Annotated in this window: 54 protein-coding genes and 1 other RNA gene (2 of these 55 cut by a window edge); 25 read left to right on the top strand and 30 right to left on the bottom strand. The window is 50.6% G+C overall.

Annotated elements, in window-relative coordinates; genetic code table 11:
- From JSQ97_RS02295 to JSQ97_RS02240, 12 genes are all read right to left on the bottom strand, one after another.
- Positions 1-352, bottom strand: partial view of a flavocytochrome c gene (locus JSQ97_RS02295; RefSeq protein WP_205074570.1) — the 5' portion only. It extends 1412 nt beyond the left edge of the window; 352 of the gene's 1764 nt are visible here — the first part of the coding sequence; its start codon is at positions 350-352; the stop codon falls past the left edge of the window.
- Positions 353-518: 166 nt separating this feature from the next.
- Complete coding sequence (locus JSQ97_RS02290) at positions 519-1451, bottom strand: transketolase family protein (protein WP_205074569.1); 933 nt, start codon at positions 1449-1451, stop codon at positions 519-521.
- Between the two features lies 1 nt (position 1452).
- Positions 1453-2256 carry a transketolase gene (locus JSQ97_RS02285; protein WP_187384666.1) on the bottom strand — a complete coding sequence of 268 codons (804 nt, stop codon included), beginning with the start codon at positions 2254-2256 and terminating at the stop codon, positions 1453-1455.
- 38 nt (positions 2257-2294) lie between these two features.
- Positions 2295-3161, bottom strand: a complete 867-nt coding sequence (gene fba, locus JSQ97_RS02280) for a class II fructose-1,6-bisphosphate aldolase (protein WP_205074568.1) — start codon at positions 3159-3161, stop codon at positions 2295-2297.
- Between the two features lie 238 nt (positions 3162-3399).
- Positions 3400-3705 (bottom strand): hypothetical protein, encoded by a 306-nt coding sequence (locus JSQ97_RS02275; protein ID WP_205074567.1) that lies wholly within the window; start codon positions 3703-3705, stop codon positions 3400-3402.
- Positions 3698-4552, bottom strand: a complete 855-nt coding sequence (locus JSQ97_RS02270; RefSeq protein WP_205074566.1) for a MurR/RpiR family transcriptional regulator — start codon at positions 4550-4552, stop codon at positions 3698-3700. The genes JSQ97_RS02275 and JSQ97_RS02270 overlap by 8 nt, the downstream gene beginning before the upstream one ends.
- A gap of 56 nt (positions 4553-4608) precedes the next feature.
- The gene (locus JSQ97_RS02265; protein ID WP_205074565.1) at positions 4609-5502 is read right to left on the bottom strand and encodes a metallophosphoesterase; all 894 of its coding nucleotides are present in this window, start codon (positions 5500-5502) and stop codon (positions 4609-4611) included.
- Positions 5503-5684: 182 nt separating this feature from the next.
- A complete protein-coding gene (locus JSQ97_RS02260) occupies positions 5685-6806 on the bottom strand; it encodes a DUF362 domain-containing protein (RefSeq protein ID WP_205074564.1) in 1122 nt (373 codons plus the stop codon).
- A 32-nt stretch (positions 6807-6838) separates the two neighbouring features.
- Complete coding sequence (locus tag JSQ97_RS02255; protein ID WP_205074563.1) at positions 6839-8995, bottom strand: ATP-dependent helicase; 2157 nt, start codon at positions 8993-8995, stop codon at positions 6839-6841.
- A complete protein-coding gene (rimO, locus tag JSQ97_RS02250) occupies positions 8992-10512 on the bottom strand; it encodes a 30S ribosomal protein S12 methylthiotransferase RimO (RefSeq protein WP_239446873.1) in 1521 nt (506 codons plus the stop codon). Before rimO ends, JSQ97_RS02255 begins: the two co-directional genes overlap by 4 nt.
- Complete coding sequence (locus JSQ97_RS02245) at positions 10499-11593, bottom strand: helix-turn-helix domain-containing protein (protein WP_205074561.1); 1095 nt, start codon at positions 11591-11593, stop codon at positions 10499-10501. Before JSQ97_RS02245 ends, rimO begins: the two co-directional genes overlap by 14 nt.
- 12 nt (positions 11594-11605) lie before the next feature.
- Positions 11606-12292, bottom strand: a complete 687-nt coding sequence (locus JSQ97_RS02240; RefSeq protein ID WP_205074560.1) for a LolA family protein — start codon at positions 12290-12292, stop codon at positions 11606-11608.
- 229 nt (positions 12293-12521) lie between these two features.
- On the opposite strand from JSQ97_RS02240, the gene rpsD reads away from it, so the two are divergent.
- From rpsD to mutL, 4 genes are all read left to right on the top strand, one after another.
- Positions 12522-13136 carry a 30S ribosomal protein S4 gene (gene rpsD / locus JSQ97_RS02235; protein WP_205074559.1) on the top strand — a complete coding sequence of 205 codons (615 nt, stop codon included), beginning with the start codon at positions 12522-12524 and terminating at the stop codon, positions 13134-13136.
- A gap of 183 nt (positions 13137-13319) precedes the next feature.
- Positions 13320-14558, top strand: a complete 1239-nt coding sequence (gene xseA / locus JSQ97_RS02230; RefSeq protein WP_205074558.1) for an exodeoxyribonuclease VII large subunit — start codon at positions 13320-13322, stop codon at positions 14556-14558.
- 20 nt (positions 14559-14578) lie between these two features.
- Positions 14579-14857 (top strand): exodeoxyribonuclease VII small subunit, encoded by a 279-nt coding sequence (gene xseB / locus JSQ97_RS02225; protein WP_021330004.1) that lies wholly within the window; start codon positions 14579-14581, stop codon positions 14855-14857.
- Complete coding sequence (mutL, locus tag JSQ97_RS02220) at positions 14854-16764, top strand: DNA mismatch repair endonuclease MutL (RefSeq protein ID WP_205074557.1); 1911 nt, start codon at positions 14854-14856, stop codon at positions 16762-16764. The genes xseB and mutL overlap by 4 nt, the downstream gene beginning before the upstream one ends.
- A 59-nt stretch (positions 16765-16823) precedes the next feature.
- Here mutL and JSQ97_RS02215 read toward each other — a convergent pair whose 3' ends face one another.
- The 3 genes from JSQ97_RS02215 to JSQ97_RS02205 all read right to left on the bottom strand — a co-directional run bounded on the left by JSQ97_RS02215 (position 16824) and on the right by JSQ97_RS02205 (position 20749).
- Entirely contained in the window at positions 16824-18947 is a 2124-nt protein-coding gene (locus JSQ97_RS02215) for a tetratricopeptide repeat protein (protein ID WP_205074556.1), read from the bottom strand.
- Positions 18948-18979: 32 nt separating this feature from the next.
- The gene (locus JSQ97_RS02210; RefSeq protein WP_205074555.1) at positions 18980-19687 is read right to left on the bottom strand and encodes a hypothetical protein; all 708 of its coding nucleotides are present in this window, start codon (positions 19685-19687) and stop codon (positions 18980-18982) included.
- Between the two features lie 321 nt (positions 19688-20008).
- Positions 20009-20749 (bottom strand): tetratricopeptide repeat protein, encoded by a 741-nt coding sequence (locus JSQ97_RS02205; RefSeq protein ID WP_205074554.1) that lies wholly within the window; start codon positions 20747-20749, stop codon positions 20009-20011.
- A 247-nt stretch (positions 20750-20996) separates the two neighbouring features.
- On the opposite strand from JSQ97_RS02205, the gene JSQ97_RS02200 reads away from it, so the two are divergent.
- The 9 genes from JSQ97_RS02200 (at position 20997) to miaA (ending at position 28542) form a co-directional block, all read left to right on the top strand.
- Positions 20997-22364 carry a tetratricopeptide repeat protein gene (locus JSQ97_RS02200; protein ID WP_205074553.1) on the top strand — a complete coding sequence of 456 codons (1368 nt, stop codon included), beginning with the start codon at positions 20997-20999 and terminating at the stop codon, positions 22362-22364.
- Positions 22365-22373: 9 nt separating this feature from the next.
- Entirely contained in the window at positions 22374-23081 is a 708-nt protein-coding gene (locus tag JSQ97_RS02195) for a metallophosphoesterase family protein (RefSeq protein WP_205074552.1), read from the top strand.
- A complete protein-coding gene (locus JSQ97_RS02190) occupies positions 23078-23998 on the top strand; it encodes a transcriptional regulator (protein WP_205074551.1) in 921 nt (306 codons plus the stop codon). The genes JSQ97_RS02195 and JSQ97_RS02190 overlap by 4 nt, the downstream gene beginning before the upstream one ends.
- A 127-nt stretch (positions 23999-24125) precedes the next feature.
- Complete coding sequence (locus JSQ97_RS02185; protein WP_205074550.1) at positions 24126-25766, top strand: PP2C family protein-serine/threonine phosphatase; 1641 nt, start codon at positions 24126-24128, stop codon at positions 25764-25766.
- 17 nt (positions 25767-25783) lie between these two features.
- Positions 25784-26122: an anti-sigma factor antagonist gene (locus JSQ97_RS02180; protein WP_187384690.1), complete on the top strand. Its 339-nt coding sequence runs from the start codon at positions 25784-25786 to the stop codon at positions 26120-26122.
- Positions 26123-26245: 123 nt separating this feature from the next.
- Entirely contained in the window at positions 26246-26794 is a 549-nt protein-coding gene (locus tag JSQ97_RS02175; RefSeq protein WP_187384691.1) for an ATP-binding protein, read from the top strand.
- Positions 26795-26906: 112 nt separating this feature from the next.
- Positions 26907-27286: a transfer-messenger RNA gene (gene ssrA / locus JSQ97_RS02170) on the top strand.
- A gap of 58 nt (positions 27287-27344) precedes the next feature.
- A complete protein-coding gene (locus JSQ97_RS02165; protein ID WP_021331210.1) occupies positions 27345-27539 on the top strand; it encodes a DNA-directed RNA polymerase subunit omega in 195 nt (64 codons plus the stop codon).
- Positions 27526-28542: a tRNA (adenosine(37)-N6)-dimethylallyltransferase MiaA gene (miaA, locus tag JSQ97_RS02160; protein WP_205074549.1), complete on the top strand. Its 1017-nt coding sequence runs from the start codon at positions 27526-27528 to the stop codon at positions 28540-28542. Before JSQ97_RS02165 ends, miaA begins: the two co-directional genes overlap by 14 nt.
- A gap of 132 nt (positions 28543-28674) precedes the next feature.
- On the opposite strand, the gene pyk is transcribed toward miaA, so the two are convergent.
- The gene (gene pyk / locus JSQ97_RS02155) at positions 28675-30468 is read right to left on the bottom strand and encodes a pyruvate kinase (RefSeq protein ID WP_205074548.1); all 1794 of its coding nucleotides are present in this window, start codon (positions 30466-30468) and stop codon (positions 28675-28677) included.
- A gap of 242 nt (positions 30469-30710) precedes the next feature.
- Between pyk and JSQ97_RS02150 the strand changes: the two genes are divergently transcribed.
- On the top strand, positions 30711-30878 hold the full coding sequence (locus JSQ97_RS02150; protein WP_187385624.1) for a hypothetical protein: 168 nt from the start codon (positions 30711-30713) through the stop codon (positions 30876-30878).
- A 52-nt stretch (positions 30879-30930) separates the two neighbouring features.
- Here the strand turns inward: JSQ97_RS02150 and JSQ97_RS02145 are convergent, their stop codons facing one another.
- A complete protein-coding gene (locus tag JSQ97_RS02145; protein WP_205074547.1) occupies positions 30931-31584 on the bottom strand; it encodes an RluA family pseudouridine synthase in 654 nt (217 codons plus the stop codon).
- A 29-nt stretch (positions 31585-31613) separates the two neighbouring features.
- Between JSQ97_RS02145 and JSQ97_RS02140 the strand changes: the two genes are divergently transcribed.
- Positions 31614-32804 carry a hypothetical protein gene (locus tag JSQ97_RS02140; RefSeq protein ID WP_205074546.1) on the top strand — a complete coding sequence of 397 codons (1191 nt, stop codon included), beginning with the start codon at positions 31614-31616 and terminating at the stop codon, positions 32802-32804.
- A gap of 38 nt (positions 32805-32842) precedes the next feature.
- On the opposite strand, the gene JSQ97_RS02135 is transcribed toward JSQ97_RS02140, so the two are convergent.
- Positions 32843-33490, bottom strand: coding sequence for a PTS sugar transporter subunit IIA (locus tag JSQ97_RS02135; RefSeq protein WP_205074545.1), 648 nt, complete (start codon positions 33488-33490; stop codon positions 32843-32845).
- Positions 33491-33592: 102 nt separating this feature from the next.
- Positions 33593-34021: a cytidine deaminase gene (locus JSQ97_RS02130; RefSeq protein ID WP_205074544.1), complete on the bottom strand. Its 429-nt coding sequence runs from the start codon at positions 34019-34021 to the stop codon at positions 33593-33595.
- A 255-nt stretch (positions 34022-34276) separates the two neighbouring features.
- Between JSQ97_RS02130 and JSQ97_RS02125 the strand changes: the two genes are divergently transcribed.
- The 8 genes from JSQ97_RS02125 (at position 34277) to JSQ97_RS02090 (ending at position 42126) form a co-directional block, all read left to right on the top strand.
- A complete protein-coding gene (locus tag JSQ97_RS02125; RefSeq protein ID WP_205074543.1) occupies positions 34277-36052 on the top strand; it encodes a hypothetical protein in 1776 nt (591 codons plus the stop codon).
- 41 nt (positions 36053-36093) lie between these two features.
- A complete protein-coding gene (locus JSQ97_RS02120; RefSeq protein ID WP_205074542.1) occupies positions 36094-37035 on the top strand; it encodes a hypothetical protein in 942 nt (313 codons plus the stop codon).
- 559 nt (positions 37036-37594) lie between these two features.
- Positions 37595-37924: a hypothetical protein gene (locus tag JSQ97_RS02115; protein ID WP_205074541.1), complete on the top strand. Its 330-nt coding sequence runs from the start codon at positions 37595-37597 to the stop codon at positions 37922-37924.
- Positions 37881-38303 carry a hypothetical protein gene (locus JSQ97_RS02110; protein WP_205074540.1) on the top strand — a complete coding sequence of 141 codons (423 nt, stop codon included), beginning with the start codon at positions 37881-37883 and terminating at the stop codon, positions 38301-38303. Before JSQ97_RS02115 ends, JSQ97_RS02110 begins: the two co-directional genes overlap by 44 nt.
- A gap of 9 nt (positions 38304-38312) precedes the next feature.
- Positions 38313-39476: a DUF6688 domain-containing protein gene (locus tag JSQ97_RS02105; RefSeq protein WP_205074539.1), complete on the top strand. Its 1164-nt coding sequence runs from the start codon at positions 38313-38315 to the stop codon at positions 39474-39476.
- Positions 39477-39546: 70 nt separating this feature from the next.
- Complete coding sequence (locus JSQ97_RS02100) at positions 39547-40110, top strand: YdbT family protein (protein WP_205074538.1); 564 nt, start codon at positions 39547-39549, stop codon at positions 40108-40110.
- A gap of 68 nt (positions 40111-40178) precedes the next feature.
- Entirely contained in the window at positions 40179-41240 is a 1062-nt protein-coding gene (locus JSQ97_RS02095; RefSeq protein WP_205074537.1) for a hypothetical protein, read from the top strand.
- Between the two features lie 10 nt (positions 41241-41250).
- Positions 41251-42126 carry a M23 family metallopeptidase gene (locus JSQ97_RS02090; protein ID WP_205074536.1) on the top strand — a complete coding sequence of 292 codons (876 nt, stop codon included), beginning with the start codon at positions 41251-41253 and terminating at the stop codon, positions 42124-42126.
- On the opposite strand, the gene JSQ97_RS02085 is transcribed toward JSQ97_RS02090, so the two are convergent.
- The 9 genes from JSQ97_RS02085 to JSQ97_RS02045 form a co-directional block, all read right to left on the bottom strand.
- Positions 42123-42914, bottom strand: coding sequence for a MetQ/NlpA family ABC transporter substrate-binding protein (locus JSQ97_RS02085; protein ID WP_205074535.1), 792 nt, complete (start codon positions 42912-42914; stop codon positions 42123-42125). The two genes, JSQ97_RS02090 and JSQ97_RS02085, sit on opposite strands and share 4 nt — an antisense overlap.
- A 94-nt stretch (positions 42915-43008) precedes the next feature.
- Complete coding sequence (mnmA, locus tag JSQ97_RS02080; protein WP_205074534.1) at positions 43009-44184, bottom strand: tRNA 2-thiouridine(34) synthase MnmA; 1176 nt, start codon at positions 44182-44184, stop codon at positions 43009-43011.
- 271 nt (positions 44185-44455) lie between these two features.
- Positions 44456-46372, bottom strand: a complete 1917-nt coding sequence (locus tag JSQ97_RS02075; RefSeq protein ID WP_205074533.1) for a tetratricopeptide repeat protein — start codon at positions 46370-46372, stop codon at positions 44456-44458.
- A gap of 20 nt (positions 46373-46392) precedes the next feature.
- The gene (gene nusB / locus JSQ97_RS02070; protein WP_205074532.1) at positions 46393-46845 is read right to left on the bottom strand and encodes a transcription antitermination factor NusB; all 453 of its coding nucleotides are present in this window, start codon (positions 46843-46845) and stop codon (positions 46393-46395) included.
- 9 nt (positions 46846-46854) lie between these two features.
- Positions 46855-47955: an MOSP complex formation periplasmic protein, TDE1658 family gene (locus tag JSQ97_RS02065; protein WP_205074531.1), complete on the bottom strand. Its 1101-nt coding sequence runs from the start codon at positions 47953-47955 to the stop codon at positions 46855-46857.
- An 83-nt stretch (positions 47956-48038) separates the two neighbouring features.
- The gene (locus JSQ97_RS02060) at positions 48039-49847 is read right to left on the bottom strand and encodes an alanine--tRNA ligase (protein ID WP_239446868.1); all 1809 of its coding nucleotides are present in this window, start codon (positions 49845-49847) and stop codon (positions 48039-48041) included.
- 43 nt (positions 49848-49890) lie between these two features.
- Positions 49891-50802, bottom strand: a complete 912-nt coding sequence (locus JSQ97_RS02055; RefSeq protein WP_205074530.1) for a CobW family GTP-binding protein — start codon at positions 50800-50802, stop codon at positions 49891-49893.
- A gap of 75 nt (positions 50803-50877) precedes the next feature.
- Positions 50878-51933 carry an NAD(P)-dependent alcohol dehydrogenase gene (locus JSQ97_RS02050; RefSeq protein ID WP_205074529.1) on the bottom strand — a complete coding sequence of 352 codons (1056 nt, stop codon included), beginning with the start codon at positions 51931-51933 and terminating at the stop codon, positions 50878-50880.
- Between the two features lie 126 nt (positions 51934-52059).
- Positions 52060-53406, bottom strand: a complete 1347-nt coding sequence (locus JSQ97_RS02045) for an FAD-dependent oxidoreductase (RefSeq protein ID WP_205074528.1) — start codon at positions 53404-53406, stop codon at positions 52060-52062.
- A 216-nt stretch (positions 53407-53622) separates the two neighbouring features.
- On the opposite strand from JSQ97_RS02045, the gene JSQ97_RS02040 reads away from it, so the two are divergent.
- Positions 53623-54363 carry a WecB/TagA/CpsF family glycosyltransferase gene (locus tag JSQ97_RS02040; RefSeq protein WP_205074527.1) on the top strand — a complete coding sequence of 247 codons (741 nt, stop codon included), beginning with the start codon at positions 53623-53625 and terminating at the stop codon, positions 54361-54363.
- A 95-nt stretch (positions 54364-54458) separates the two neighbouring features.
- On the top strand, positions 54459-55604 hold the full coding sequence (locus JSQ97_RS02035) for a sigma 54-interacting transcriptional regulator (protein WP_205074526.1): 1146 nt from the start codon (positions 54459-54461) through the stop codon (positions 55602-55604).
- A 176-nt stretch (positions 55605-55780) separates the two neighbouring features.
- On the opposite strand, the gene JSQ97_RS02030 is transcribed toward JSQ97_RS02035, so the two are convergent.
- A complete protein-coding gene (locus JSQ97_RS02030; RefSeq protein WP_205074525.1) occupies positions 55781-56887 on the bottom strand; it encodes a tyrosine-protein phosphatase in 1107 nt (368 codons plus the stop codon).
- Positions 56888-57009: 122 nt separating this feature from the next.
- A protein-coding gene (locus tag JSQ97_RS02025) for a tyrosine-protein phosphatase (protein WP_205074524.1) crosses the window boundary here: on the bottom strand, positions 57010-57671 show its 3' portion. 25 nt of this gene lie beyond the right edge of the window; only the last 662 of its 687 coding nucleotides appear in the window; its start codon lies off the right edge, out of view; the stop codon is at positions 57010-57012.

Below are 57671 nucleotides of genomic sequence, written 5' to 3'. Positions count from 1 at the left end.
CCTTTAATTCTCCACCCGCCTGTGCGACCGCCGCGTTCACGGCCGTAAGGAAACCTTTCGATGTGAGCGTGCAGCCCGAAACCGTATCGACTGCCGTGCTGTTCGATTTTATTACCGCCGCTTTTAGCGTATCCATCGCTTTATCGAAGCCCGGCGTTTCTTTATGCGAAAGCACTTTGATGTCGACGATCGCGTTCTTTTTGACGGTAACCTGTACCGTTATCTTTCCGCCCTTGCCGTCTCCCGTTCCGGTGTAGGTTCCGTTTTTCATAGAAGCGCTTTGCGGCCACGCCGTAAACAAAACCGTCGAAGCGAAAACCGCCGCGAACAGTCCCTTTAAAATCTTCTTCATATTTTTTCCTCCATCGTGTATATACATTCGGAAATCGAACGTATGTTATGCAGTATAAGCGTATCATAATATTCCGCCGTTTTATTGTCAAACGGACGGATATACAACCGACATTTTTTTATTAATTAATAATATTCATTCCTCGATATACCGGATACTCCGCACCTTACAGGAGCGATCTCGCTTTCGAGACGATGTTGTCGGCGGTGATGCCGTATTCGGCAAGGAGTTCGGCCGTTTGCCCCGACTGTCCGAATCGGTCGTCGACCGCAACGTGCGCCATCTTTACGCCGCCCTTACCGAGGAGCGCATAAGATGCCGCTTCGCCGATGCCCCCGAAACGGTTCGCTTCTTCGCAGACGAGGATCCGTCCGCCGCAGCCGAGCGTTTCACTTACAATCGCATCGGTGTCGAGCGGTTTGATCGTGTGGATGTTCAGCACGGAAGCTTCGATACCGTCGGACGCGAGCTGCTCGGCCGCTTCGAGGGCGAGCGGCGTCATAATACCGGTTGCGACGATGCAGAGATCCTTGCCGGAACGCAGGCTCTGCGCTTTTCCGATTTCGAACGGTGTGTCGCAAGAAGTGACGATCGGCATGGGCTCGCGCGACGTGCGGATATACACGGGTCCCTTTAAATGATAAGCCGCTTCGACGATCCGCTTTGCCTGATTGTAATCGCATGGACTCAGCACCGTCATATTCGGAACTGCGCGAAGCGCGGCGATGTCCTCTATGCACTGATGTGTGCCTCCGTCGCCCGCAGGCGTGATGCCCGAATGACTTCCGGCGATTTTTACGTTCGCTTTGCTGTATGCCGCCGCATTTCGGATAATTTCAAACGCTCTTCCGGCAGTAAACATTGCAAACGAAGATGCGAAGGGCACGTAGCCGACTTTCGACAAGCCGACGGCCATACCGATCAAATTCTGTTCGGCGATACCGGTTTCGATGTAGCGGTCGGGAAACTCTTTTTGAAAAGCCAAAGAACCGGTCGCATGTCCCAAATCCGCGTCGAGGACAATCACATCGGAATATTTTTTGCCGAGCTCGACGAGGCCGTCGCCGTAGCCCTGCCGTGTTGCTTTTTTTTCGCTCATATCAGTCCTCCAATTCTTTAAGCGCCTTTTCAAGCTCGTCGCCCGAAGGAGCTTTTCCGTGCCAGCCGAGTCCGTTTTCCATAAACGAAACGCCCTTGCCTTTGATCGTATCGCAGATAACGGCGAGCGGCTTTCCGTCTTCACGGTGATCGAGCGCGGAAAGCAGCGCCTCATAATCGTGCCCGTTCGCCTCGCACACGGCAAAACCGAATGCGCGGAATTTTGCCGCAAGATCGCCGAGCGACATAACCGTATCGACAGGGCCGTCAAGCTGCAGGTGATTGTTGTCTACGAGCACGGTGAGATTGTCAAGGTGATAATGAGAAGCGGCCATAAAGGCTTCCCACGCAAGACCTTCCTGCAATTCTCCGTCGCCGGTAAGCACGTATACGCGGTTCGGCTTTTTTGCCAAACGGAAACCGAGCGCCATACCCGCCGCAACCGATATGCCTTGTCCGAGGGAACCGGTACTGCAGTCCACACCGGGGCATTTATTGCAGTCCGGATGTCCCTGCAGCATACTGTGCAGTCGGCGGATATTTTTGAGTTCCGCTTTCGGAAAATAACCCTTATCCGCAAGTATCGCATAGTACGGCGGATTCGCGTGTCCCTTGCTCAGAACAAAACGATCGCGCGCTTCGTCGTTCGGATCGTCCGAAAGTTTCATCTTCGAATAATAAAGGGCAACCATGATATCCGTCGCCGAAAGGGAACCGCCGGGATGACCGGAACCCGCTTCTCCTATCATCCAAACAGTATCGCGTCGGATCTGCTTGGCTTTCTTTTTCAACTCTTCTATCGTCATACTAACCTCTCGATCGTATTCCATTATAGCATATCGATTTACGCTTTTCCGATACTTCCGAACAGCGTCATCTTTTCAATACATACGCGTTTGGTCGCTTCAAGACCGGGCGCAAGTACGGCTCGCGGCGTAAAACCTTTACTCTCTTTATCTTTGCCTTCTGCAAAATACTTTTTCGTCGCTTCGGTAAATGCGATTTGACATTCGGTATTGACGTTGACTTTCGATACGCCGAGCGTGATCGCTTTTTTTACCATGTCGGCGGGAATGCCCGATCCTCCGTGCAGCACGAGCGGCAGATCGCCCGTCTTCACCTGAATGGCTGCAAGTACGTCGAAATCCAAGCCCTTCCATCCGGCCGGATATTTTCCGTGAATATTGCCGATACCCGCAGCGAGGAAATCGATCCCCAAAGATGCGATGCGTTCGCATTCGGCAGGGTCGGCGCATTCGCCGGAATTGATAACGCCGTCTTCTTCACCGCCGATCGCGCCGACTTCGGCTTCGACGGAAATGCCTTTCGCGTGCGCCTTTTCGACGACTTCGCGCGTTTTTGCGATGTTTTCATCGATCGGATATTTCGAACCGTCGAACATGACGGACGAAAAACCGTTGTCTATCGCATCGAGCGCTTCTTCATAGGTTCCGTGATCGACGTGCAGCGCTACGGGAACAGAGATTTTCAAAAAATTAATAAAACCGCTCACCATGTCGGCGATCGTCCGATAGCCGCCCATGTATTTCGCCGTTCCGCCGGAAACGCCGAGTATGATCGGAGACTTAACTTCCTCCGCCGCGAGTAAAAAAGCGCGGACGCTTTCCATGTTGTTAAGATTGAAATGCCCGACCGCATAGCGGCCTTTTTTCGCATCGACGAGCATCTCTTTTGCAGATACCAAAACCATACCAACTCCTATAAAAACTTTTGCAGGATGTTTCAACATCCGAAAAAGTTTTTAGCCGTGCGCGAGCGCGCACACGTTCAATAATCGAGTTTGCAAAATACAGTGTATCGTATGTATACGATTTTTATCGAACCGGTATGTATACACATCTTCTGCAAACATCCGCACAAACTCGAGATAAAAAACGACGGCGATATTTCAGACGGCGCTTTTTATCACAACTCCTATAAAAATAATTTTAATAATTTTTTGATTCGATTATATCGAAATATCTCCGTCTTTCGAAACCTTCGTAAACAGCAAAAGCGAAATGACGGTAAAGACCATCAAAATGGTCGACCAGGTATTTTTGAAATAAAAATACGATAAGCGTAATTAAAATGGCGATGACGCTTATGGCGACGGCAGTAGCTGCAGCTCCACCGCCCTGCTCTGCGATCGAAGTGATATGCGTGGAGCCGTCTTCGGGAGGATAGGCTTCGACGGTACACAGATAATCGAGGCAATTATGACCGACGCCGACGATTTGCGGAAAATCACTCATTTAAAGAATACTCCTTTTGCATACCTTTACGCATCGCTACCCCCGCATACAGCGCGTGGATGACGGCGATTCCCGCCATCCGTTCATATATCGAATCGCCGGAAAACATACGGGCGCGGCTCGTTGCAACGAGGCGGCAATCGGCAAGCTTCGACAGCGAAGATTCTCCGATATCGCTTATAGCGATGACGACGGCACCCTTTTGTTTGGCGATTTTAACGGATTCTACGACATCCCGTGTTTCACCGGAACGAGAGATGGCTATGACCGCATCTCCCGCATCGAAATGCGCCGGCTGCATATATTCAAAGTTAAAAGAAGCCGTGTAATTAACGCGGATGCCGATTTTGCGAAAATTGTGCAGGGCGCTCCGCGCAGCCGCAGCCGCTCCTCCGATACCGAAAATTTCTATGTATGACGCACGCGCGAGCACGTCGACTGCTTTTTCAAACTCGGCGTCATCGAGCAGATCGAGCGTATCGCCGAGTGCTTCCATGCAGCCGGAAAAAACTTTGCACTTAATATCGTGCATCGTATCGCTCGGACGCAGTGCAAAATCGTCCGGAATTCTGCCTCTGTCCAAAACCCTTTCTTCGGAAATCGCGATTTTGAAATCTTTTAAGCCCGCATAGCCGATATGATGAAGGAAACGGACGACCGTCGCTTCGCTGACGCCGTTATTCTGCGCAAGCTCGCGGACGCTGCCGCTTAAAACGGATTCGGGAGCATTTAAAACATAATCCGCTATACGGTTTTCCGACGCGCTGAGTTTATTCAAAGAGCTGCGGACTTGTACTTCCCAAAGCGGGATCGCTGCGATATTGACCTTTTCCACGTGCTGCGGCATCGGCATAAATCGTAACACGACTTTCAAAAGCTGTCAACAAAAATGTAACAAAAATATCATTTTACTATCGGTATGACCCGCACGAGCGTCAATTCGGGGTTATTGAAGATCCGAACGACTTTCGGCTGCTGATACGAAAGCCCGCGGCTCACGACCATCACCGTGCCGTTTTTCAAAGTGTACTTGCCGCCCGCATATTTCGGAAACATACCCTGCCCCGGTGCATAAAGACCGTTTATAAAGGGAGGAAAACGCCACTGCCCGCCGTGCACGTGTCCCGCCAAAATCACATCGAAATCATACTGCACGTAATCTTTTACGTATTCGGGGCGGTGAGCGAGGAGCAGCGTAAACAAAACCGTCCGCTCGCCCGAAACGGAACGGACGAGCTCATCCGTTTTTTGTGCGACTGCGGCAAGGCGCCTACGGTAAGAAGCCCTGTCGTCTCCGACTCTGAGCGCCGCCCGATCCCCCAAACCGAAATACGGATCTTCGACACCTGCGATAACGACGGTACCCTGCGGAAAATCGAGGGAAACCGCTTCATCGTGCAGCACTTTAAAACCGTACAGCTCGACCATAGCGTATTTTTTTTCGATATGCAGATCGGAAAAATCGTGATTTCCCGTCACGAAAAATCCGGGACAAAGATCGCGAATGCCTGAAAGGAGCGCTTCGACGTTTTTGAACGGCTTATCGCCTTTCATTTTTTCGTCGAAAAGATCTCCCGTGATCGCGATGATGTCGGGACGCGCTTTTTTTATCTTTTCAATGATTTTATTTTCGTCTTTGCCGAAATCGTTCGAATGAAAATCGGAAATCTGCACGATCCTGATTTCGCCCGAAACGCGCGCCTCTTCGATGTCGTAAGCGACCGTTCGAATCGTGCGGCACGAAACGAAGACGAGTACCGAAAACAAAACAAATAATTTATTAATTTTCCGTTTCATACCTATCCCGATTTGCGTAACAAAACGACCGGAAGCGTGCACGATGCGGCGTTCGAGCGGGAGACCCGCGTGCGACTTTGTGCGTTCAGCTTGCGGAAGCCTCGCTTAAAAGCACAACCGGAGCGTAAGCGGGGATTCCGCTGTGAGAGCCGCAATTGTTCACAATTCCGAACGATTGCAATCTATATTTTTATCAATTCGTAATCGCGCACTCCCATACCGACTTTTTCCGCGTGCTCGAGCTGGACTTTCCAATTCGTCGTCGGATGCACATCGCAAAACCAATCGTTATAAACATGTTCCCGTTCGTCCATGATCGTGCCGTGCAGATAGGGCTGACGGTTCGTCATATCGGCGCACGCGGCGTCGAGAGCAACGGCATCGAACGATGCGAACATTCCGACGTCGGGGATGATCGGCGCATCGTTTTCGGCGTGGCAGTCACAGAAAGGGGAGACGTCGACGATGAGCGATATGTGAAACTGTGGCCGCCCTTTGACGACGGCGGCGGCGTATTCGGCCATCTTTTTGCACAACACTTCATTCGTATTTTTTCCGACAGGATGCGTCGCATCTTTCGGACAGGCACCGATGCACCTCCCGCAGCCGACGCAGATTTCTTCATCGATGCGCGCTTTCCGTTTGCCGTCTTCGGTTTTAATAAATTCGATCGCGTCCTGTCCGCATTCGCGCGCGCACGCGCCGCAGCCTATGCACAGATCTTCGGCAACTTCGGGTTTTCCGTCGTTGTGCTGTTCCATCTTCCCCGCCCTGCTCGCGCACCCCATACCGATATTTTTGATCGCTCCTCCGAAGCCCGTGCTTTCGTGCAGTTTAAAATGCGTCAGGGAAATGAACACGTCGGCATCCATCACCGCATGCCCGATTTTTGCCTGCGTTATGTACTCGCCTTCGGGAAAATCGACGTAGGCTTCGTCCGTTCCTTTTAATCCGTCGCCGATGATCACGTGACAGCCGCACGCAAGCGGATCGAAGCCGTCCATAAACGCCGCATCGAGGTGGTCGAGCGCGTTTTTGCGCAAGCCGGGATAGAGCGTATTGCAGTCGGTCAAAAAAGGTCTGCCGCCGATACTTTTAATAAATTCCGAAAGCGCTCTTGCGTAATTCGGGCGCAAGTACGCAAGGTTACCCGGTTCTCCGAAGTGCAGTTTTATCGCCGTAAATTTACCGTCGAAATCGATCGTTTCGATACCCGCTTTTTTAACAAGGCGGACGAGCTTTTGCATAAGGCTTTCGGTTTTTGTCGTTCGAAAATCCGCCCAATACACGTTCGCTTTTTCCATAACCGCTCCTTTCGAAGTATCTATATTACAGATCAATCCCTCACAAGCATCAAAGAATGCGATTGATATTCGGGCATAAAACGCTTTTTCGCGCCGCTTTCGAACTGCACCGCAATAACGAATTCTCCGTCGTCGCTCGTATCCGACGAAACGATTTGCCCGTATCCCCAGTCGTCGTGATAAACTCGGCTGCCTCGCTTCCATTTTTCCGAAAGCCCGCTTGCAGCTTCGAAACGACCGCTTTGCAAGGCGGATTTTTGAGGTCTTTCCCCGAGCACGCGAAAGACGCTTTCAGCCTCTTCGATAAAAACGCTCGGCTGCATATACTCCGTTCGCCCGTACAGACGGCGGCGAGCGCAGGATGTGACATAGAGTTCGTTTTGCGCCCGCGTTATGCCGACGTAAAAAAGGCGACGCTCTTCTTCGAGTTCGCTTCCCGTTTTGTCGCCCCGCGGAAAGATGCCGTTTTCCAATCCCGTGATGACCACTCGCGGAAACTCGAGTCCCTTCGTGTTGTGCAGCGTAATGAGCGTTACCGCATCCCCTTCTCCATCATCGCCCGTTTCGAGCGAACGGTCAAGGGTGATCGAATCGAGAAACTGCAAAAGCCCGTCTTTCGTACACGCGTACAGCGACGCGCTGTTCATAAGTTCCTGCATATTCGCCGCGCGCTGCGTACCCGATATTTCGTCCTGAGTGCGATGATATTCGAGCAAGCCGGAAGCGTCGAGTATTTTTCCGACAAAGTGCGAAAGCCGCTCGTCTTCCGAAAACGATTTAATAATGCCGTCGTACGCACCGCAAAATTCGCGGATGCCCTCTTTCGCTTTTTTCCCCGCATTGTCGGCGCAGGCTTTTGCCGCTTCTACAAAACCGATCGATTTTTCGCGGGCGTATGAAACGATCGCCTCCTGCGTTTTTTCTCCCACTCCGCGCGAAGGTTTATTGACGATTCTGCGAAATGCGATTTCGTCGCGCTCGTTTGCGGCAAGCGATAAAAATGCAAGCGCGTCTTTAATCTCTTCCCGTTCGTAGAATTTCAAAGAGCCGACGACGGCGTAGGGTATCCGCCGGTGCAAAAATTCGTTTTCAAACCCGAGCGACTGCGCATTCGTGCGGTATAAAATCGCCCAATCGCCGTAAGCCGTCTTTTTTTCCGCGTGCGCTTTTTCGATGAGCTCTGCGCAAAATCTCGCTTCCGCATCCTGATCGGGTAAATACACGAGTACGGGAGCCTTTCCCGCCCCCCGCTCGGCTTTGAGCGTTTTGCCGATGCGGTCTTCGTTGTTTTTTACGACGGCGTCCGCAGCTGCAAGAATTTTTTCCGTCGAGCGGTAATTGCGCACGAGTTTAATAATTTTCGTGCCGGGGAATTTTTTACGGAACGTCAATATGTTTTGTACTTCGGCGCCGCGGAATCGGTAAATCGACTGGTCGTCGTCTCCTACGACGCACACGTACGTACCGCTTCCTTCTGCCGTACCCGAAAGCGTCTGCAAAAGCTTAAACTGTGCGACGTTCGAATCCTGATATTCGTCGACCATGATGACGCGGAAACGGAAACGCATCCGCTCGCGCACGGCGAGGTTTTCTTCCATCACTTGCACCGGCTTCATTATTAAATCGCCGAAATCGGCGTTTTCCGTTTCGGAAAGCCTTTGTTCATACGCGCGGTAGATCGCAGACAGATCTCCTGTCGAATCGACGGCAGACAGATCGTCGTCCGGCGTAAGACAGTAATCCTTTGCAAGCGAAATTTTATGCGCGGCGAGTTCTGCCTGCTGGCGCCTGAGCGACGGAACGGCTTTCATCACGAGAGTGGCCGCATCATCGTCGTCGTACACGGTAAACGACGGGACAAGATTCGCTTCGGCGGCATAGCGGCGCAAAAACCACGCGCCGAACGAGTGAAACGTGCGTATTTCCGCAAAGCACGCTCTATCGTCGAGGGCGATCGCGCGCGAGCGCATTTCGTTCGCGGCTTTTTTCGTAAAGGTCACCGCGAGTATGGATTCGGGCGGGATTTTTTTTTCGGCGATGAGATAGGCGATCTTTGTCGTGATGACGCGCGTCTTTCCGCTTCCGGCTCCCGCAAGGATCAAAAGCGGACCGGCCGAATGTTCGACCGCCTCTCTCTGTTCGGGGTTGAGCGTTTCCATATACGGGAGATTTGTCCGCGCGTCGGTCATCGGGCATCTCCGGTATCATAAAAATCGCTCGCATATAAAAGCGGCGGAGAAACTGCCGTTCCGCCTGATACGCGAGACCGCTTTTTGTTGATTATTAAATTCGAGACGAGATGAGAATCCATATCGACGCCGCTCACGCTGTCGGCAAAAACGCGCACGACGTTTCCGCATTGCACGGCGCTCCGTTCGGCCTCATCATCCCTGTCGTAGCGGACAACGAACGAACCGTCGACGTCGGGCGCCTGAAACCACGCGCGCCCTATCGCAAAACCTTCTTCGCCTGCAATGACTTCTTCTATGAGCACGTCGTATTCTTTTCCGCACCGCAATTTCAGGCGGCTTTCGGTGATTTCGCTCTGAATCGCTTCAAGCGCCCGCTTTCGCTCAAGAGCCGTCTTTTGAGGCACCCTGCCCTTCATACCGTAGGCGGCCGTATCTTCTTCGCGGCTGTACGTAAAACAGCCCGACCAATCGCTTTGTATGTCGGAAAGGAATCGCTGTGTGGAGCGAAAAGCTTCCTCCGTCTCTCCCGGAAAGCCCGTCAAAAAAGTCGTTCTGATCGCCGCCTCGGGAAACGAAGATCGAATATCGCGCACGAGGCGCACGTATTCTTTTGCCGTACACTTCCGATTCATCGCTTTAATAATTTCGTCATCGCCGGATTGAAACGGGATATCGAAATACGGAACGATGCGCGAATCTTTTTGCATGACGGGAAAGATATCGCGGTTGAAGTGATCGGGATGAATGTAAAGAAGACGCACGATAAAACAGCCTTTGACGGCGGAGATTTTTTTCAGCAAACGGGCGAGAGCGGAAATTTTTTCAGTGCCTTCGTTCGCGCCGTCCTCCCCTATGCGCGGGAGCGGAAAACGCCCCGTACCGAAAACATCGTCCCCGTCTCCCGTACCGTAGGCCGCCAAATCCTGTCCGATAAGATTGATTTCGTATACGCCGAGCAAGAGCAGCGTTTTAATTTCATCGACGATATCGTCCGCGCTTCGGCTCCGCACCGAGCCGCGTATGATCGGGATCGCGCAAAAACTGCAGCGATTGCTGCATCCTTCCGTAATCTTTACGTACGCGGAATTGCGATACGAAAGCAGCATCGTCCGCTTTCCGCACGATATGCCGCGCTGCTCCGCCGTGACGACGGGACGCTTCCCCGCAAGAAGAGGACGCACGACGGAATCGATTTTCGAAAGATCGCCGTTTCCGAAAATGCCGTCCGCTTCGGGAAGAGAATCTTTCAGCACGTCCGCATAACGCTCGGCAAGGCATCCTGCAAGCAGCACTTTCGCATCGGGATAATTTTTTTTCGCGCGGAGAAGCGCATCGATCGATTCTTTTTTTGCAGAATTGATAAAACCGCACGAATTGACGATGATGATGTTCGCTTTCGAAGCGTCGAATGTTTGACGGAAACCGAGAGAGGTCAAACGTGAAATGATGATTTCGCCGTCGACTTGATTTTTCGCACAGCCGTACTCGTCGATAAAAAATTCAGTCAAGTTCAACGACCACCAATCTGTATTTGCCTTCGGAATCGCGCACCCATTTGATGTCTTCAACGAGCACTTGCCCCGCTTTGCCGATTTCGAGATCGTAGCTTTTCGTATCGGCGATGACGGTAAATTTTACGGTATTGCCGTTCGACATCCACACGCGCACGCCGTTGTTCGCCGTCATCATGACGACTTCACCGTTCGTAAAATAATTTTCGCTCGAACGCTTTCGGTCGACTCTATAGCGGAATTCACACGGACCGCGGAAACTCGCGTTGACTGTAAAGGGATACGCACGGTTGTCTTCAAAAATGACCGTCTGCGGATGCCGTTGAGGAGAAAGCGAATTTTGTGAAACATCTTCTATTGCGTTTTCGTCGATCGCGAGCATATCGCTGTCCTTGCGACGCACAAGCATACGCACTTCCGCTCCCCTGTTCGCTTCGGTCGAAGATATGTCGGAGACGTAGACGATGATGTCACCCTTTGCGTCGCCGTCGACGTCAAGCTCCGCTTCTTCGGCCAGATCCGTGCGAAGCGTACCGACAGGAGTATCGAGTCCGAACGATGTGAGCGTATCGCTCACGGTCAAGATGATTTTGCCTTTCTCCGACGGATAGACGATTTTATCGCCGCGGAACAGCCGTTTTTCAAACGGCTTATCGGTGAGCTCGTAGGTTTTCGATCCCATATCCTGAGCGACGACGACGCTGCCGTTTTTATTCGCGTGAGATGATTTCGAAATTATTAAAATTACGAGAGCTGCCGCCGCGACAGCGAAGATAGCGGCACCGATGACGATCGGTAGAAAACGAGACGATTTGTGTTTAACGAACAATCCGTCGGGAACGGGAGATTCCTGGATCGCTTTGCTGCGGTACAGCGCCATAACGGTGTCGGGATTGACGCCGAGGTATTCCGCATAGTTGCGTAAAAAACCGACCATATAGGGTTCGCCGGGAAACACGGATGTATCTTCCTCTTCCAATCCCCTGATGCATTCGACCGTCATAGACGTTTCGCGGGCAACCGTATCTCTGTCGATATTTTTTTCTTCGCGCGAGCGTTTCAGAATCGTGCCGTAACTTTCCATACCGCGCCCGCCTTAGTCGGAAAGGAGAAAATTATTATACACGTTTGCCGATGAAGGCGGATCGTAGATAAAACGCTGATCGGGAATATCCTGATTCACTTTGTAAGCGGAAAACGTAAACACGTATTCCGTGCCCTGCGGAGTCGTCGCGGAAATCCGCCTGATAAGTTTCGTCTCCGCGTTGACGGCGATCCTGATCGAACGGAACGCTTCGGACGTATTGCGTCTGTCGAGCACGAGCTTTATAACTTTTTCGTCGGACACATCGTCGAGAGGGACGGGATCCTGCCCGATTTCGTATTTGATCGTGTAGTAGCGGCTCATGAGCGAAAGCCCCTGCGATGTCGCAAGCGACGCGCCGCCCGCACTTGAAGACTGCACCGACTGCTGCAGTACGGCGGAAGAGCCGGGAAGGTAAATCGTGAGGAGATCACCGTTAAACAATATGACCTGCTCGGCGGGCTTTGAAAAATCGATGCGAAGCAAGTCGGGACGCTTGAACGACACGCGCGCTTTCATCTGCCGGCTCCCCATCGACACATCCATGTCCGCTTCGTAATCGCGGATCGACGCGTAAAAATCGGAAACGGTTTTAAAATAATCGCCGGCAGTCGTGATCGTCTGGGCAAAAATCGATCCACAAAAGCATATTGAAAAAAACGCTGCAAACCGAAGAGAAGCGTATTTCTTATTTAACATAGACGCATTTTAATCGAGATAATTCATAAGGTCAAGGCGCCGCTTGACAAAAAAGGCGCTTCGGTAGATAATAACCCGCATTATCGGGGACTGCCGTCAAAAAACGCGGCTACTTTTTTGCGCGGTGTCTCTTGCGTTTTATGCAAATCCATTTCCTTAACAATTGCATAAAACAACAATATCCTGCCGGGATCGGCATAATCAGTATCGGTAAAAAGAGGTTTAAAGTATGGCGGTAAAACAGCCTAAGGGTAAAATAGTCAGAAGGCTCGGTACCAATATTTTCGGCAATCCGAAATACAGCAAGCTGTTGACGAAACGGCCGAACGCGCCGGGAAAAGAGCGCGGCGCAAAGCAGCGCGGCAAAACGTCCGTGTATGGGGAACAGTTAAAAGAAAAACAAAAGTTCCGCCTTGCGTACGGTATGTCCGAAAAGCAGTTCAGAAATCTGTTCGCGCGCGCACAGCGGATGGAAGGCATTACGAGCGACAATATGCTCTCATTGATGGAACAGCGTTTCGACAACACCGTTTTCAGAATGGGTTTTGCGGTAAGCCGAGCACAGGCGCGTCAAATGGTTTCGCATTGCTACTTTTACGTTAACGGCAAACCGGCGAATATCCCTTCCATGCGGATCAAAGCAAAAGACGTCATCACGTCGAAAGAAAAAAAAGGCATTCAAAATCTTATCCGGCACAATTTGGTCACCGTTCAGGGAAATCGCGGAAGCTGGCTTACGGTCGATGAAGAAAAACTTTCGGCAACCGTCACTGCCCTTCCGTCGGCGAACGATATCCAGCCGGTCGGCAATATTCAGTACGTTATAGAATTCTATTCGCGCTGATAAGCGGTCCGCTTCCGGAACATCCTGTAGCACAAAGCAAACGGACGAGGGATCCCCCTTGTCCGTTTTTTTTATCGGTTTGCAAATTTTGCCCGCACGAAAACCTCGCCCACGCGTGTCGAAAATCACATTTTCTCTGTCCACGCGTTGACCAGTTTTTCTATACGCTATAAAATTACCGCTATGGCACATTCGGCTCAAGACGCCTCCGCGTTTTTTTCCGTCACGCAGATCACAAATCTCATCAAAGAGATGATCGAAGGTTCGTTCGGCACCGTCGTCGTCGAAGGAGAGATTTCCAACTGCAAACTGACGAGCGCAGGTCACATCTATTTGACGCTGAAAGATTCAGGCGCGCAGCTCGGATGTGCGATGTGGCGGAGCGCGACGCCCTCTCTTTCGTTTTCGCCGAAAGACGGTATGCTCGTGCGCTGTACCGGGCGTCTTACAGTGTACCCTCCGCACGGCAAATATCAGCTCGTCATTTCGCGCATGGAAATCGCAGGCGCGGGAAATATTTTACAGATGCTCGAAGAGCGCAAAAAGCGCCTCGCCGCCGAAGGCATATTCGATGAAGCGCACAAAAAACCGCTGCCGCTTTTTCCGAAAACGGTCGGTATCGTCACGAGCGCGACGGGAGCCGCCCTGCGCGATATCCTGCAGATTATGAAGCGGCGGAATCCCTGCGTATCGGCGGTCATTTTACCTGCGACGGTGCAGGGAGAAGGCGCGGCGGAAACGATCGTGCGGCAGATAAAGACCGCAAATTATTTCCGGCTTTGCGACGTGCTCATCGTCGGGCGCGGAGGCGGTTCCCTCGAAGATCTGCTTCCCTTCAGCGACGAAGCGGTAGTACGCGCCGTCTATGAATCGAACATACCGGTGATTTCCGCCGTCGGACACGAAATCGATTGGGCGCTTTCCGATTACGCAGCCGATTTTCGAGCCCCGACTCCGTCGGCCGCAGCGGAAGCCGCAATTCCGCTCAAAAGCGATATCATTCGTACGCTGCAAACCTATGCCGATACCTTCTATACGGAAATAAAACGCAAAGTCGAAAACATGAAGCTCGTCGTGCGCACGTTCAATCCCGAAAACCTCGAACTGCAGTTTCGAACTATCGAACAGCCGCTCCTCGCGCGTTTTGACGGCGCAAAAGTCGCGCTGTTGCAAAACATCGATGAAAAATTAAAAGACGCAAAACACCGCATCGCCCTGTGTACGCACGTACTCGAAAGCGCAAGTCCCGAAAAAATTTTTGCACGAGGCTATTCGATGGTACGCGACACGGCAAGCGGAGAAGTCGTGCGGGATGCATCGCTCGTCGCAGTCGGAGCGGAGCTTGAAATCGTTCCGGCAAAAGGACAACTTAGGGCGACCGTCAAAAGCGTACACGCAGAGACAAACCGCTTTATTAATTAATAATTTACAAGGAGTTCGTCATGAAAAATTTTGCAAAAAACCTTGAAACGCTTGAAAAGCTTACCGCCGACATCAAGCGCGACGACATATCGCTCGAAGATGCGCTCAAAGATTTCGAAACGGGCATAAAACTCGCGCGCGGTATGGAAGCCGAAATCGACAGGATCGAAGGAAAAATTCAAATGCTCATGAACGAGCCCGCTCCCGAAAGCGCGGATACGCCCGAACTCGATCTCTTTTCGGGTACCGACGAAGCGACGGGAACGGCGGGCGCCCCGCAGGAGGGCACGCGTCAATGAGCGATGCGAAACCGGTACGGCAGCTTTCCGCCGAAGTCGCGAGGAAGATCGCGGCGGGCGAAGTCATCGACCGGCCGAATGCGATTGTGCGAGAACTCATGGACAACGCGGTCGATTCGGGTGCCGACAGCATAGCCGTCGAAATCGATTCGGGCGGCATCGAAAAAGTGCGCGTCGTCGACAACGGTTCGGGCATGACGAAAAGCGATCTGCAAAACTGCGCGCGGCCGCACGCGACGAGCAAAATCGAAACGGAAACCGACTTGTTGCATCTTTCGACGCTCGGCTTCAGAGGAGAAGCGCTTTCGTCGATCGCCGCCGTATGCCGCCTTTCGATCATATCGGGCGGCTGGAAAATGCGGGCGTCGGTAACGGAAGATCACATCATCGAACGGAGTGCATCGACTGTGGGTACGATCGTACAGGCGGAAGGACTCTTTGAAAACTTTCCCGCGCGGAGAAGATTTTTAAAACGCCCGGCAGCCGAAGCGCTCATGTGCAAAAACACGTTTATCGAAAAGACGCTTGCGAGGCCGGACATAGCCTTTTCGTTTACCGCGGACGGCGAGCGTCGCATAACGCTCGAAGCGGGCACGAGTTTAAAAAAGCGATTCGTAGAAGCGGCGCTCCCTTCCGAAAACGCTTCTCTCTTTTACGAAATCTCAGGCTCTTCGGGCGGAGAAAATCCCGATTGGAGTTTTATCTGCGTCATCGGAGAGCCGGGCGTATCGCGCGCAAATAAAAAAGACATATACATCTTCGTAAACGGCAGAAGGATTACCGAGTATTCGCTCGTACAGGCGATCGAGTACGGCGGTCAAGGTTATTTTCCGAACGGCACCTATCCCGCAGCCGCCCTCTTCGTCACGATGAAAAGCGATCTCGTCGACTTCAATATTCACCCGGCAAAAAAAGAAGCGCGCTTCCGCGACATCGCAAGCCTGCACCACGGCGTAAGCGGAGCTTTGCAGAATTTTTTTCATCAATATACTCTGCGCGAAATGAAAAACGACCGCAACGATAAAATCAACAATTTTCAATCTTTCGATTTCGATGCGACGGCCGGCGGAAAAGGCATATCGTACGGAAAAAATAAAGACTCGATCCTGCAGGCGAAAGATTTTTCGCGCATCGTCATGCACCGCGGCGCAGGCAACTTTACGAACCCCTACGCCCGTGAATATAAAACCGATGCATACAAAGCGCGCTATTCGATAAACCACGAAGCGCAGGACGTACCGCTCGAACTTGCAAAAAAAGCGCTTTCGTTCGATGAAACGAGAGACGGCGCGGCAAGCGATGCGGCAGACAAAACAAAACCATACGACGCCGAAAACGCAGCAGAAAAAATCAAAACAACAAACGGCGGCTTTCATTTTCTCGGAAGCGCGCTCGGCACTTTTTTGGTTGCCGAAAAAGGCGACATGCTGTATATCATCGACCAGCACGCGGCTCACGAGCGGATCCTCTACGACGCCATTATGCAAAATCAGGGAAAAAGCCAAACGCTTCTCGTTCCCTATGAAATCGTTACGCAAAACGCGGCGGACGATATCTATTTGACGCGCATACGGGATGAGATGAAAAAAGCCGGCATTGCGGCAAAAAACAAAGGAAACGGAGTGTGGGAGATAAGGTCGGTGCCGGAGCGCTGGAAAGGAAGCGAAAACGATCTGTACCGCGCCCTCCTCGAAAAGAGAGTCGCCCCGGAAGACGTCATTTCCGAGATCGCCGCTATGACCGCATGCAAAGCCGCAGTCAAAGACGGTTATGTACTCGACGATGCGGCCGCTTCTGATTTGGCGGAAAAGGCGCTCTCCCTCCCCGACCCGCACTGTCCTCACGGAAGACCCGTGTGGACGGCGGTAACGAGGGCGGAGCTTTTCGCCCTCGTAAAGCGCACCTAAGGAAACACTGATTAATTCGAATGCGAATTAATCAGTGTTAACATTGAAATTCCCGCCTGCTATCTTGCCTGAGCGCCGCCGTTTCGAAGCGCCGACAAAAGCTCCGTCACTTCGGCGCGGCGGTGATTCGGCTGCTTGGTCTGCACTTCGCTTAAATATCGTTCCGCGTCCGCCGTATCTCCTGCCGACATGCATACTTTTCCGAGTTCGACATAGGCATCCCAATTCGTACCGTCGCGCTTGATCAGTTCGGTGTACGTCGTTTTCGCGTTGTCGAACTGGCCGTCGCTCGCGTAGGTTTGTGCGAGATTCGAACGCACCGTATTGTTGGACGGATCGAGGCGCAGCGCGTTTTGATAAAATTGAATCGCATTTTTATAATCTCTTTTTGCGAGATATGCGCTTCCGAGATTGTTGTTCGCTTCGAAACTTTTATTGTCCGAATTGTACGCTTGGCGGAAAAGCTGAAGCGCCGTGTCGACGTCGGGCGGATCCATTTCGAGGTACATTTTTCCGAGGTTGATTTTCGACTTTTCGTGATTCGGATTTAAGCGCAGCGCTTCGACGTAGAGCGGGATCGCTTCTTCGGATTTTCCCGCCTCCTGCAACATGAGCGCATAATTGTATACGATGTTCGCTTGCGCGGCATTGCCGAGTGACGACTTCGAAGCATAGGCGCGCTTTGCATAGGTGATCGCTTCGGCATCTTTGTGCTCCGCGTACAATGTTGCCGAAAGATTGTAGTACGTCGTCGGGTCTTCTTCCGTCGGACTCAAAAGCGCGAGCGCACGACGATAGCAATTTTCGGATGCGGCGTAATTTTCCATCGCGTAGTATTCGGAACCGAGTTCGCGCAGCGCATTGCCGTTCACATCGTTTATACGGAGTACATTGTTGTACGCGCTGACGGCGCCGTTCTTATCACCCTGTTTGGAAAGGAGACGCGCCTCTTCGAGATAGGCTTTTTCGTAATTCGCATCGGTCGTCCGTGCACGGCGGAAAGAAGACAGCGCTTCGGAATCGTTTCCCGTTCTCAAGTTTGCAAGCCCCAGATTGTATTGAGCCGGCGCAAATCGTCCGTCCAAATCGACGCTTCTCTGAAACGATGAGCGGGCGTCGCTGTAGCGGCGAGAAAGGTATTGTGCGCGTCCGAGATTGTAGTGATAGAGAGCATTCGATCGGTCGTTTTGCACCGCTTTGGAAAGTTCGTCGAGCGCTTTCGGATAATTCTTTGTGTCGAAAGCCGCCATACCGAGCACATAGTGGGAAGCGGCATCGTTCGGCGTTTTTCGCACGGCTTCTTCGGCGTAGCCGACAGCCGCATCGCGAAGTCGTTTTTTATCCGCATTCGATGACGAGGACTGCGAAGCGTCGTAGAGCGCGGACGCCATCTCAGAATTTTTACTGCCGGAAAAAAGCGGCTCGCCTGCGGAAATCGGAAGCATTTTTTGCGCCTTGCCGAAATGATTGAGAGCCGAATCGATTTTATTTGCCGTCAAATCGGATTTGCCCTGCGCGATTTCGGTATTTACGCCGTCGATTTCCCTTTGAATCGCACGATTTTTGCGCGCAAGTTCTTCTTCGGCTGCTTTACGTGCCGCTTCTTCTTTTTGCTTTTGCGCCGCAAGCGCCTTTGCCGCCTTTTCGGCTTCGGCTTTCCGTTCGCGCGCCAAAGCTGCCTCCGCTTCTTTCTGCGCGGCGATTTTCGCTTTTCGCTCCCGTTCGGTAGCGGCCTCTTTTTCCCGCCGCGCGGCTTCTTCCGCATCTCGCGCCCGCTGTGCTGCCGTTTTGTCGGACGAAGGCTGTGCTGCAGATCGGTCGGCAGAAGACCGTGTACTCTGATCGGTCAAAGTTTGAGCTGCCCCGTCGCGCCCGTCCGTCCGCTGCGCCGCTCCCGCTTCGGCATTCGATGAAGCGCCTGAATCCTGCCCCTTGCCGCGGGAAAGCAATTCTTCAAGCTCTCTCTGCGTCTTTTGGGCTTCCGCCGTCCTGCGTGCAAGATCGTCCTGCATCACCCCGTCGGCGGATTTTGCGCTCTTTAAAGCGGTCAGTTCATCGAGCAATCTTCGCGCTTCGGCATCCGACGGATTTTTTTTGAGCAGTTTTTCGAGTATGTCCTGCGCGCGATCGTAGTCGCCGCTGTCCATGTAGAGCTGAACCGAAGCGAGCGCATCGTCCTTCACACCGGTGTTCGAACCGATCGCTCCGGATTTATTTAAAAAAAAACCGCAATAAGGGCGATGATGACTGCCGCGCAGATGATCGCGATGACGATTTTTTTATTCAATTTTTTTTCGGATCCGCTTTCGGCGACGGCTTCGCTTACCGATTTGCTTCCGGCTGAAGCACCGTCAAACGATACTTTTTCCGTCGCGTTTTTTCGCTCCGCCGCGTGTACGGATACGGGCGTATCGCCGAAAGTCGGCTTCGATGATACGATCGTGTCGACGGCTTTACGAACTTCCGCGCTTTCGGTCGGTTTTGCGGAAACGGTTGTTCCGTTCGTGCCAGGCTTTTTCGCTGCCGAAGTTTTTGCACGTACGCTTTCGGAAACCGCTTTTGCCGTCTGCATTTTTGCAGAAGCTTTTGTCGCCGGTTTTACACCCGCCTTTGCGCTTGTTTTTTTCGCAGTTGTCTCGGATACGGGTTTTGCCGCAGACGTTTTTGCAGCCGCACGTACCGGCGCTTTCGAAATCGCTTTTTTTGCAGGCTCTTTGACCGCAGTTTTTGCACTATCTTTCACGGTCGACTTTGCGCTTGTTTTTTTCGCAGGCGCTTTTTCACCTGCCTTTGCACCCGCTCTTTTCGCAGCCGGTTTTTCGGCAGCCTTTTTGGCTGTCGGCGTTACCGATTTTTCAACCGATGCTTTTTTTGCCGTCTTTTTTACGGCAGCCGCTTTTTCAGTCGTTTTTGTCTTCGCCATATCCCTTTCCTTTGCTATAAAAGTTCAATTTCGAGTTTTTTAAAACTCGAAATTTTCCATCAGTTTCGCATAATGCCGGAATGGCGAGTTTTGAAAACAAGTAAAATCGTGCGAAAGGCAAGGTCCCGGCTGCGTGCCGTTTCGAGCGTTAGGCTTACGAAAGCCCGGCTTAAAAAGCTCGACCGCGGCATACACGGCGAGTTTGCAGAGCAAACTCGGTAGTGAGCGCAGCGAACGAAGTTCTCGCCGCAAGCACAGTTTTATCAGTTCATAGTTTCAAAACTCGACATTCGACCTATAAAAATATCCCCTTACAATATATCAATCGAGTTCCGGTTCAGTTTCGTACTCGAGCGTATCTTCCGTCCCCCCCGTTATACTTTCGGCATTCGTAGACCGAAGCGAATTCGCCACATCTTCGAGCAGCTTCTTTTTACGCGCTTCTTCGGCAGCCCTTGTTTCGGCTTCCCGCCGCGCTTTGTCGGCTGCGATACGCTCCTGCTCGGCATACATGCGAGCTTCTTCCTCTCTGCGCGTCCGCTCGAGAGCGGCAGCCGTCCTCGCATCTTCTTCACGCTTTGCAAGCTCGGCGCGGATCAGAGAGATGACACGTTCGATTTCAGTCCGCTGCGGATCGCCAGGTACCTTTTCGATATAGCTTTCGTAATCGCCGAGCGCATCCTCAAGGCGCATCTGATTGAGCCGCGCGTTCGCCCTATTTAAAATCGCTTTCGAAAAATCGGGGGAAGCGCTCAACGCAAGCGAATAACAGCTGTCGGCCTTCGCGTAATTTCCGGCAGCGAATGCGGAGTTTCCCGCATTGTATGCGAGCACTTTTTTATCCGTACCCGAAACGCGCAATCCTCTTTCAAAGGTTGCGACTGATTTATCGTACTGCCCCGTTTGATAATACGAAAGGCCGAGATAATTATACGCGGCTGCGGACGCGATTCCCGACGAAAGCTCCCGTTCGAGGATCGGAATGGCGGACGTCGGATCGTTCGATTTAAAAAGGCGCTCTCCTTCGCTTTCGGCAAACAACCGCGCTGCAAAAAGCAGCAAAAGAATCGCTCCTGTAGTGTATCGGCTCACTTTCCGTTTCCTCATTCGATATATAATTTTTATCCGTCTCTTCATTATCGGACATTTGACAGAGTTTAATAAATCTACTAATCTAGTATACAGCACTTTATCGTTTTACAAAAGACCGTTTGATACATATTTTTCGGATACATTTTGTGCGCACTGATGCGGCGTTTTCGAAATATCGATATGCTCCGCAATCCCGCATTCCATAGGGAGGATTATTATGGAGCCGATTCAAATCGCGATCATCGCAGCACTCACAGTCTTTATCGCAGGGCTGCTGCTGTTTCTTACAAAATCCGTACTCGCGCCCAAACGCGCCGAAAATATCCTCAAACTGATAAAGCAGAAAAAACTTTTCTCAGCCGAAAAATCGGCAAAACGGATCCTCGCAAAGGATCCGAAAAATTACCTCGTCCACTATTATCTCGGCAAAGTCTATCTCGCCGAAAACAGAGCAGAACTCGCGCTCATGGAATACAAAACCGTAAGCGAAAACGCCGTATTCGGAGACGATATCGCCGAAGTTCCCTTTCGAAAAGACCTCGCCGCATTGTATTTGAAATTCAATCAGGATGAAAATGCGCTCCGAGAATTTCTCCTGCTCACAAAGCTCGAACCGAAAAATGCCGATGCGTATTACAACGCGGGAAAAATTTACGAAAAGCAAAATCGCACCGACACCGCACTCACGATGTTCCGCAAAACGGTCGCCCTCGATAAGCGCCGCGCCGAAGCGCACGCTTCCCTCGCCCTCCTTCTCGCAAACGCCAAACAGTTTGCCGAGGCGAAAAAGGAAATCGATCTCGCCCTTTCGCTGAACCCCGAAGCGTATTCGAATTACTACTATCTAGGAAAGATATTAAAAGAAAATAAAGACTACGCGGGTGCCGTCAAAGCGTTTGAAAAAGCTCAGCGCAATGCGGAATACCGCGCTCGCTCGCTCATCGAACGCGGTATCTGTCTCATGCTCGCAGGCCGTCCCGACAGTGCGCTCATCGATCTCGAACGCGCCGTCGAACTCGATAAGGCAGGCGTCAAACAGGAAACGCTCCACGCGCGCTATTATCTTGCCGCATGCTTTGAAGCGATGCGGCAAATAGACAAAGCGATAGCGCAGTGGGAAATCATCTACAAAAAAAATCATACGTTCCGCGATGTCGCGGCAAAGCTTTCCAAATACAAAGACGTGCAGACGAACGACGCGCTCAAAGATTACCTCACGTGCGCCAACGAGGATTTTACCGCCATGTGCGCAAAGTTCGCTCAAAACGCACTGTCGTTCGCAGTCCAGCGTGCCGATGCAACGAAGTGGGGATGCCAAGTCATCGCGACGGAACGAGGCGGCGGCGACTGGATGAACGTGAGAAAGCAGTTATACCTGCTGCGCTTTTACCGTGCCTCAGATCCGCTCGAAGATTCCGTTGTAAGGCAGGCGCTCGACGATCTTAAAGAAGCGAACTGTTCGCGCGCGTATATTTTTTCGAGTTCCGATTTTTCCCGCAGCGCGCGCGCCTTTGCGGAAAACAGACCCGTCGAACTGATCGGCAAAGAGCAGCTTGAACAGGCACTCAAAAAATCGGGCATATAAAGGAATACAATGAAAATACTCTGCGTTTCGGACATGATCGATCCGCTCATCTACAATCAAAACGCTTCGTCGCTGTTTTCCGATATCGACATGATTTTATGCGCCGGAGACCTGCCGATGGATTATGTGGATTTTATCGTATCCGTGTTCAATAAGCCGACGTATTTTATTTTCGGCAACCACAACTTAAACGAATTTCACTATTATCATTCTGGTGTTCCCGCTCCTGCGGAAAAGCGTGGAGAAGTAAAAGGACACGGGGCAGCCTACTGCGGTTTCCGCGTCATCCGAGATAAAACGCTTTCATTTACCGATCCTAAAACGGGGAAAAAGACGCCGCTGCTCATCGCGGGAGTTTCCGGCTCGCGGAAATACAACAACGGTCTCAACCAATACAGCGAAGGAGAGATGAAGCGCCGTCTCATCGGCATGATCCCTTCTCTTTTATGGAATAAACTGCGTTACGGCAGATATCTCGACATCTTTTTGACGCACGCGTCTCCGAGAGGCATCCACGACAGAGAAGACCCGTGCCACGTCGGATTCGAATGCTTCAACTGGTTTATAAAAAAATTTTCGCCCGCCTATCTCGTGCACGGACACATCCACCTCTACGACATACGTACGCGCCGCGTTACCGAATCGGGAGCGACCACGGTCGTAAATGCATACGCGCATTACCTCATCGACTTTCCGAAAAACGAAGGTGCGCAATGAACGGAGGATTGTTTTCGCTGCAGACGGATGAAGATTTCAATAAGGCGCACAGCAAAGCGCTCTTCAACGAAATACAGCATTTTTTAAATCCCGAAGAAGCATCCCTCATTTCGTTTGCCGAAATCAAATCGATTTTAAAACCGAAAGACGAAATCTACGTCGGTTTAAAAACGATCCCCATCGACAAAATCGTCGGAAGCGAAGGGCGTTATAAAGATTTCGATAACCGCTTTTTTCCGAAAAGCGTATTTTTGCGTGAACGGTGGAAGCACGTCGATGCGGCGCAATACGAATCGATCGTCCTGCCGCCGATAAAAGCGTACGAGCTCGGAGGACTTTATTTTGTACGCGACGGCAATCACCGCGTTTCGGTTGCAAAAGCGCGCGGCATCGAATTCATCGACGCGGAGATCGTTTCACTGCAGAGCGAAATAAAATTAAAGCCCGCCTATACGCTGAAATCGATGATAAAAGAAATCATCTCGTATGAAAAACGGGTGTTCTACACCGAAACGAATTTCGGAGACATCACCGATTTTTGGTCGCTCGATTTTACGTCGACCGGACAGTACGACATCATCTACAATCACATACTGACCCACAAAGCGTACATCGAAAAAAAACAAAGCTCCGACATGACGATGACCGATGCGATCATGTCGTGGTTCGAAGACGTCTATCTTCCGATAATCAAAGCGATAGACGACCGGCACGTCATGCGCTATTTCAAGCAGCGAACAAAAAGCGACCTCTACGTGTGGATCATGCGGTATTGGGAAGAGCTGCGGAAAAAATTCGGAGAGGACGTACAGCTCGACGAAGCGGTGCAGTCCTTTACGCGCAGCAAAAGGATAGGTTTTACCGCCCGCATAAAAAACGGCATCGAGCGTATCATGTTCAAACGGAAAATAAAATAAATACAACAAAATCGTACGAAAATATCACGTGTCCCCGATAAAAATAAAATAAAATCGTCACCTTGACTGCGTATCGCTTCAATGGTACAATCTTCAGCTATATCGTATCAGTATGCGGAGTTAAAAATTGTATTTGATCGATTCTTTTGTACATATACCGATTATCACGGCGGCGGTATTGCTTGCAGTTCTGTTCGCGTTGCTCGTCGTCATACGGTATCGCAATACGGCGAAAGCGAGTTTCGTACTCTACATCGCGCTCGGTATCCTTTTTGCAGGCAGCATCTATATGCTCCGTTCTTCACGCAGCGTATATCTCGTTATCGCCATGCTCGCTGCGGAATTGCTCGTACTGCCCTATTTCATCATCCTCACATTCGGCTTTCCCCGAAAGCGAGAAAAAAAAGAAAAGCCGGAGACGCACGTCGAAGCCGAACGCGATTCGCTTGCAACCATATCGTATGAAAAAAGATTCGACGCGAATGAAGATTTTGCGGCAAAGGCGGCAGAGCTTTTTTCGCTCGACAACAGCTTGAGTCAATTTCTCGACTATTTCAACGCAAAGCTCACCGAAGCGACAAAGGCCGACGGCTGCGTCATCCTCCTGTCGGACGAGTTCGACAACTTTCTCACCGTCCGATCCATGACCGGATCCTTTCCTCCGCCCTACCGGCTGCCCGATACGCTGCCGCATAAACCCGTGCGCGTCGAAGCGAATTTCCGCTATATGCAGTTTCAGCTTTCCGACACGATTTTCGGCGAAACCGCTTCTTCCGGCGAAGCCGTACTTATAAAAGACGCCCCTCGCGATCCGCGCATCTATCAAAACGGTCCGGAAGATTTCCTCGCGTGCGGCTCCTACATCTGCGTTCCGATCCGCATACAGGGCAGGACGGTCGGCGTTTCGGCTCTGTCACGGGCTCCGAAAAAAGAAGGCTTTTCCGAAATCGATTTCGAACGCGCAAAAACGCTCACCGATGCGGCCGCTTCCGCGCTCCGCTCGCTTTTGAGCTTTCTCGACTACAGCGAAAAACGAAGCCTCACGGAAGAAGGCAATACGGCGGCAAAATTCCAAAAAAAGCTCATCCCCGAAAAGATACCCGAAATGCTCGGCGTATCGCTCGGAGTATGGTCGGTGCAAAACGAAAACGTATGCGGCGATTATTACGATATCGTACCGGTGAAAAAAGACCGTACACTGTTCGTTATGGCAGATGTCGTCGGAAAAGGCATGAATTCGTTCAGCGTCATGGTGATGATCCGCACGATGTTGCGTATGATAGCCGCGACTCCGCAAAGCCCCGCTGCTATTCTAAAATGGATCAACCGCGGACTCTGCGCCGAAACCGCCATCGAAGATCACTTTGCGAGCATCGCCCTCATCGATTACAATCCTTTAACGCGGAAAACGCAGCTTTCAACGAGCGGCATCAATCCGGTACTCGTTTATAAGGCAAAAACGGATGAGGTCTCCCAGCTGTCGAAACAGAATGAACCGCTCGGAGTCGAAAAAACGTCGGTATTCGAAGATATAACCGTACAGCTCCAAAGCGGAGACATTCTCGTAAGCTGTACGGACGGCTTACTTGAATCTCTCAGCGAATCCGGTGTACAATATTCGGCAGCGCGCCTCATGCAAGTTATAAAAACGAATCATGAACTGTCAGGTGCTGACATTGCCGAACGGGTAAAAGCGGATGTACAACTTCATTCGGGTACCGCCCAACAATATGACGATCAAAGCCTTTTGATTATAAAAATTCGGTAAAACAGGAAGGGATATCTATGGAACTGAAAATCCGGAAAAACGGCGACATCTACATCATCGATGTAAACGGAGAGATGGATCTGTATAATTCATACAAGCTCAAAGAGCTCGTCATGAAGATGCTGGAAAAAAACGTCAAATTCTTTGTCATCAATTTGGAACAGGTCGATTATATCGATTCGTCGGGGATCGGTGCGCTCATCTATATCTGTTCGACGATCAAAAAGATGAACCTCCACCTTTCCATTGCAAATATCCACGGTTCGGTAAAAAAAGTCATCGAATTGACAAAACTGACAGGGTATTTTCCGATCGCAAACAGCATTGAAGAAGCGCTCGAGATGGTCAAAGAATAGCGTATTTTGCACTTGCAAAGCGGTACGGAAAAATCGATTTTGAACATAGCGCTTTAGCGTGGAAAATATACCTCATACACTCAATTTTTTTATACGCCCGTTTATACCAAAGGAGTTTGCCCTATGGCACGCGAAGAAGAAATAAAAGAACTTCACTCGGACGACAATGACCCCCTGTTCAATACGGAAAATATGCTTGTAAAAACCTTTCCGTCCGATTTCAGACAGATAAGATATTTTACGCTTCTGATCGTCCAGTCGGCGCCGACGGAAATCAGAGAGCTGAACCTGCTCGAACAGCAGATAAGCGAAGTGATCAAAAACGCAGTCAAACACGGCAATCACTGCGACATGAATAAAAAAGTGACGGTCTGGTATTCGTTCAGTCCCAGTCACGCCCACCTCATCGTACAGGACGAAGGCGAGGGTTTCAAAAACCTTGAAAAATGGAACGAATTCAATCGCAAAAGGATCGAATGCCTACACACGCAGAATTTCGAAGACCTCGCAAACTACGTTTCGTTCCGAACGGCATCGAGCGACGAGCACGACGGCGGAAACGCCCTCTTTGCGGCGGTCGAATATTGGAACGGCGGCTTTGTCTTCAACGGTAAACGCAACGCCGTCGCAATGCTGAAAAAGTTTAAGCAAAAACATCACGCCATTCACTGACGCGAGCCGACGACACGCAGATACGGGAAGCCGCCCGAAAGGTCGATATTTTTTGCAAAAGAACTTGACAAAAGCCTGCGGCGTGAGTATCTTTAAAAGGATTCCGCTAATCGGGGGTGCACCGGTTTCGACGGATACGGGAAAGCTTGTACTGCAGGTAAGGCCGCGTTTCCTTTGAAAACGCAAAAAAACATAACTGCCAAACGTGAAGAAGACTTCGTGTCTGAAGACGAACAGTTAGCTCTTGCTGCGTAAGCGGCGACTTAAAGAGCCGGAAACCCGTCCGCACCGCTCCGAGCTGGCGGGATTTCCGTCGTAAACCGGAGCTTGCTGTGCGCACTGTCCGATATGCGCGCAGGACATCTATCGGAATACGGAGCGGACACCTGCTGTGCCGTTAAACGCTCCCGACAATCACCCCGCACAGCTACGCCTGTAGATGTACCTGTTTTACGTACCCGGACGGGGGTTCAATTCCCCCCATCTCCAAAACATCATTTTGTCTTTACAATGCTGTATTTTTCCCCTATAATATCGAAAGAGGTAGTATATGGTATTTCCGCTTGAAGAACTTGTAAAATACAGCGACAATATTTATGAAATCACCGTTGCAGCAAGCCGCCGTGCGTTTCAGATGGCAAAGGTCGAAGATCCGGAAATCGAAGAAAATGACGGCAAAGTCGTTTCTCTTGCCGCGCGTCAACTTTTTGACGACGAAGTAACGTTTAAGATTGAACGGCAATAACGCCGCCCTTCCGGTGTTCGTTCTTTTTGCACCGACGGCTTCGGGAAAGACTGCTTTGCTGCAAACATTGTTTGCGCGGAGCAGTCTCTCTTTTTTTAAAGGAACGGCGGAAATAGTCAGCGCCGATTCGATGCAGGTGTACCGCGGCATGGATATCGGAACGGCAAAACCCGACGCGCATCTTCTTTCCGAACTTCCGCATCATCTGATCGATATATGCGATCCGGACGATTTTTTTTCGGTTGCCGATTTTGTTGCGCGTGCTGACGACGCCTGCGCGGATATTTTTTCGCGCGGAAAACTGCCGGTCGTTTCAGGCGGCACGGGATTTTATATCCGCTCTTTTATGCTGGGCTTACCCGACACTCCTCCGGCCGATGCGAACTTGCGCGCAAAGCTGCAGGATGAAATGCGAACGCTCGGTGCCCAAAAGTTGTGGGAGCGTCTTTTATCGCTCGATCCCGAAAGCGCTGCCCGCATTCACAAAAACGACGCGTACCGCATACAGAGGGCGCTCGAAATCGTGACGGAAACCGGAAAGAAGCGAAGCTTTTTTACCGTGCGCTCCCGTCTTCGAAAGCGTTACGATTTTTCCACGCTCATCCTTACGATGTCTCGCGATGCGCTGTATGAACGCATAGATTCGCGCGTAGATGAAATGTTTCGCGCAGGACTTTCTGATGAAGTGCAAAAACTCATCGATTCGGGCTGTACGGAAAAGTCGCCTGCCATGCGCGCGATCGGCTATCGCGAATGGTTTTCGCTCGGAAGCGAAGATGAAATAAAAGCGCACATTAAAGCGGCGAGCCGTGCATATGCGAAAAAACAGTATACGTATATGCGGAATATACCCGGCGCCCTCGTCTTTCCGTATGACGGGAGTGTCGAAGCTGCGCGTAAAATCGCCGAGACGGCGGTCGCACCGTTTTTGAAAAAGCACGAAATCACGATAGACAAACGGCACAACATATCAGGAATCATTCCCGAAAATAATATCCGATAATGCGTTTTCAAAATAAAGCCTACGCCGGATTGTAAGGGCGGCGAAGCCGTTCTCCGCAAAGGATGAAGGATTGCGGAGAATGGAGCGGAAGCGGAACCCTGAAAAGCCGGTTCTTCCGCTTCGCTCCGCCCGCTACATCTTCCCTTCGTACACGAGCAGATCTTTTCCGTCGATCGTCACGGTCAGCCCGTTTTCGATCGCACCGGCGGCTTTTCCCGCTTCGTTCAGCCAAACGATATTCGTGTTTATCATTTTCATCGTGTCGGCGGGGATTTCGTTCGCGCCTTCCGAAATGACGCCGTCGACGAGGCGGAGGATCGGGATCCAGCTTTCGTCGAGGGAAGGGCAGACGAGGATTTCGCCCGTTTTGCGGCGGAGCATCGAAACGGCGTCTTCGGGCGAAGAGGCTTTTACGATTCTTCCGGAAACGCGGGACACGTCGGATGCTTCTCCTCCCGAACGGCCGCGCGCCAGTACGTTTCCGACGAGGAGAACTCGGATCGTGTTTACGGGGATCGGGCTTACGAGCGGGATGCCCGCGCACAGGATGATTCTGTCGCTTTGGCGGACAAAGCCGTTGTCGAGGGCGATCTTTACCGCGTTTTGTACCATGTCTTCGCTGTCGTCGGCCGTTTTTGAAACGAGCGGGAAAACGCCCCAGTCGATGAGCATTTGCCGCTGTACTTGCTCGTTCGGCGTGACGGCGAGGATGGCCTGTTCGGGGCGGAACGTGCTTATCATGCGAGCGGTGTTGCCGCTCATCGTCGGGACGATGATGACGAGCGCTTTCGTTTTGTCGGCGGTTTCATACGCCATCTGCGCCATAATCCTGCCGATCGTTACGTCGCCTTCAGGGATCGGGGGAGCGGCTTTGATGCGCGAGCAGTATTCTTCGCTGTCTTCGACTGTCTGCGCGATGCGCGCCATCGTTTCAACCGCTTCGGCCGGATATGCGCCGTTTGCCGTTTCACCCGAAAGCATGACGGCGTCGGTGCCGTCGAAAATGGCGTTCGCGACGTCCGTGAGTTCCGCCCTTGTCGGGCGCGGATTGACTATCATCGAGTCGAGCATCTGCGTTGCAGTGATGACGGGCTTTCCCGCCCTGCGGCACTCTTCGATGATGCGCTTTTGTGCAAGCGGAATGCGCTCGATCGGAAGCTGCACGCCCATGTCGCCCCTCGCAACCATAACGCCGTCGGCCGCCTGCGCGATCTCTGCGATATTGTCGAGACCTTCTTCATTTTCGATTTTGGCGATGATTTTCATATTCGAACCGAGCGATTCGATATAGCGCCGTATTTCGTGCACTTCGCTCGCAAAGCTCGTAAAGCTCGCCGCGATAAAGTCGCAGTTCATCCGTACCGAAAACGCGATATCGGCCTTATCTTGTTCGCTCATGATCGGAAGCCCCGCATGCAGTCCGATAAGGTTGACGTTCTTTTTGCTCCCTATCGTCGCCGTATTTGCCGCCGTGCACACGACGTTTTTTCCGTCGGACGATTCGACGTCCAATTCGAGCAGGCCGTCCGCGATGAGGATTTTGTGTCCCTGCTTTATACGGCCGGGCAAATCGCGCCACGAAAGCGAAATATGCGCCGCGTCCTTTCCGTTCGCCGCCGTAACGGGACTGTCGTCGGCAGTGACGATAACGCGCTCGCCCTTGCGTATCGCAATCGTTTTATTGTCCGGCACAATGCCCGTTCTGATTTCAGGGCCTTTGGAATCCATCATAAGCGCGACCGGTTTTCCGATTTCGCGCGACAGGCGCCGGATGCGCTCCATCATATCTTTTTGGCTTTCATGCGTACCGTGTGAAAAGTTAAAGCGCGCGATATCCATACCCGCGCGTATCATCTTTGCCGCAATGTCATCGTTATTGCTTGCGGGGCCTATCGAACAGACGATCTTTGTTTTTCGTAACGACATGATGCGAGTATAGCACAAAACGCGTTTTGTGTAATCCAATCAATAGAGCATATACGGTAAAAGCTCTCACCGAAATCCGCGCATAGATACATAGGCGATATCGTTCGTGCCGCCGACAATACGGTAAAGGGATCAACGCCTGCGATATCGTCCGCGTAGGCAATACGGCAGAAGCGCCTGCGCCGATGACAGCGTCGATGCCGGCGATTTACAAAAGCGGATATTCGCGTTATAGTATGCGTATGACAATCGAAGGATACTTTGACGGAAAAACCTTTGTGCCGCTCGAAAAGCTTTCTCTAAAACCGAATCAAAAAGTGCAGATCACGATTCTCGACGAATTCCTCACGTCCGAAAAGCAAAAACAGCTCGCTCGGAAACGGGACAAAGACGGCGATAAAAGGGCATAGCTCAAAAGCTGATCGCGTTTTTAGAGCTTTTCCCAAAACAACGAAGAATCGGCTACTGCCCGCGGATCGGTTTTTCGAAATAATCCGGCAATGCGATGCGGACGATCTTTTCTTTACCCGAAAGCGGAAAAGAAAGCTGCGATGCGCACAAGAGCAGTCGTTTCGTACCGCAGTATTTTTTTAATAATTTATTTTTTGCAAAGTTTCCGTGTTTGTCGTCGAGCGCAATGGGACATCCTTTCTTTGCCAAGTGGATGCGGATTTGATGCATACGCCCCGTTTCGAGCGTGAGATGAACGAGCGAAAGCGAAAGCTTTTCTCCGCCGCAGTCGATTTCGAAAACTTCGCTTACCGCATATTGCGTAACAGCCCGTTTTACTTCTCCATGCTGCACGATGTCGTCCGTTATTACACCCTGTCGCTCCGAAAAAGTTCCGATGCAAATCGCATCGTATTCTTTTTTTACCGCACGGGATGCGACGAGCTTTGACCACTTGGCGGCGGCGGCCTTTGTCTTTGCCGTGATCATAAGACCCGACGTATCTTTATCGAGGCGGTGTACGAGAAAAATTTCGTACCCCGTCTGTTCGGGAAGCTCCCTGTCAAGCGGATGAGCGACGCCCTCCCCTCCCTGTACCGAAACGCCTGCGGGTTTGTTTATAATGATGATCTCTTCGTTTTCGTATACAATGGGGATCGCATTCATTTCGATAACTATAGACGAGGTACCGTAAAATGACAAGAAGCTTTGCCCGTTTTTTTGCCGCAGTCTGCACGGCTTTTATCTTCTTCTGCAGCATATCCCCCGTCGCTTCCGAAACGGTCGTCGACAACACATACGGCTGGGCGCTCGATATGCCGGAAGGTTTCAAACTTTCGGACGCGACGGACGACGGTACGTCCTACCTCTTTTCATACGCGAACGTTCCGGTCGTTACTGCGATAAAGCTCTATAAAAGCGGCACCTATGCGTCGAGCGCACAAGCCTTCGACGGCGCGGTCGGAAAATTGCCGGACGGAAGGGGCGAAAAAGAATCGTTCGCATGGCGCGGCACGGATTCGGCTCTCGGAACCTTTTCGATGACGCTCGGCGGCGTCCGCTATAAGGGATGGGCGCTCGCGGTCGAACTTCCTTTAAACGGAGCGCACATCGCAGTTTTATGCTATGCGAACGAACGAAACGAAAAAAGCTGCGAGCCTTTTATCTTATCGATTTTAAACTCCCTCGCCGTCGACCGCGGAAGCTATAGGGAAGAAGGCATCGTCGCGCGTTATGCCTATCCCGCAGCCGAACGAAAGGATATAGAGCTTTCGATCAACGGACGAACGATTCGCACGAGCATCGGTGCGGAAGACGAAGAGGCGGCCGATTTCGTCATCGATATGGAATTTGCGGTTTTAAAAATGTACGCGGCAAGTCCGCTGTGGAAAGAAGCGTGGCAGCGCTATTACCGCACGATTTTCCGCGACAGCTGCGGCCGCTTAAAGCGGACAGCCTTCGATGTGCAAAGCGCGCTTCAAGAAGATGCTGCGGCTTTAAATCCCGAATATCCCGATACCGCTTTTGCATCGCTTCTTTTGACTTGGGTGCAGGGGTTTCGCTATGAGCGCAAAATAAATGCCGCGGATTTTACATCCCTTCCCGCCGCCCTCACCGGAAGCGGATCGGACTGCGACACGCGAAGCCTTTTACTCTGCACTCTTCTTGAAAACGCGGGAACGAAGTGCGCGCTTTTCGTATCGCGCGATTACAGCCACGCCATTTTCGGCGCCCTCGTTCCGTCCGTATCTCCGAAAGAAAATGCACGCATGAGTTCGGGCGGAAAAGATTTTTTACTCGGAGAGACGACGGCTCACGTGTCCCTCGGTTTGATCGCTTCGGATTTCAGCGATGCGAAAAAATGGATTGCGGTGGAACTGCCGTAAACACCTGCCGAACCGGACACGCTTATCGCCGAGCAAGATCACGCTTCGATTAATAATTTATATACGTCATCGGTCGTCGCGGCATTTAAAAGGCTGTCGCGGAGTTCCTTTTTTTTGAGCTTTGCCGAAAAATACGAAAGCGTCTGCAAATAATACGAATGCTGGTTGTACGCCGCTGCTATCATAAACAAAAGTGAGACGGGCATATCGTCGATGGGTTGAAAATCGATGACGGGCGTTTTACACACGCCGACCGCCATAACTAAATCGGTGACGGATGAAAGACGCACGTGCGGGATCGCGATGCCGCGCCCGATCGCCGTGGACATAAGCTCTTCCCGCTTTAAGATTTCGGAGACGAGTTCATCGGAACGTTTTACCTGCGGAGCGCTCGAAAGCGCAGTCGCAAGTTCGACGAGAGCGTCGTGCCTTGAAGTTTGCGAAATAAAGATGACGCGGTTCGGAGAGAGGATGTTTTTTACCTGCACGACATCGTCTTTTTTGCGGCCGGCCGAAGACGAGAGGCGCTCGTTAACCCACTTTTCAACTTCCGATTTTTTAAATCGCCACACGGTTCCGATTTTGCCTGCGGGGATTTCGCCGCGCTGCGCCCAATCGTAGACGGTGCGGTCGGAAACGCGGAGATAATTTGCAACTTCTTCGATGGTGAGGATCGTGTCTTCCATAATCGAACAATTCTGTACTATTTGCGATATTTTGTCAAGATTTACACCGTTTTCATGAAAACGGTATTGTTTTACAGTCGATCAGCGCCGAAACCGCAGATTTCAGAGACCGCCGCCGTTCGACGCAAGCTCGTGCAAACTGTCATAGGGATACAGTACGCCGAGCGTCGTTTTGACGCAGCTCTTCCAGTCGGGACCGAATACGACGGGCGTTTCATCCGACGCGAATTCGCTGAGCACTTGACGGCACGCGCCGCAGGGACCGACCGGATAATCGGATGCGGGCGTTGCGATCGCTATCGCTGCAAAACTACGCATGCCTTGAGAAGCAGCGGTAAAAATCGCGCTGCGCTCGGCGCAGTTCGTAAGCCCGAAAGAGCGGTTTTCGATATTCGCTCCGGTGATGATTTTTCCGTCTTCCGTGAGCAGGGCGGCGCCGACAGGAAAATGCGAATAAGGTATGTATGCATATTTTGAAGCTTCGAGCGCTTTTTCAAAGAGAGCGTGCAGTTGTTCATCGGCTATTGTCATAAAGCCTCCCGTAATGAGCGTCACATCTCCCAAAAGCTGCAGGCGCTCGTCAAAAATTTTATCGTTTGCAAATACGATACTTTTATTTTATCCCGATACAACGCTTTCATCAACAACATCAACAACTGCGCTTTCTTTTCCGAGCAGAACTTGCTATACTTCTCAAATGCCGCAAAATGCGTTTGTACTTTATAAAGGGGCTAAACCGATCCGGCATATAAACAGTCTTCGCTGCACCTTATTTCGGAGGTAAAAATGAAAAAACCGGTATTTATTTTTTTGATTATGACGGCCGCATTAGTTTCGGTCTTTGCCGACGACGGCGGAAGCTATCATCCTGAAGACTGGACGTACGGCAATATCTATGTAAAAGAGCCGAACGATAAAATTGCGCTTGAAAACGAAATCCTCTACTTCAACAATGACAATGCACTGGCCGTATTCGCATTCCGCAATACGGTATCCCAGCCGGTAAAAGTGCCGTGCGCCTTTCCCGTCGTCATACAGACAAAATTTAAAATCGAAAACGGTATGGCTTGCCCGAATTATTCTTGGAATTCGAGGCCGGATCGGCATCTCTGGTCAATTGCTTTGAATAAACCGCTTTCGGAGACGGAAGATAAGCTGTGGGAGCAAACGATCCCGCTTTCGGATATAGCAGGCCGCGACAAAAAGCTTCGGGTAAGCACATACAGCGAATATCTTGTAGAGCTTGAAACGTACGGCATACCGACAGCAAGCCTATATGATTCAGGCAGCCTGTATGGAGAAAACGGCACTTTAGCATGCTGTAGAAGTGCGTATGAAAGCTGCTCCATTTTCCTTGACGGAAAACCCGTTCCGGTTTTAAACGTGGGAATCGAAACAACCGTACAGATCAATCCCCGATCCGAAATAAAGACCGATGACGACCGCGACAACGGCGAGTACTCGTATCTTACGATTGTCTTACATTTTTATCATGAACTTGATTTTAAACCGTCAAAACCTGCGAAAGTCGAAATATCGTACGCAGTTGCGTCGACAAAACGAAGCTATCACGGCAGCGCTTATGAGAGCTATTACGACATCTCGACAGGCGGCACGTGGAAAGGCGCGATACGGAAATTGCTGGTAATGACGGATATGAATATGAAAGTGATAAACGGCAGTACAAAGCCGAAAACATTTACCGACATACTTCACTTTCACCTATTTGAAAACTATAAGCCTGCTCAAGGCGAATATTTTATGTTCAGCGGCGCATCGTATGGGGATGACGCAGGGTACCGTCCGGTATTTAAAGACGATTTTGAAAAGCAGGATTTTGTAACCGGTATTTCCGCATCATCATACTTAAAAGGCACCTATCGATACTACGAAATGGAAAACAATTGGTATCCTGAAGAAAAAAAAGTGAAAGTTTCCGATTATGCACCTGAAACTTCGTTCGATGCCGATCTGTATAACGGCTGGGTGGAAGGGAAGAAAGGTGACGGCATAGGCGAGTGGATAAGCTTTACGCTGACAAAAAACGCCTTCGGGCCTTTTGCCGTCAACGGACTGACCCGCTTTCCGTTTTACAGCGACAATCAAAGTAACCGTTTTGATGCCGGTTCTCCGTTTTCCGGCACAGACAGAACGAGCGCATGGAGAGAAAATAACCGCGTGCAATCGATGCTGCTTAAAACCGCTGCCGGAACCGTAAAGGCGAAAATCGAACTTGAAGACGTATATTCGGGATTCGGCGTGTACGATGGATCGGTAAAAGAGCATTTGAACGCTGTAAAAAATCCGCGTCTTCTTGAAAAAGGCGCCTACAGGCTGGAAATTGCAGATGTCTTTAAGGGCTCAAAATACGATGACACCGTTTTAGGCGAGGTATGGTTTATCCCGCTTTCCGATGAGTTGTTTACGTTGATTCGGGAAGATGAAAAGTCCGCCCTCCCGATTTTCCGCGCACCGATACAAAGCGCATTCACGGAAAAAACCGTCGATCATTACAGTTTTAAAGAACGCAAAGAGCGGATGCAAAAATACCTGTGGGACTAAGCGGGCGTGCGGCCGCATACCATAAGGAGTGTATATAAACCATGAAAAAACAGATACTATCATTAATCATAATCTTAAATCTCTCTGCTCTCTCAGCGGAAATGATTTCACGAGAGTATACCACAGACAAAGAAACCGGCGATGCCGTAGTAATAGAAACTTACGATGGAGAAGAAGATGGGCTTATTGAAACAAGATTGCAGGGAAATACATTGCCGGTTGCAAGAATCATAAAAGAAGTGTTCAGCTCAGATAATAAATATAATTATACATATACAATAACATACAACCTGAACCTTGTAACTGGTATTTTTGACAAAAAGGAGTTCTTTTATAATGAAAACAGCCTAATGGAATATTCAGTTGCAACTGTAAAAAAGGAAGATGATGAATATTTTATTGTGATTAATTCATATTTCAAGCCGAATAATATTGAAAACCTTACAAAGACTATTTACACACTCACTTTGAAAGGAAATAACAAAGTAAAATCAATATTCTATTACAATCAGGCAAGTGAAGTTAATCAGAGTTATTTTGAATATGGAAAAAATGATCAGCGTGTTCATGTAAGGGAGGAGTATAAAAGAAATTCTGAAGGACTGATAATTCTTGAAAGTTATTACTCATATCCAGACTATCCCTATGAGAATGAAAAACCGTATTTGCAAATATCTATCTATGAAAATAACCCCCATGGTTTATTAAAATTAGTGCATACAGAAAACCCTGACGGAACTTATTTCCATGAATATTATGTGGATACAACAAAAAGAAGTACGCTGTTTACAAAATATGTGAGTAAATACAGTAAAGAACGAAAAGAACTGTACTCTGAGCAATACTATGAAAAACAACTTTACAAGGGAAAAGTGTATAGAGTCATTGAGTACAGAGATGAGACCGAGAGCGTAACAAACATTTTATACTACGACAAGGACGGCAACGAAATCCCAAAGAGCGAGCTTGGCATCCTGGAGTAAAAATGTAAATAATGGAATACTCCCTCGTTGAGGCACATCTGATAAAGCTTTAATATGGAGCATTGGTTTAACATTCCTATGTCAGCTAATGATTTTGGTCGAGAAACAGCAAAAGAATTCCTTGCACAACTAAAACAAAATCTAGAATTACGTTTAAATTAGGTTTTAAATATCATCACATACAAAAGTTGTTCTTTGACATAAACTCAAGGGAAGTATGGAGACCTTGAGTGTCTATTAGAAAGTATTTAGGTTAAGTATTTTCTGACGGACATTATATAAACACAACCCGCGCAAAGGATTGTAGCCGCGCCGAAAGGCGTTCCGAAGCGAAGCGTAGGAATGAAGCGAAAGCGGAACGGCGGAAAGCCTGTTTTTTGCTTTAGCAAAAATGCGCCCACAAAACATAAGACAACAGAGCTTGAGAGGATGAACTACGTTATCCTAGCGGTTCAGAGAGTAAAAGACCAGATAAATTTATTATTAATAGCATAACTACTGATGAATTTGGAAATAGAAAATTGTCAAAATATGAGTTTTATAATTAGGAGATATCAGAATGACGGATGTGTATAAATTACTTGCAGACATTGCTTGCAGCTCAATAAAAGAAGATTGGAAATATATCACAATTGAAATCAAATCAAGCATGTGGAAAATGTTTAACACAACACCATTTTATTATCTAGAAAGCGGAGAAAAAAAATCATTTGAACTTTTAGATGATGATTTGGATATAGATTTAGGTGTGTGTGTTTTTGAGCTTCAAGAATCCATGTTTCCGGAACACAAATGGAACAGAGCCGTATACACGCTTGAGAAAAACGGACACTTCGACATGGAATTTGAATGGGATCAAGCGCTTCAAGACAAATGGGAGAAGAGCTAGTCATAATCAACATACCCCGACGCAGAGCGTCGGGGCACAATGCGGCGTGCGGCTGCAGTATCTTGCTTGGCAGCTTGCCGTGCCGTTTTCGCTTTTTTGCGCCAACAGTATCATAGCGTTTGTGTTCAAGCTGCGCTTGCGCAGATGGGAATACCTTGTGCTCCCGTTTTTCCCCGTCCCGATATATGCGCTGTCGTATGTTCTGTTGATGCTGCTTGCGAAGACGGATATTGTTCCTCATTCGGACTGGGAGAGCGATTCGATTTATCAGTTTAAGACCGGCACGATTATCTTCGGCTATATGGTTGTCGAAGGCATTTTTGTTCTGTTGCATCAAAGACGGGCGGCGCACAATGAGGCGTGCAGCCGCATACCATAAGGAGTGTATATGGATATATTCTTGATACTTGCGTGTATTTTTATTATCCCGCCGATTGTCCTGACCGTTTTGAACGTACGAAACCTGTTTGCAAAGACGGAACGTTTTCCGATCGCGCTGCTTTTCGTTACTATTGTGTACGGACTCTTTTGCTATCAGGTTTTCTTGGCATCCGAGAGTATTACGAGCATACCGTGGCACGAGCCGGTAGATGAATATGCAATGCACCAAATCATCAGTTCCGAATATTTTCTCTCGTTTATCGTTCCGTGTGCGGCGGGGTTTGCAGGGCTTTTTGTCATCGCCTTTTTTCCGGCAGAAAAACTTTCTCCGCTCGTTGCGGTTCTTGCACTGGCGGGCATCTGCATCGGAAATGTCGAAAACATTTTATTCGCACTTCAGATTTCAAAAAAATTTTGGAATCTTTCCGATTTTAGGGATTTTGATTCGGACGGTTTTGTATACATGCTGCCCTACCTTTACCACGTGAACCTTTTGCTGCTTTCGGTTTTTCACATACGGCGCCAGATACGGGGGCAGCTCGCACTGATTGAAGCGCGCCGTGCCGATGCGGCGTACACGTGGCAGAAAAAACTGTACGGCTTTCTTTCCCGCGCGTCGAAATGGTATGCGGCAGCCTTTGTCGCCGTGCTTCCGCTTGCACTTGTTATCGACATCGTGTTGATTTTGTTCGGACAGGGGTCGGACGGACCGGCAAAGGCTTTTACGATGACGGCGGATTGGACCTTTTCGGCGCAGGTGCCGCCTCCTCCGCTTGCGTACGAGGGGCACTATCTGTGCACGGTTGCAGCCGGCGGACACTGCGTGCTGGTAAAACCGCTTCGGTTCGGTATGCGGCGCGGGCAAAAGATCGTCGTAAACCGCCAGCTTTCGGTTGCAAACGCCTTTGAAGAGCTTTTGCAGGAACGCTTTTTTCGCCTGCACAGGGTGCTCCGCCGTTTTTACGACACGCACGGCTATCCCGTTTCGCGCCTCATCACGACCAAGCTCCGCGCAGACATCGTCTACATTTTGATGAAACCCGCCGAATGGCTTTTTACGTGTGCGCTCTATCTTTTGTGCACGGATCCCGAACAGCGGATACGAAGGCAGTACGCGGAACGCCGGTCGTCAGCAGCCGGCTTTTCCTACACGATTTTTTCTCCGAATTGACAGCGGAGCAAAGCCTGATATAATAATATCGATATCTTTCAAACGACACAAAGATTTTGCGGGAGTAAATATGAGCGACATAATCCGACCGGTTATTACCGGTATCTTAATATCGTTTATTTTCTATTTGATGAAGCGAAACAAGAAAAAAGACTTGGACACGAACGCCGGCAATACATTACAATTGCCGATGTATATTTTTATCATCGGGCTTATCGATTTTTTGATGTTCGCCGGATTCGCATTGTTTTCAAATCTTTTTCCGAACGGAACGGAGTCGGCGGTAACGACGATACTGTTTTCGGCTTTCGCCTTGCTCGGTCTCTTTCTCGTCTACATGTATTTTATCGAAAAATATACATACGATGAATATGCAATAATCTACAGAAAAATAAATTTAAAAAAAATATCGATGGAATGGAATTCGATCGTCAATATAAAGTATTCGCCTGCGATGCAATGGTTCGTAATAAAGTGCGCCGACGGTAAAAAAGGATATTTTTCGGTAATGCTGAAAGGTATGAAACCTTTTGCGGAGCGGATTTTACAAAAGGTCTCCGCCGAAAAAACGGATAGTAAAACGCTCGAAATGCTTAACTCGCTGAAAAACGGAAATGTCGTCGGGAGCTTTTGACTTTACAACGGAGGACAGCGCTCAAGTCATTGACTTGTTTTCCGTATTATTATAGCATATTTTCCATCATGAAACATAAAAAAGGCGTCGCTTTTTATGTCTTTTTGGGCATCGTTTTCAGCATCGTATATATTATCTTAGCCGCCGAGCCGCTTGCAAAAGAGCATCAATTCATACCGCAATGGAAACTCGATGTAAACGCGCACATACAAAAAGCGGACGCCTCAGGCGAAAAGCCGCTGTATTTCAAACTCGGACAGACGATGGGTTATTTTACCGAAAGCGGCAAGCTTTTATCGGTCGAAACCTTTCCGTTCAAAGCCGCGATTTCGGAACGATATTATGCTCCGTACAACACTTACGGTTCATCGATCGATTTTTTCACGCCCGACGGACAAAAAGCCGGCACGATAACGGAAAGCGGTTTTCCGCTCTTCGATAAAGACCGTATCTTCGTCTTTTTGGCAGGCGGCGCTTCGTTCGTCGAGTGCGATTCCGACGGAAAGCGCAAGTGGGAATACAACGGCACGGTTCCGATCACCGCTTTCGATTCGTCGCTTTCCGGCTGCGTTGCAGGATTTGCCGACGGGACGGTAAGGCAATTTTCCTCAGACGGAACGATGATCCAAAAATTTTCTCCGGGCGGAAGCGACTACCAAGTGATCCTCGGCGCCGCCCTTTCTTCCGACGGTTCCATGATCGCGTTGGTTGCAGGACAAAATAGGCAGCGCTTCGTACTGATGAAAAAATACGAAGCACAGTCAAAGGTCGTCTTTCACGAATACGTCGGGCAAAGCGATCCACGCCAACGCCTCGTCGAATTCAGTAAAGACGGATCTACCGTGTGGTACAATTATAAAAACACGCTCGGCATCGTCGACACGAAGAGCGGCAAAGCTTCTCACCTTGCAATCTGCGGACAGGCGATTTCGCTTGAAGAGTCCGGCGATCTCGTCTTTGTGCTGACACGGGACGAGACAAAGTATACGGTATACGCGATCGAAAAATTCGACACGATGATCGCTTCCTTTTCGTTTGACGCGCAATCCGCCTTTATCCGCACGGACGGCGAAAACCTCTTTGTCGGAAAAGATTCATCTATTTCGCGGATAAAGATTACAAAAAATTAACGGGAAAACTATGAAACGAAAATCGATTTTTATTATACCGCTGCTCGCACTGCTGCTCCTTGCAGCTTTGCCGCTTAGGGCATTCGACTGGCCGCAGGATGAAGTGATGTCGGATACGTTTTATTCGTATTTCGGACAGCTCCGCGGCGGCATAATCAGCACTTCTCTCATCTTCGCCGATACGTCGGACATAAAAGCCGCCGACAACGGATATGTCGTCGCCGTCATAAACGAATACGAAGACGATTCCGTATTTTTTCCGTCGGCGCTCGGAAACGCCGTCATACTCGCGCACGGCGACGATCTCATGACGGTATACGGGAATATCGACAAAGAAACGATTCCCGCTTCTCTCTACGACACGGAAAAAGCGGCGGCGGGAACGGTCTTCGGTTCGAGCGGAAATGCCGGCTGGCAGCAGGGGCGTTCGAGCCTTGAATTTCAAACTATCGATACGGCGAGCGGCAATGCGGTAAATCCGCGCGTCCTCATGCCGAGAGTCGGAAAAGAACTCTCGCTTTCGCTTTCAGGCATTACGCTTGAAGGCAAGGGCACGCGCTGCGATTTGCTCGTTCAGCGCACGCTGCCTGCAGGCTCGTACCGCGTGTACCGCCAGCGCCAAAGCGTTGCGATGCCGTATAAAACGCGCGTCGTCGTAAACGGCATCGTCGCCGACGAAATCTCGTACGACCAGCTCATCCAAAACGGAAGCGTCGTCTACGCCGCGGGACGGAAAAATTATCCGAAAGAAGCACTCTACCCCGACGAACGCCTCCAGCTTTTGGGAGAGGTGACGCTGACCCCGGGGAAAAATACGCTCGGCATCGCCCTCACCGACATCTTGGGTGCAGTAACGGCGACATCGTATTCTCTGACGATTTATTAAAATACCGCAATAACTTCGCCGTTCGGATAATGCTCAGTTATATAATCTTTTACTTTTTGACTCGTCATCGCTTTGACAAGCGCTTTGATGCGTTCGTCGTTTTGTAAGCCGTCTTTGACGCAGAGTATGTTGACATAAGGCGAATCCGCGCCTTCGACGAGGAGTCCGTCTTTCGATGCGGTAAGCCCTGCGGGAAGCGCGTAATTTCCGTTGATAACCGCGGCGTCGACGTCGTCGAGCGTGCGCGGAAGAGATGCCGCTTCGATCTCGCGGAATTTGAGATTCAAGCGATTTTCGATGATGTCGGCGGGAACGGCGGTAAGACCGGCTTTATCGTCGAGCTTGATCAAACCCTTCGACTGCAGCAAAAGCAGCGCGCGGCCTTCGTTTGTCGGATCGTTCGGGATCGCGATCACCGCTCCGTTTTTCAGATCGTCCGCGCTTTTTATTTTGTGCGAATACAGCGCAAGCGGTTCGATGTGGATGCCCGCAACGCTTACGAGATGAAAGCCGCGCTCTTTGTTGAACGACTCCATGTACGGAAGATGCTGAAAATAATTCGCATCGATCTGCCCCGATTCGACCGCTTCGTTCGGCACGACGTAGTCGGTGAATTCCTGCACTTTCAGCGTAATACCTTCTTTGGCAAGATCGTCGACGAGCAGATTGAGGATCGCCGCGTGCGGCTCGGGCGTTGCGCCGACGGTCAGCACTTTCACTTCCGATTTTTTCGAGCAGCCGACCGATACCGCGGCGGCCGCTACAATCGCTAAAATACTCTTTTTCATAGTATTGTCTCCTGATTTCAGTCATATCGACTGTACAAATTATTTCCTACTTTGTCAATAGGTTAAATATCAATTTCAAAGCGAATTCGATCTCTCACGCATCTTTGTCGGCTCTGCGGATAATGCCGCCGCCTGCGATAACGCCGTCGATGTAGAGCACGGCGGACTGACCCGGCGCTGCGGCGTGCGCGTTCTCCGCAAACGAAATACGGTACGGCTTTCCGGCAAACGACTCCCCCGTATGCGATGCATAGGGTTCAACGCGAGCCCGTATCGGACGGGAAGCGAAGCGGATTTTTACGAGCGCATCGAACGGAGCATCCGGCACGACATCACCCGGCCACACGAAGTCGTCGGCGATGAGAGAGCGCGCATCCAAATCTTCGCTTCCCGAAAGGATAACGAGATTGTTTTTTGCATCGATCGAATGAACGTACAGCGGTTTCCCCGACGATACGCCGAGCCCCCTCCTCTGCCCTATCGTATAGTGTTCGATGCCGCGGTGACGGCCGAGCACGCGCCCGTCGAGATCGATGATATCGCCCGGAAGCGATTCTTTATCGGAAAACAGAGCATCGAAATATTCGGGCGAGATAAAATCTTGGCTTTCGGCTTTTTCCGAAGCAGCGAGGCGATTTTCCTTCGCAATACGGAACACGTCTTTTTTTTCGATCTCCGCGAGCGGAAAGCGTACCCGATCGAGCGTCGCCGACGGTATGCGATACAAAAAATACGTTTGATCTTTTGCACTGTCGAGAGCCGTCGCTATCATCGCAGGTTTCGCATCGGTGTGCCAAAGCCCCGCCTCCGGCTTCACGATGCGCGCATAGTGACCGGTACAAAAATAATCGTAGGCGATACCCTGCTTTTCCACGCCCTCGAGCAGTGCACCGAATTTAACAAAACTGTTGCAGCGGATGCACGGATTCGGCGTTCTGCCTGCGCGGTACTCCGATTTGAAATAATCGATCACTTGTTTTTGATATTCGTCTTTAACGTCGATGACGCGATACGGGATGGCGTTTTCGTTGCAGAATTTTTCACACTCCGCTATATCTTCCGATTTGTCGGTACCGTAGCACGAAGAACGAAATTTTTTGCCGCCGTGCAGTTCGGGTAAATCGCCTTTCCACAGCGACATCGTTACGCCGATGACTCGGCAGCCCTTCTGTTTGAGGAGCAGGGCTGTAACCGTGGAATCGACGCCGCCCGAAAGTCCGACGACGACCGTGTCGCCCGCTTCCGGCAGTTTTTGCATAATGAAATTCATAGGCGCAGTGTAGCGGAAAAATCGAAGTTGTAAAAGCGTACCGAGATGATATATTTTGCGTGTTCGAGTGTGCGATGTTTTAACTCGCGATAATATCGGAAAGAAATATTTATGAACGAATTTAACGCTGTAGCCGATACCATGCTCCCCGATGACGGCGCGGGACCGGAAACGGCGGAAGAACGATCATCCTGCATTTAAACTGAAAGCTTTGCTCGGCACGGGCGGCGTTACGGCGGTACTGCCGGTGGCGGCATCCTAGCAATCTGCCCTATCGGCTTTGTTCCGTAAGGCGGTCTCTTAACAATTTTGCGCGCGCATGAGTCGGAACAAGGGCGAGCGCGTAACCGGCCGAACGGAGTGCTTCCCTCGTTTTGCCCTGTGCGCTGTAGATGAGCGCCATGCGGTATTGGATTTCAGCCCGCTGCATCGCGTCCGCAGCACGGACGGAAGAGGCCGCATAGAGATCGAGCGCCTGTACGTTCGAGCCGAGGCTTTCGTATATCATCGCGAGGTTCATGCACGACGGCGTGGAGACGAGGGACGAAATCGTTTTGCCGTCCGTGCCGCCGCCGCTCTCATACACGCAGTATTCGTAGAGTCGTATCGCCGTATCGGCAAGCCGGCTGTAAGCTGCAAACCACGCCGCATATTCGGCTTCGCGGATCGTCATATCGCGGACACTCGCCGCACAATTTTCCCAAAAATCGCGCGATGCGTCGAAATCGTATTTTGCAGCGATGCTCTTTCGAAAGAGGCGGAAAGCGTCGTCGTAACGCCGGTAGGCTAAAAGGCGGTTCAGCGCAAATTCGAAAATAACATCGGGATAGACGTTTGCGCCGACACTGCTGCGTTCGAGTTCGTTCCATACGTCGGATATTTTTTCATCCGGTGTCAGAGAAAAATCGGTTTCGTATTTTAAATGCAAGCGTGCGATATACAACACGGGATTATTGATTCTTTCGAGACTCCGGTCGATACGATATTCGGCGTCGCTCACCGGAATCTTTGCGCGCCTGTCGTAAGCTTCCATCTTGAGCGTCGCAAGTCCGTTGTCCCTGAGCGTGAGTTCCTGCAAATCTTCCGACGGAGACATACTCGTCCGCCGTGCAAAATCCGCATACGCGATGAGGGCCGGCGCATAATCGGGCCATGCGTTTACCGTATCGGTTAAAAGGCGGCTCGCTTCGTCGTCGTTGCCGTTCGCTTCGGCGTACAGCGCGCTGTCGACAAAGAGCGCGGGTAAAAGAGAACTCACATTTTCGTCCGCAATGTTCATGCCGCCGGTATTCCGCTCCATTTCGGCGATCACGCTGCGCCTCGCCCGCTCGGCTTCTTCCGTCTCCGAAAGCGCGATATGCGAATCGGAGAGGACGGCAGCTATTTCGACGGGCGACACTCTGTGACGGGAGCGGATAGAAGAAGTCGGATAGAGCGAACGCGCTTTTTCGGCATAGGCGGCCGCTTCTCCGAAGCGGCACGAATCGAACATGACGAGGCTCCAAAAAAACGCATCTTCAGGCTCAAAGCAATCTGTAGGTTTTAGGGAATACGCCGTATCGTAATCGCCGTCTTTTAAACAGATAAGCGCCGCATCTCGCAGCCAATATGCATCGTTCGAACCGGCGTATGCGTCGCAAAAGACGGAAAAAAATCGTTTATCGAAATACTCGGAAGCGCTTGCTTCTTTTTCGGATACAAGTTCTCGCAAGTACGCTTCGGAATACACCGAGCCGAAACGCGTACCGCGAAGGCATTCGGAGACCTTTACCGCTTCCGCTCCCCGCCCCGCACGCATCAAAAACTGCGCGTACACCGCGGACATTTCGGGATTTTTCGGATTGCGCTTCAATCCGCGCACAAGCGTCCGCTCGGCAAGAGCCGTCTCTCCCATTTCAAAATAACGGCGGTAGATGCCGATGCGCGACCACGAATCGTATACGTGTTTTTCGGCTTTTTTCAATTCCGAAAGCGCGTCCCTGTCCTGTCCCTGTTCGCTGAGCGCGTCGATATCATCGAGCATACCGGTAAACGACGAACGGGAAGCGCTCATCCTGCACGATGCGGCACATACGACGAAACAAAAATTAACAATTAATAAAAAAAAACAAAACGCGTTCGGAAGATGAGCGGAATTCCGCCGGAGACAAAAATCGCGTACGCCAAAACACACGAACTTTTTTTTCATGACGTCCCTCGCCCCGTCCCTTACTCGGCGGATGCTTCGGCGGGAGGCGGCACGGAAACGGCTTTGCCGATTTTATCGAGGACCGCGTTGATAAAGCGGAACGAATCGTCCGCTCCGAATTCCTTTGCGATCTGTATGGCTTCGTCTATGACGACGGAAGCGCCGACGTCTTTTTGATATAGGAGCGAATACACGCTCATGCGCAAAATGGACAGCGATACTTTGTTTACGCGGTCGAGATCCCAATTTGCGGCGAGGTGTTTTTTTATGTTTTCGTCTATTTCGGAAAGATGCTCGACCGTGCCGGCGGCCAAAAGCCGTGCAAATACGTATTCGTCTTTGTTCGTATCTTCGGCGGGGACACCGCTTTCCGACACCCACGAAAATGAGAGCAGGTCTTCAAGCGGGATGCCGCCCACTTCGTAAGAGTACAGCGTTTGAAATGCAAGCACCCTGCCCTTTCTGCGCGACACGCGATTTCCTTACCAGCTTAAAAGTTTATCCAGTTCGGCGCCGGTTTTTTTGCGGTCGACGTTTTCGCTTACGTCGAGCGATTTGGAAATCTCGTTTGCGGCCCTTTGCAGGTACGCCATCTGCTGCTGCTGACCGAGATACTGCTTGATGTAATTGTAGACGGTGATCGTCGTTCCCGGACGGACGATATCGCTCAAGCCGAGCAGTTTCGCGTCGTATTTTTCTATGATGGAATAAAATTGATAATTCGTGTCGTTGTCCTGCACGTCGGAAATATATCCGGGAGTGCGGGAAAAGAGTTCGAGCAGCACGCGGTAAGATATGCCGAGCTGCACGGCGCTCGTTTCGGTTTTATTGATAAGCATTTCGCCCGCTTGAAAACCGGATTTTTCAGCCTGAGAACGGACGCCGATCTGCGTGCGTGCCGCATTCGGATCCTTTGCGCTTTTGAGCGTATTCCACATCTCCGTCGCCTTCGCTTTTGCGTCGTCCGGAGCGGCGCCTTTCGGCACGATCACGAGGAAGAGGCGGAGCATATCGCTCCACACGAAATTCGCTTTATTCATTTCGTAAAACGAGCGGATATCTTCGTCCGTCGGCGCAACGCTGCGGAGTTCGGCTTCCCGCTGCTGCTGGATATACTGCTGCGCCGTGATCTGCGCTTTAAGGTATTCTTTATATTCGGCGATGGACATGCCCGCCTGCTGCCTCATAAACTCATCGAGCGACATCTTCGTTTGCTGACGAACAAACGTATTGAGTTCCTGTTCGGTAACGGTATCGTTTCTGCCGATCATCTGCGACATCGACTGGAGAAAGTTTTGATTTACCGTGCTGTCGGGAATGGAAATACCCGCTTTTTGCGCCGCCTGATTGATGAGCTTTTCGGAGATAAGGGCGTCGAGCGTCTGCTTGCGCTCATCGACGGTCAGCACCCTGCCCGCCTGCTTTTCATACACGCCGACGCGCGTTTTAAGCTGCTTGACGGTAATCGATTCACTCTTGTTGAGCTTTATAACTGCAAGCACTTGCAAATCCGACTGCGCAAAAACGGACGCGGCCGAAATCATCAACATGCAATAAATGAGGGTAAAACGGTTTACTTTCATTGTATCTAAGTCCTTTTCAATAATAACAAATTGCACTGCGATGTGTTACACGAGCGCATACCGGAACGAAGATGCGCCTGCCGCTAAGCTCCGAGCGGAAGCCCGCCCGAAATGACCGCGCGAATGCGGCGCACGCCTGCGGAAGATGACTGCTCTTTCGTTATCTTAAACTGCCCGATCTGCGCCGTATGCTCGACGTGCGGGCCTGCGCACACTTCTTTGCTGAAGTCTCCGATGGAATACACCGTAACGCGCTCGCCGTATTTGTCGCCGAAAAGCGCACGCGCTCCGGTGTCTTTGGCGTCGTCGAGGCTCATTTCTTCCACCGAAACGGGAAGGTCACGCGCGATCTGTTCGTTTACCAAATCTTCGACTTTTTGCACTTCTTCTTTCGTCAATGCACGCGAAAAAGAAAAATCGAAGCGGAGGCGTTCGGGCGTAATATTCGAACCCTTTTGCGCGACTTCCGGCCCGAGCACCCGTTTGAGCGCTTCGTGCAGCAAGTGCGTCGCCGTATGATATTTCGTCGAAATCTCCGAATGATCGCCGAGACCGCTTTTAAAAGCGCCGGCGCTCAGCGTGCGCGATTCTTCCTGATGCTTTTTTTCCGCTTCTCTGAACGAATCGATATCGACCGTCATACCGTGTTCGCGGCCGAGCTCTTCGGTCAATTCGATCGGAAAACCGAACGTATCGTAGAGTCTGAAAGCGACGCGGCCGGGGATCGTTTTTTGCGGATTTTTTAATAAATTCGGCAAAAGCTTTTCAAACTCCGCTTCGCCTTTTTTCAGCGTCGCAAGGAATTTATCCTCTTCCGCGCCGAGCTGTTCGAAAATAAAATCTTTTTTGCCTTCGAATTCGGGGTAAGCTTTAACGTATTCGCCGATGACGACGTCCGCAGGCTTTGCGAGAAAGGCGCCTTCGATGCCGATCTTCCGCCCGTGGCGCACCGCACGGCGGATCACTCTGCGCAGGATATAACCCGCGCCGACATTGCTCGGCGTCACGGCTTTTTGGTCGCCCAAAATAAAAGTCGCCGTGCGCACGTGATCGGAAATGATGCGGATCGATATGTCGACGTCTTCATTTTCGCCGTACTTTTTTCCGGAAAGCGATTCGATGCAGCGGATGATCGGAACGAAAACATCGATTTCGTAAACGGACTTCATACCGCCGAGCATCGCGACCGTGCGCTCGGCTCCCATGCCGGTGTCGACGCATTTTCGCGAAAGTGGTTCGAACGTACCGTCTGCGGTTTTATTGTACTGCATAAATACGTTGTTCCAGATTTCGACGTATTTTCCGCACGGACAGCCCGGCCGGCAGTGAGAAGCGCAGGCTTCTTTCCCCGTATCGTAAAAAATTTCCGTATCGGGACCGCATGGACCGGTCAAACCCGCAGGCCCCCACCAGTTGTCGCTCCTCGGCAGATAAAAGATCCGCTCGCGCGGAATGCCGCAGCTTTCCCAAATGGAAGCCGCTTCCTCGTCTCGAGGCACCCCTTCTTCGCCCGCAAACACCGTCACGGAAATTTTTTCCGGCGGAATCGCAAGCCATTCTTTGCCTGTTAAAAATTCCCAGCTGAAAGCGATCGATTCTTTTTTAAAATAATCGCCGAGCGACCAGTTGCCGAGCATTTCAAAAAACGTCAAGTGCGACGGATCTCCGACCGAATCGATATCGCCGGTGCGCACGCATTTTTGATAATCGGTGAGCCGCGTTCCTTCGGGGTGATTTTGCCCCGAAAGATAGGGAACAAGCGGCTGCATGCCGGCGGTCGTAAACAAAACGGTGGGATCGTTATCGGGAATGAGCGACTGACCGCTTATTTCCGCATGCCCTTTGCTTTTAAAAAACGCGATATATTTGGATCGAAGTTCATCTACAGTCATAAATTTGATAATATAAATTCACCGCTTCAATGTCAAGGCAGTATCAAACAGGTATCGGTGCGAACAGCAGCTTGAGCGCGTTTTTGTCGAGGTCTTTACCGATGACGGTAACTTTCGATCCGCTCATCGCATCGCAGGTTTCGATGTTGTAACGCTTGTCGACGACATCGAATTTCGCCCACTGTCCGTTTATCGGGACAAAGCCTTTGACTCGGTAGACGCGGCCGAAGCGATCGGAAACGAGTGCCGAAAGATCGTTTATCAATTCTTCTATCGATTCGATCGCGATGCCGGTAAAGCTCGCCGTTTCCAAATCGGGGGCGGCCGAAAGCGGGAGCGGAAATAACGCAGTCTTGCCGGTAAACGCGTTTTTTGTCATATCGAAGAGTTCACCCCACCATACCGCATCGAGGGAATCGTAGGGCTGCGCCGTTATGTCCGCTTGAGGATTGAGACCTTTGAGCGTGCGGACGGCTTTTTCGATTTCCGCTTCGCTTTTATTTTCGGTTTTTGATATGACGATATGCGCGGCATTTTTGATTTGATCGGTATAAAACTGTTCAAAGGTCGCAAGATACGAATCGATACAGTCGATATCGACTACGGTAACGGGTTTTAAAAGCCGTATGCGCTCGTATTCGATTTTGTGCAGATTTGCGATGACGGAACTCAGCATGCCGACACCGGTCGGTTCGACGACAAGGTATTCGAAGTCCGCACCGTTTGCAATCGTGAGCACCGACATTGCGAAGTCCGATTTTTTCGAACAGCAGATGCAGCCTTCGGTGAGTTCCCACACTTTTAAGCGGTTTTGTTCGAGCAGATTTCCGTCTATGCCGGCGCCTCCGTATTCGTTTTCCATGACGGCAAAGCGTTTATCGGTTTTTTCGGCAAGCTTTCGGATAAAGGTCGTTTTGCCGGCGCCCAAAAATCCCGAAACGATCAATATGTTCATATTGTTTTTAAAATTATTTAAAAAGAAGGGGTCGGCATGAAATCGATCGCCGTCCCCTTCTCATATAGTTTCAGATCAGATGATAACGACCGGTTTGATAAGATCGGCCGGTTTGTCTTTCATCAACATCAGCGCTTTTTCAACGTTTTCAAAGCCGTTGAATTTATGCGTGATCAGCTTGGAAAGATCGAGCTTGCCGCATGCGACGAGACTTCCGAGTTTTTCCATTCTGAGTCTGCCGCCGGGCATGAGACCGCCGTTGATCTGTTTGTGTCCCATACCGACGCCCCATTCGACGCGCGGAATTTTGATATAGGTACCTTCGCCGAGGTAGTTGACGTTTCCGATCTTTCCGCCCGGTTTTAAGCATTTTACGGCTTCGTCGAATGTGTCGACCGTACCGCCTGCGATGATGACTTTATCAACGCCTTTGCCGTGCGTTAAGTCCAAAACCTGCTTGTCGATCGGGCCGTTTTTGTAGTTGATGATATCGGTCGCGCCGTAGTATTTTGCCGCTTCGACACAAGCGGGACGGCTTCCGACAGCGTAGAGTTTGGAAGCACCGCGGAGGTTCGCGCCCGCAACGGACATGAGACCGACCGGTCCTATTCCGATAACGAGAACGGAATCGCCGTATTGAACGTCCGCGAGTTCGGCGCCGTGGAAGCCCGTCGGAACCATATCCGACAGCATCGGAGCGTACTGCACTTCAACTCCGTCCGGCAAGTGAGCGAGGTTTCCGTCCGCATCGTTTACATGAAAGAATTCGCCGAATACGCCGTCTTTAAAGTTCGAAAATTTCCAACCGGCGAGCATGCCGCCCGAATGCATCGAATAGCCTGCCTGCGCTTCGAGGGAGTTCCAGTCCGGTGTGATCGCGGGAACCAAAACCTTGTCGCCCGGTTTGAAATCTTTGACCAATGCGCCGACTTCGACGACTTCGCCGCAGCCTTCGTGACCTAAAATCATATTGTGCCGGTCGCCGATCGCGCCTTCCCAGACAGTATGAACGTCGGACGTACACGGGCTGAGCGCAAGCGGTTTACAGATGGCATCCATCGGTCCGCATTTCGGGCGGTCTTTTTCGATCCAGCCCGTTTCGCCGATTTTGAGCATTGCAAATCCTTTCATATTGAAGCCTCCTATTTTTTCCAGTATACCGAAGTACACGAAATATGATAACAGTATAAATGAGGATAACGGATTTTGCAACAAAAAAATACGCAGCGTCATGCCCGTACTTGTACGGTCTGCATCCTAGAGCGCAAACAGATCGTTTAAACCTTCCGACATCGTCGGATGCGTGTAGATAAAATCGCGAAAGGCGGTATACGGCAGATCATTGTCCATGGCGAGCTTTATCATATTGATGATTTCGTGGGATCCCGCGCAAAACAGCGCGGCGCCTAAAATCGAGCCGGTTTTATTGTCGATGAGCGCTTTGAGCATGCCTTCGCTCTTTTTCAGTACCTTCGACTTGGGGATCGCCGCCGCATTCATTTTTACGACGCGGCAATCGAGATTTTTCGCCCTCGCTTCCTTTTCCCCGAGTCCGGCTTTGGAATACGGCGGGTCGATAAAAACCGAATACGTAAATGCGCCCCTGTTTTTCGTCGTACGCTCTTTTGTTCCGTACATATCCGATAAAATGATCCGCGAGTCGTCGAGCGAAATATACGTAAACGAAAGGTTTCCGCACACGTCTCCCGCCGCCCATATATTCGGCACTGAAGTCCGCAAATGCTCGTCCGTTGCGATCCCTCCTCTTTGGGTAAGCTCAATACCCGCCTTTTCGACGTGCAGTGCATCGATATTCGGTCGCCGTCCGACCGCCAAAAGAATTGCGTCTCCCTCGAGGCTGCATTTTTTTCCGTCTTTTATATAAGTGAGGTTTGCGCCGTCGATGCTCTCCGTCTGTGCACCGGTGATGATTTTAACGCCTTTGCTTTCGAGTACGCCCCTGATGCTCTGTGCAACGTCTTCGTCTTCTCTCGGAAGGAATTCGGTCTCCCGTTGCACGATCGTTACCTTCGAACCGAAGTTCGCATACATCGAAGAAAATTCCAAACCGATATATCCGCCGCCGACAACAGTCGATCGCTCCGGCAGTTCGGTTAAGGACATGATACTTTCCGACACGTATACATGAGGATTATTCTCTGTCCGTAAAGCGGGCGGGATAAACGGATACGAACCCGTGTCTATGACGATTTTTTTCGCTTCAAGTACCTGTACTTTTCCGTCGGCGCCTCTTACTTCGACGGACGATGCATTTAAAAATGAAGCTGTACCGTCTATGACGTCCACACCCGCTTCGATAAGCTTATTGTAGTTGGCTGTCCGAAGCGCACTTGTCAGCGCATTTTTATTTTCGATCGCCGTTTTGTAATACTGCTTTTGCAGTGCGAAATTTTCTTTCGGCGCCACGGTCGATTCGGTGATCAGCCGTTTCGACGGAATACAGCCGACGTTGATGCACGTACCGCCGTACATAGCCGAATCCTTTTCGACGAGGGCGACACGCTCTCCTTTTTTCGATATTGTTGCGGCAAGCGTTTTTCCGGCTTTGCCGAAGCCGATGATAAGCGTATCGTATGTTTTCATACAGCTATTATATCGCTTTTACCGGAGAATAAACAGCGCATCACAAAAAACCGACCATGACGACGGACACTAACGCACGTCGTACTTATTCACGTAAAAATCAGACATAGAAACAAAAATCAATTTGTAAACGAGTCGAATTCTCATCCGTTTTCGGCAACTATTTTCGGCCGCTTGCTTGCATAATTTTGTACGGTAAATTAAAATAAAGACCCTATGAGTATTCAAAGGATAAGCGTTGCAGGTGTAGGCGTCGATATCTGCCGCGCGGAAGACATCGAATCCGAAGTGCTTGAGCTCCTTGCAAAGCCGGGAACGAAGCAGATCGTATTTTTGTCCGTGTGGGATCTGCTTCGCGCGCGAGGAAAGAGCGAATACGCCGAATGCGTGCGGAGTGCCGATCTCGTTTTACCCGTTTCGAAAAGCATTATCCGAGGCGCGAAATTTCTCAAAAAATCGATCCCCGTACGATACAATCCCTTCGACGCGGTGATCGAAGTGCTGTCCGTGCTCGAACGCCATTATAAATCGATTTTTTTGCTCGGAGCGCGAAGGGCGACGCTGCAAAAGGCCGAATCGAACGTACGGGATACTTTTCCGAATCTGCAGATTGTCGGACGCTATATCGGTCATTATTCGAAAAACGCGGAAGCGGCCGTCATCGAAGCGATTTATAAATCGTCTCCCTCGCTCGTGCTCGTAAGCGACGGTATCAAAGAAAAGGACGTGTGGGTATACCGCAGACGGAACCGCTTCGCGTCGAGCATCTTTATTTATTATAAAGACGTACTCGGCATCTTTGCCGAACGCATCAAGCGCGTCGGCGAAAAAACTTTTGCGCGCGGACACGAAATCTATGCGGAAATTTTTCACAATCCTTTAAAAATATTTTTGCTTTTTCCGTACTTATGGTATATACTGTTATTGCTGTGGTATCGCCTTTTTAAAAATACATAAAAAGTGCGCAGCGGTTTTTGACAAAACAAGAGGCGGGGCATCGTGTGTACGGCGGAAACGAAAATGTTCATGCCGTTTAAAAACGGGGAAGCGAGATGGAGGTATTCCCGAATTTAAACACCGTTGTTTTAATATCCTCGGATATAAAAGTGATCGATTGGTGCCGTCACGCCTTGGAGTCCGTTTTTTCCGTCAAAGTCATCGATTCTCTTCAATCGTATTCGTATGCTCTCACCGCATTTCAAAACCTCATACTCGTCGACACGGCGCTGTTCAACGGACGAACCGAAAAAATATTTTCGGATATTGCGCGCCGCGGACATGTGTTGTTTCTTGTTAAATCCGACGATACGTTTCCGCTTTCCTATGTGGAACGCCATTATAAAACGTGTATTCCGTTTCCGTGCGATTTGGATCTGCTTCGCGACGTTGTCGAGCGGTACGCCCTCGCACCGAGCGATGTCGATCCGATATTTAAAAAACCGGGGCGGACGCCGTTCGGCGACGTCGATATAAGCGGGTTCGAAAAATTTATCGGTTCTTCGAAAATCATCATCGATGTAAAGCGACGCCTCGCCGAAGCCGCACAGCGGGAGATATCGGTTTTGCTTCTCGGTGAAAGCGGAACCGGAAAAACCTTCGCGGCAAAACTCCTGCACGATAATTCTCACAGAAAGGGAAAGGCCTTCGTGTCGGTGGAGATGTCTTCGATCGCCGAAGGACTTGCCGAAAGCGAGCTGTTCGGTACGGTACCCGGTGCGTATACCGGAGCGGTAAAGCGTTCGGGACGCCTTGCGAAAGCCGACGGCGGCACGCTCTTTCTCGACGAGATCGGAGATATCCCTCTCTTTTTGCAGGCAAAGATGCTGCGTATATTGGAAACGGGAAACTATTGCAGCGTCGGTTCGGATATCGAACGCCATGTCGATGTTCGGCTCGTGTGTGCGACGAACGCCGATCTCCAGCAGATGATGCACAAGGGAAAATTTCGTATCGATTTATATTATCGGATTGCAGGCTGCACGATAACGCTTCCGCCGCTCCGTCGCCATCTTGAAGATATCGATGAAATCGCCGCGTCTTTTTTTACAGGGCATGATATCGCGCTTTCCGAAACGGCGCGCAAAAAACTCATGAGCTACGATTGGCCGGGCAATGTACGTCAGCTCGTCAATTGTTTACAACGCGCCCTCCTGTTTGCAAAGAGCGAAACGATCTATCCCGATGATATCAATTTCTGAATGCAGTATCGTATCGTTTAATATACTGTCGATAAAATAAACCTTTTCGGTTTGCACCGCATCTGCAAACGGGTACGCTTTTGCGCACCCGCTGATGCGTATTTCGATCCGCACTGCGCCCGCCGCGCTCAAGCGTTTGTGTCGCGCGTATGCGGACGGGTGCGGCACACAGTTTTCTACTGCAGCGCTGCACGCACGGCAGCGATTTCTTCACGCGTCAGACCGACCTTTGTACGGAGATAATTTTCGACGACCTTTCCGACATTCCGATCGGTAACGCCCCTGCCGCCGTTGATCGATACGAGCGTACCGATGATGACGCCTCCGATCATATCGTACTGTTCCGTACCTTTTTTGACGCCGAAATAATTTTCAAAGCTCGTCATATAATCGGCTTTGATTTCATTGAGCGTCGCGCCGCACAGAGCTTCGAGTAAGGCGCACACATAGCCCGCACGATCTTTTCCTTCATTGCAATGAACGACATAGGACGCACTTTTCTTTTCGCCGATAAAGACGAGGGCGTCGTGCAATTTTTTAATAAAATCTTCGTCGGCAAACGAAACGCCCATATTGAGGAAGACGATATTGCCTCCTTCCGCAAGCGATTTGTAATACGGCGCTTCATCGATGTGTTTCCAAGCGCTCTCGCGGCTGTCCGCAAGGTTTACCGCAGCTTTTATACCGTTCGCTTTTATGAGCTTTTCGGCATAAGGGGCGCGCGCATCACCGTAGACGGGATTGCACGATCGGTACAAGCGACCGGACGCAATGCCTCCCGCTTTTACTTCTCGAAAATTGGCAAAGATTTCGTCGGATGCGTAGTCGCTCCGGTTTTCGCTTTTTTTAAGCTGGCGGATTTTATAGTCGGCAAGGTATGCGCCCTTCCCTTTCATCGCGACGACGACGGGAGTGCCGGCTGCAGCTCCGCTCGTCTTCGCAAAATTACCCATATTGATTGCAAACGAGACGCTTCCCTTACTCAAACGGATGAGGTATTTTCCGTTATCGACGTCGCTGTAATTCGTACACACGGGAGCATCGAAGGCGAAAGCGCCCGCCTTTACCGACACGATGTCGCCCGGCTCGAAACCCGCTACGATAAATTCATCCTGCGTAATACTGAGCGCGCAGTTTCCGTATTTGTCGATCGACGAAACCGTCGTTTGAACACCCGCGCGGGGGGATCCTGCGGGAACGTTTTTTACCGTCGCGCAGCTTGCCGCAAAAAACGACGCGATAAAGAACAATGCATACGCCGTTACATGAATTCGTTTTTTCATCGTTATACCTCCGTACATCGATTATACCACAAAAAACTCCCTTCGAACACGGGAGAGAAAACAGGTAAAATGTCGAACCGGGAGGTATCGGTGTATGATCCGCTTCGGAAAAATCAATGCAGTCAGCACGAAACGAATTTTTTGTAAAGCTTTCGGCGCACCGCATTCGTTATGCCGATCTCATCGAGATACTGCGAAGCGCCGCCGTAAGCTTTGTGCAAAAACGCGATCAGTTTTTCCATATTCATATAGTGAGAGCCCGAAACGTCGTCCATAAAGCCTTTGATATACGTGTGGCTCACTTCGTAGTCGGCTACGATATCTTTTTCATCGACGCCCGCGATCGTATATAAAAACATTGTGGTAAGCCCCGTGCGGTCTTTTCCCGCAGCGCAGTGAAACAGTACCGGCCCTTCGGTATCCGCCAAAAAAAGCAGCACTTTGCGGAATTCATCGCCGCTCACCGTAAGAAGCTGGCGATACATATTGTACAGCGTGTGCGTCATATACACGTCTCCGTTCACTTTGAGTTCGTGCGGAAGGATGGAACCCTGCACCGATATGTTTTTATAGATGCAGGATTTCGGCAGGCGATCGGGACGGATCGATGTTTCTTCCGGATGGCGAAGATCGAGGATCGTCCGTATCCCCAAATCTTCAATGCGCTGCAAGTCCGCCTTTGTCGCTTTTGCAAGCTCGGTCGAACGATAAAACACTCCGTATTTTGTCATCCCGCCGCTGCATTCCCAGCCGCCGAGATCGCGGAAATTTTCGATGCCGTCAA

The organism is Treponema sp. Marseille-Q4523 (assembly GCF_016901105.1).
Taxonomy (GTDB): domain Bacteria; phylum Spirochaetota; class Spirochaetia; order Treponematales; family Treponemataceae; genus Treponema_D.
This window is presented reverse-complemented; position numbering and strand designations above follow the sequence as displayed.

Coding starts and splice junctions, on each gene's coding strand:
- JSQ97_RS02195 (WP_205074552.1), top strand. CDS start 22,374: ATGAAAATACTCTGCGTTTCGGACATGATCGATCCGCTCATCTACAAT.
- JSQ97_RS02180 (WP_187384690.1), top strand. CDS start 25,784: ATGGAACTGAAAATCCGGAAAAACGGCGACATCTACATCATCGATGTA.
- JSQ97_RS02115 (WP_205074541.1), top strand. CDS start 37,595: ATGACGGATGTGTATAAATTACTTGCAGACATTGCTTGCAGCTCAATA.
- JSQ97_RS02210 (WP_205074555.1), bottom strand. CDS start 19,687: ATGGCGAAGACAAAAACGACTGAAAAAGCGGCTGCCGTAAAAAAGACG.
- JSQ97_RS02040 (WP_205074527.1), top strand. CDS start 53,623: ATGAGTATTCAAAGGATAAGCGTTGCAGGTGTAGGCGTCGATATCTGC.
- JSQ97_RS02130 (WP_205074544.1), bottom strand. CDS start 34,021: ATGACAATAGCCGATGAACAACTGCACGCTCTCTTTGAAAAAGCGCTC.
- JSQ97_RS02075 (WP_205074533.1), bottom strand. CDS start 46,372: ATGAAAAAAAAGTTCGTGTGTTTTGGCGTACGCGATTTTTGTCTCCGG.
- JSQ97_RS02050 (WP_205074529.1), bottom strand. CDS start 51,933: ATGAAAGGATTTGCAATGCTCAAAATCGGCGAAACGGGCTGGATCGAA.
- JSQ97_RS02065 (WP_205074531.1), bottom strand. CDS start 47,955: ATGAAAGTAAACCGTTTTACCCTCATTTATTGCATGTTGATGATTTCG.
- JSQ97_RS02045 (WP_205074528.1), bottom strand. CDS start 53,406: ATGAAAACATACGATACGCTTATCATCGGCTTCGGCAAAGCCGGAAAA.
- JSQ97_RS02125 (WP_205074543.1), top strand. CDS start 34,277: ATGAAAAAACCGGTATTTATTTTTTTGATTATGACGGCCGCATTAGTT.
- JSQ97_RS02095 (WP_205074537.1), top strand. CDS start 40,179: ATGAAACATAAAAAAGGCGTCGCTTTTTATGTCTTTTTGGGCATCGTT.
- mutL (WP_205074557.1), top strand. CDS start 14,854: ATGAGCGATGCGAAACCGGTACGGCAGCTTTCCGCCGAAGTCGCGAGG.
- xseB (WP_021330004.1), top strand. CDS start 14,579: ATGAAAAATTTTGCAAAAAACCTTGAAACGCTTGAAAAGCTTACCGCC.
- JSQ97_RS02200 (WP_205074553.1), top strand. CDS start 20,997: ATGGAGCCGATTCAAATCGCGATCATCGCAGCACTCACAGTCTTTATC.
- JSQ97_RS02245 (WP_205074561.1), bottom strand. CDS start 11,593: ATGGAAAGTTACGGCACGATTCTGAAACGCTCGCGCGAAGAAAAAAAT.
- JSQ97_RS02100 (WP_205074538.1), top strand. CDS start 39,547: ATGAGCGACATAATCCGACCGGTTATTACCGGTATCTTAATATCGTTT.
- JSQ97_RS02255 (WP_205074563.1), bottom strand. CDS start 8,995: ATGACCGACGCGCGGACAAATCTCCCGTATATGGAAACGCTCAACCCC.
- JSQ97_RS02030 (WP_205074525.1), bottom strand. CDS start 56,887: ATGAAAAAACGAATTCATGTAACGGCGTATGCATTGTTCTTTATCGCG.
- JSQ97_RS02240 (WP_205074560.1), bottom strand. CDS start 12,292: ATGTTAAATAAGAAATACGCTTCTCTTCGGTTTGCAGCGTTTTTTTCA.
- JSQ97_RS02165 (WP_021331210.1), top strand. CDS start 27,345: ATGGTATTTCCGCTTGAAGAACTTGTAAAATACAGCGACAATATTTAT.
- fba (WP_205074568.1), bottom strand. CDS start 3,161: ATGGTTTTGGTATCTGCAAAAGAGATGCTCGTCGATGCGAAAAAAGGC.
- JSQ97_RS02265 (WP_205074565.1), bottom strand. CDS start 5,502: ATGAAACGGAAAATTAATAAATTATTTGTTTTGTTTTCGGTACTCGTC.
- JSQ97_RS02150 (WP_187385624.1), top strand. CDS start 30,711: ATGACAATCGAAGGATACTTTGACGGAAAAACCTTTGTGCCGCTCGAA.
- JSQ97_RS02060 (WP_239446868.1), bottom strand. CDS start 49,847: ATGACTGTAGATGAACTTCGATCCAAATATATCGCGTTTTTTAAAAGC.
- rpsD (WP_205074559.1), top strand. CDS start 12,522: ATGGCGGTAAAACAGCCTAAGGGTAAAATAGTCAGAAGGCTCGGTACC.
- JSQ97_RS02190 (WP_205074551.1), top strand. CDS start 23,078: ATGAACGGAGGATTGTTTTCGCTGCAGACGGATGAAGATTTCAATAAG.
- JSQ97_RS02140 (WP_205074546.1), top strand. CDS start 31,614: ATGACAAGAAGCTTTGCCCGTTTTTTTGCCGCAGTCTGCACGGCTTTT.
- JSQ97_RS02135 (WP_205074545.1), bottom strand. CDS start 33,490: ATGGAAGACACGATCCTCACCATCGAAGAAGTTGCAAATTATCTCCGC.
- JSQ97_RS02120 (WP_205074542.1), top strand. CDS start 36,094: ATGAAAAAACAGATACTATCATTAATCATAATCTTAAATCTCTCTGCT.
- xseA (WP_205074558.1), top strand. CDS start 13,320: ATGGCACATTCGGCTCAAGACGCCTCCGCGTTTTTTTCCGTCACGCAG.
- JSQ97_RS02090 (WP_205074536.1), top strand. CDS start 41,251: ATGAAACGAAAATCGATTTTTATTATACCGCTGCTCGCACTGCTGCTC.
- JSQ97_RS02270 (WP_205074566.1), bottom strand. CDS start 4,552: ATGCCGCAGCACGTGGAAAAGGTCAATATCGCAGCGATCCCGCTTTGG.
- JSQ97_RS02290 (WP_205074569.1), bottom strand. CDS start 1,451: ATGAGCGAAAAAAAAGCAACACGGCAGGGCTACGGCGACGGCCTCGTC.
- JSQ97_RS02105 (WP_205074539.1), top strand. CDS start 38,313: ATGGATATATTCTTGATACTTGCGTGTATTTTTATTATCCCGCCGATT.
- JSQ97_RS02035 (WP_205074526.1), top strand. CDS start 54,459: ATGGAGGTATTCCCGAATTTAAACACCGTTGTTTTAATATCCTCGGAT.
- JSQ97_RS02085 (WP_205074535.1), bottom strand. CDS start 42,914: ATGAAAAAGAGTATTTTAGCGATTGTAGCGGCCGCCGCGGTATCGGTC.
- JSQ97_RS02260 (WP_205074564.1), bottom strand. CDS start 6,806: ATGGAAAAAGCGAACGTGTATTGGGCGGATTTTCGAACGACAAAAACC.
- JSQ97_RS02175 (WP_187384691.1), top strand. CDS start 26,246: ATGGCACGCGAAGAAGAAATAAAAGAACTTCACTCGGACGACAATGAC.
- JSQ97_RS02275 (WP_205074567.1), bottom strand. CDS start 3,705: ATGAGTGATTTTCCGCAAATCGTCGGCGTCGGTCATAATTGCCTCGAT.
- JSQ97_RS02285 (WP_187384666.1), bottom strand. CDS start 2,256: ATGACGATAGAAGAGTTGAAAAAGAAAGCCAAGCAGATCCGACGCGAT.
- JSQ97_RS02055 (WP_205074530.1), bottom strand. CDS start 50,802: ATGAACATATTGATCGTTTCGGGATTTTTGGGCGCCGGCAAAACGACC.
- JSQ97_RS02145 (WP_205074547.1), bottom strand. CDS start 31,584: ATGAATGCGATCCCCATTGTATACGAAAACGAAGAGATCATCATTATA.
- mnmA (WP_205074534.1), bottom strand. CDS start 44,184: ATGAATTTCATTATGCAAAAACTGCCGGAAGCGGGCGACACGGTCGTC.
- pyk (WP_205074548.1), bottom strand. CDS start 30,468: ATGTCGTTACGAAAAACAAAGATCGTCTGTTCGATAGGCCCCGCAAGC.